This is a genomic window from Arcticibacterium sp. (assembly GCF_055134445.1).
Genome location: NZ_JBSRVI010000121.1, coordinates 1 through 57,671 on the forward strand (window position 1 = coordinate 1; position 57,671 = coordinate 57,671).

The window sequence follows — 57,671 nt, forward strand, 5'->3', positions numbered from 1 at the left end:
GTTTACTGCAGCTCTTTAGTTGTATATAGTTCATGATAATATAAACCTTCATAAAGAACTTTTATAAATGGATTTTTAAATGAGGAATTTAATTGCTAATTCTATTTTATCCATCCACACAGAAAACACAACCAACCACAAAGTTTTTAAGTCTGCTAGGAAGGGTTTTCATAGCTTGATATTCTGTATCATTTGTGTATGTCATGATGAAAAAAGTACTCTTTGTTTTAATATTACTTCCTTTTGTTAGCCATGCCCAAATCAGCGTCTGGGATGGCGATTCTGACGGTGATGGTGATGGTTTAAAATGGGGAGATCCTCAAAATTGGGTAGCAGATGCACTTCCAGAAAAAGAAGATTTGGTTCAAATAGAAGGTGACAGTGTCATAGTTTCGGAGGAGGTACTCATCGGAAGTCTGGAGTTACTGCCAGGAGCTATTTTGGTACAAGTGTCCAGCAATTCGTCTGACATTTTCACCGTTGAAAACAGTACAGGAGAAGGCGTGATAATTGATGGCTCCGCCAAATTATATGTGACCGGTGAAATGCATATTCTTAAGTCTGCACTAAATGCTGTTGATTTACAGGCCAATGGCTCATTAATTATTAGGTCCGAGGGTTTATTATATATAAATGAGGCAAACAGTGCTGGAATAAACGGTGTGCCAGGCGATTTCTTTTTTAACGAAGGGCAGCTCTATATTGAGAACATAGGAACTAATGGCATAGAGGTGAATAGTTTTACCAACAAAGGTTATATTCAGATAGAAAACACCGTAGGTTCTTCTATGGTAATAACAGGTTCTAATGGGTTAAATGAAGGAGAAATTGTTGCAGAAGATGGTATCTCTATCCAAAATAGCACTTCTTTTATAAACACCTCCTCAGCAGAAATAAGAACATACGGCACGCTGAATATAATTTGTGACTTTTTTAATCAGGGCAAATTAAACTGTTATAATTCTACGGGAACTGGGCTTATTTTAAGTACCAACAATATGCTTACAAATGAGGGAGATATAAATTTAAAAGCTAGTAATACAGATGCCTTGGTTATTCAAAATGCCTATGAACTTTTCAATACGAAGGATGGTGTAATTCTATTAGCAAATGCTGCTGTGGGTACTTTACCGGGTAAGTATATCATAAATATGGATGGTGTAGATACCAAAATTACTAATCATGGTCTTGTTAATTTGTCCATAATGGGCAAGCGAGAAGGAGTTAAAGTAAGTAACAGGGCCATAATAGAAAATGTGGGTGATTTTTATATTGGAGATTTTTACAATAAGGGTCTTACCTATGCAGCAAATGGCGTTAATTCCATTGTGCTTATAAATGCAGATACGGCTTATTTTAAGATAGGAAAAGGAGCTACTTCTACCGCCCTAGCTTTAGAGATGGACTCTCGGGTGAAAATGACTAATGCCGCCTGTGCCGATTTTATTTTGGAAGATTCCTTGGCATTAAAAGGAACTATAGCCACGAGTATTACAAACTCAGGTTTTTTTCAAATTGAAGGATTCTCTAAGGCAACCAATGCTGTATTTTCAAATTCTGGGGCAGTTTATATGGCGGATTCAGCGTTAGCTTTAAATTCGCCATCGTCCATTATTAATCTTATTTCTAATTCTGGGCTAGTTTATCATCCCTTGCAAGCTCCAATAGTCACAGGGCTTACGGTTAACCCAATTATCAGGGCTGCCAATTTCAGCAATGCTGATATTACAGGAGGTAGTGTTTTTGTTAAAAATGGCAGTGGTCTGCTTACGCCAGCGGGTCAGATAATTACAGCTTCAAATTCCTGGACTCCCCCTGCCATTGCGGCGGGGAAAGATTCTATATTTTTCAATTATAGGCCGAACGGTTCGGGTTGTGAGATTAGGTCATTGCATATACCATTTTTATCATTTTCTGACTGCCCATCTCCAACGGTTCTCACCTTTACAGGGAATGTATCAGAAGACTGGCACACAGCGGGTAATTGGTCTCCTGCTCAGATACCACGGAAATGCGATGAGGTCATCATTCCTAATGGAGAAAGATGTGAAATATCCTCAGCGAGCACAGTAGAAGCGAAGAGCATTTTGGTGCAAACCGGTGCTTACTTTTTAGCTCCTTCGGGAATAGTTGGCTTATTTGACCCCATGGAGTAGTGCGGTCTACACAAGAGGAATGCCATTTATACACTATTTCCGACCATCATTACATTAAAGCTATCTGTAGGTGAATGGATTCATAGCTTGTAATTCAATTAGCCCGATACTATGAAAGTTTTTATCCTGATTTTTTTGTTACCTCTTTGCGTTTTTTCACAAACTATTACATGGGATGGTGGAGGTGATAAGAAGACTTGGCATGACCCAGATAACTGGGATACAAACACGATTCCCTGTGCTATCTGCGATGTGGTCATTGACAATGGTCAGGTGATTTTAGAAAAAGATGCCAACGTAAAAAGCTTAGAGGTAAAAGGGAATTCTAAGGAGTCTACTTTTGATGTCAATGGTAGGGTAATACTCACTATATCCAATGCTACAAGTGATGGATTCCATGTAGATGATGAGGCTTATGTTACTATAATGGGCAAAATAGATATTAACCAAAGTGGTGCAAATGGTGTCAGCCTAAATGACGGTACCATAAGGATATTTGATGCTGGTTTTCTGGAAGTAAATAATTCCTCGGACTTGGGTTTAAGTATATCGGTTACCGGTACTGTGCTTTTAGAGCCAGACGCTGATATTCCTTTACTTCTTATAGAAAATTCGCTAGAAAGTGGTATTGGAAACGATGGCGTAATTATAAATTACGGGTCAATTGCGGTCAATTCTTCTACCGACTACGGTGTCAAAAATATTGGTGAATTTAAGAACTACGAAACCTTTAGTATTTTGACTGCAGGTCTTCAAGGTGTTTATAACATGGGAACAGGTGCACATTTTGAAACATATAGTGGGAGTTCTAACCAAATAAACGGGACGGATGATGGCGTTTTGAATACGGCTTATTTTAAGAATGCCGGTTCGCTCACCATTACCAATTCAATAGATTCAGATTTTAAGTCGACTGCCGGAACCGTTATAAATTCGGGAAACATGTACCTTAATAATGCAGGTGATACAGGCATTTTACTAAGCGGCAATGATTTTACAAATACCAGCTATATTTCCATTAACTCCCCAGTGGCGAGTGGAATTCATACTTCTTCTAAAACCGTGAATTCTGGTACTATTTTAATTCAAGGAACCTTCCCCAAAGGAATTATAAATGAAAACAACACGGATTCACTTATTAATAATGGAACCCTAAGCATCGATTACGCTACCTCCGTGGCAATATTGAATACTGGAAGTTACAGCCGATTTAAAAATACAAACCAATGCATCATTAAATCGAGCAATGGCTTTTTCATAAACGAAGGTAAAATTATCAATTCCGGTAGTATGGATTTGGCCAAGGATAATGGGACCGGAGGAATTGGTATCTATAATACCTTGGCTTCATCTAGTTTTATTAATTCGGGAACACTTGATATTTCTGAAAGTAATATTGGTGTTTATAATCTCATTTCGGGGTCTGCATTTCGTAATATAGGTAGCGGAGAGTTAGTGTTTATGGATGTTAATTATCCAATAATTACAAATGGCCTGTTCTATAATAATAGCGAGTGCCATATGAACTATAGTTCACTAAATGCTATAGAGATTAATAGTACTGGAGAGGTTTTGAATGATTTTTTAGGCGTGCTGACTATTGACTCCGTTGGTATAACTTCTGGGAGTTATGGTATTTTGAATAATGGAAAATTAGAAAATAAGGGAGAATTAGCGGTATTAGATAAATCTTCGGTATCTATTTTAAGTAACACCAATGACTTTTTTAATGAGGGTGTGATTAACTTCAAAGGTCCTCAGTTAAGAGCTCAAAGACTGGAGAATTCGGCCACAGGAGTGATTAAAGGTGACCTTATATTTATCACTGGCGGACAACTCATAAACGATGGGGAACTGTTAGAATTAAATAAACTGATAGCTGATACACTTGTGAATAGTGGTTTCATTCATATTCCTAAAGGGCAAATAGTGGATACCTATATTGTGAATGAACTGGGGGGTGAAATTGTGATTGATTCAACGGATTATGAATTTATAACTTCCCAACAGGGCTCTATTTTAGCCAGTTTTAAAATTATAAATAAAGGGAACATAACCATTAATTCATCCCCTGTAAACGCCATCCTTTTCTCGACTCCGGATTCTTTAGTAAATGATGGCTTATTAACTATAAAAAATACGGAAACAGGTATTAATTATACGGGAGGTGCCACTTATCATACTTATAATATGAGTAATGGTGTAATGGATTTTGACGCAATATCCGCTTACGCCATAAATACTTCAGGGAATGTAAGAAATGATGGAAACGTTATTGTCAATCACGCCAATTACGGTTTCAGAACGCAAAATTACACGGCCGGAATTTTAGAAAATAATGGAAATATACACTTCAAAAACAGCACATATGGTACGACACAATTTAGCCAATTTTTGAACAATTCTGGTGCCTCACTGACTTTAGATTCCTGCGATTACCCTATCATAGCCGTAAATATCATTAATTCTGGGCTTATAGATATGAAAGAATTGGATAAAGGGATTCAGACTTCGTCTCTCACAAATCATGGCGAAATTTTGGGGCATAATGTCTCTAATTATCTTTTAATCAGTCCTACTACGAATCCAATGTATTTCTACAACAATCAAAACGCTTTAATTGCTGCGGATTCGGTCAATGTCGGCTTGAAGATATCAGACGATTGTACCAATTATGGTGACATTATTATTTCTGTTGCACAAACTGCTATTTCTGGTCCCTTGCATAATTACGGGAATGTCAAAGTGAAGCATTGTGATATCGCACTTACGGGAGGGATCATTAATAAGGGTGGAGGCGTGATCTTAATTGATACGGCAAATCAAAATTACATTACCGAAAATGAAATATGTGGTTATATAAAAACGACTGGGAGCTTTGTATCTCAAACCATCAATTATGGTTTTTTGAGCCGTTCAGATCCTAATAAATCCAATTTTAGGATTAAAAACTATGGTGTATTAGAAAATCGAGTGGGTATCAGAAAAGGGCAGTTTTTTGAAAACCATGGCTTAATAACAGGGATTATAAATGGAAAGCCTTCCTATGGAATTAAAGAACTAAATGCCGCTTATGAAACTAGCGGAGCTCCTTTCAAGCTCACAAATTTATACAATAATGAAAGCCTAAACGCCGTAGCGGCCTATTTCACTACGGCAAGTAACACCATTTTGGTGAATCAAAGCAGTCTTAACTTAGACACACTTTATGCCCCAGTTAGCTATGGGCAAGGTTGTCAAACGATACTGAAAATACCTGTGAGGCAATCGCCAAACTGCGGAGGTGTTTATAGGACGGCTACCTTACATCCTACAGGTTATGTTTATGGGAGTGGTTGGCAAACACCAGAGAGTTGGGTAGAAGAAATTGTACCAGATGGATGTACTAAAGTTATGATGAATTATAGAGTAATAATTCCGGAGGACACCAAGGCTAGAGCTCATAGTATAGAGACTTTAGGAAATGGGATTTTTGAGGCTAGACAAGGTGCCGTTTTAGATGTAAATCCCTTTAACTAGTTATAAAATGAAGAAATGTATACTTTTCCTGATGCTCTTATTTAGTTGTATGTTAAGTAATGCTCAGATTTATTGGACTGCCAATGGCAATGGAATTTCATGGAGTGACCCCAATAATTGGGATCCTATAGGTGTACCACAATCTTTTCATATCGCGGTTATAGATAACGATAGTGTTTGGGCTACGGGTGGCGTTGAAATAAGAGGGCTTGTTCTTAAGAATAATGCTGCTTTAACTTATCAAACTACGCCCATTTATGAGTTTGTAATTGATGCTCCACTACGCATGGCGTTCTCATGCAAAATGAAGCTAGGTTTTACATAAATAGTAATGTGAAAATTAGAAATGTTTCGGGTTGCGGAATAAAGATGGAAGGAACCAATGCTGTAATAATAGGAGAAGATGACCATTTAGAAATAAGCAATACCGGTGATGATGGTATAAATGGCTTACCCAGTAGCTCTGTTATTAATCAAGGAGATATATTTATTTATAATTACGCCAATGATGGTTTGGATGGACTTTCTTTAAGCAATTTTGGGAAGCTCCATATTTCTGCTGGCGGGCTATTTTCGGCAAAAATATTCGGCACAAATAGTTTGAACGAGAGAATTATAGTTTTTGATGGAAAAGCAAGTATAGGTTCAAGCATAGGTTTTTTAAACCAGACAGGCAGTACCATGACTTGCTATGGTTCGCTGTCGCTTTCAGGGAAACTAGAAAACAAAGGAATTATTGATTTGAGGAGTTCTTCTGTTTCAAGTTTAAGCTTAGGTACCAATAGCACATTTAATAATAAGGGTCAGGTTTCTTTCAAATATGCTGCCGCAGATAACATTGTACTAAGTGGTAATGCCGAACTTATAAATCATGAAAATGGGGTCATACAGAATGTAGATTCTACAACCACGGCTCTTGAAGGAGTCTACGCCATTTCTCTTTTAGCTGCCGCAACGAGCCTAAGCAATGATGGTCTGATAAACCTAGACTTGAATAATGCCAGGGAAGGTATTAAATTGGTGGATGGAGGGAACTTGTCAAATGCAGGAACAATAAACATTCAGAACTACTATAAAACGGGGCTTTCTTCCATGGCTATCAGTTCAAATACGACCACAATAGAGAACATAAAATCTGCCAAATTAAATATTGGAGCGGGTAGCACAGTCGCTTCAAAGGCCTTGATACTAGGGGATAAAAATACCTTGTTTAATGATGAATGTTCGGATTTTGTGATGTTAGATTCTTTGGAGTTAAGTGGAGCATCTGGTACTTTAATTCATAATATAGGATATATGCAGATAGAGGGTATTGATAAACAAGCTGCCACAGATTTTTATAATACAGGGGCTCTTTATCTTTCTTCTCCCTTACTCGAGAATGGTTTGCCTTCTGGTTATTTAAACCAATTTGACAATGAAGGTTTAATCTTCAGCAAGAACCCCAATGAAATAGTAGATGGGCAAGCGGTAAGTCCTTTATTCGTAGGGTTTGACCCTAGTGCTGCTCCTTATCTCTTAAATATTGAGGTTAAAGAAAATGGGGTTTTGGTGTCAGGGGGAGATTTAGATAACGATAATAACTTTTGGAAACCTAATGCGGCTGCTGTTAGGGAAGACACCGTATTTGTCACTTACCAACTGGGAGAGTGTTCAGCCAGACTACTCACTTTACCATTTTATAAAAACCCGATTTGGAACTGTGCTTCGGCACCTTCGGCAACCGTTAGCTTTATGGGCTCCATAAATTCAGACTGGCATACCCCAGAAAACTGGTCAAATAACGAAGTGCCAAGAGCCTGTGATAAAGTCATAATCCCGAATGGCGAAAGATGTGAAATAGCTCCAACAACTACAGCAGAAGCCAAAAGTATTTTGGTAGAAACTGGTGCATACTTTTTAGCTCCATCAGGGGTGGTAGGTTTGTTTTCCCCTACCAATTAAGACTAAATTGTATTATTTGAACAGGGAGAGTCGAGACTTTTTTAAATAACGAAAGAGACTTGAATACACGATTATTCATTTGAAAGTAAGATACTTAATGAGTGTTATTTAAAAGAATCATACATTGGTTACTGAAAAGTCTGTCAAAAAATCTTTATTTTCAACTTCAGTAACTAGCTGTATCCATGACAATTGCCCTTCTTGATGATCATCAACTAATTCTTGAAAGTCTTTCACTTCTTTTAAGAGGATTGGAAGGGGTGACGAGTGTTTCTTGTTTTGATAATCCAGAGAAGGCACTAGACGCTTGTACTGTTGAAGATTTTGACCTCATTATTACGGATTATAATATGCCCGAAATGACCGGTAGCTCCTTTACCTTAAAACTAAGAAAGGCAAAACCTAAGTCCAAAATCTTGATGCTTACGGTAGCGGAAGATTATGATACCATCAAAGAAGGTTTTCAGGCTGGTATTTTGGGATATGTTATGAAAAAGGCTTCTAAATCAGAACTCAAAGAGGCTATTTCAACTGTGGCATCAGGTAAAAGGTATGTCAGCGAATCTGTACTGACGGAGTTACTAAATCCTTCTGGTGTTGGTCAGCAAAACTTTCTGGACGAACATCATGAAACAAAAGCCCTAACCAGTCGTGAAATAGATGTAGTGGAGCTTATTGGAAAGGAAATGTCTACCAAGGAAATAGCTGAAGCGTTATTTGTGAGTGTAGCAACGGTAGAAAAGCACCGTCATAATGTGTTGAAAAAACTAGGCGTAAAAAACTCAATTGGCATATTGAAGTATGCTATGCAGCATAAATTAATTGGCTAAAGGAAGGGTTATAATGACCTGGAATCCTTCCTCTTTCTTAATCGATACCTGCCCTCCATATTTGTGTACTTTGGATTCCATGCTTTTGAGCCCGATTCCAGCTTTAGACGTTTCCGAGTACTTACCATTACCGTTATCTTTAAAGTTAAGATGAACACCTTTATCCACAGATAAATCTAAATTTACTTCAGAGGCATTGGAATGTTTTTTTGTATTAATACAAAGCTCTAAGACTATTTGGAAAATGTGATATTGGAGGGGCTTATCTATCTGATTGATTTCATCTGCAACCTAGCATTTGAAACTCATTTTAGACTGTTTGTTGAGGTTTTCAAATAGGTTTTCAATAGCTTTTTTCAAACCCAAGTCAAGAAACTCCAAAGGTCTGAGGTTATGGGCAATGAACCTTACTTCTTCATAAAGTTTTTCAAGGTCTTTAACTACAGACTGATATACTTGGGCATTAATGTCCTGCTCATTGGCTTCAACTTTCCATTTTAGAGCTGTTATTTTAGTAGCCACACCGTCATGAAGTTCTCTTGACATTCTTTTTTGTTCCAGTATCTTTCCAGTGTCTAGAGCCTCTTCTATATCTTTATTTCGCTTTGAAAGTAAATGGTTAAGCGAGCGGAGTCTTCTTGAATTACGAAGAAGATATAAACCAATTAAACCACCAATAATAAGAGCTGCTCCCAAAGTCCAGAGTAAGTATTGAAGTTGTTTGTTCTCTAACTCTTGAATCCTGTTCTGTTGTTTTTCAAATGCATATTGAGCCTCTAGTTCCGCATATTTTTCGTTTACTTCTTGCCGCATGAGGCTGTCTTCAAGGATATTATAATATTCTAAAGTTTCTAAAGCCTTTGAGTCGTTTCCTGCGGCTTTATAAACGCCATATAAGTTGTGATATCCTCTATTTATAAACTCAAGATATCCTAAGTCCTCTGCCGCAGCTATACTTTTTAATTGATATTGAATAGCTTGGTTAAATGCCTTCTTTTTTAATGCATTTTCTGCGTAGTCGGTATAGATATTAAACTGTACAAAGTAGTTCGGGATTCGCTTTGCTTGAAATAATGCTTTCGCCAGATATTCTTCAGATTTTTTCTCATTGCCTAACAAATGATAAACCTTGGCTTGACCCTGTAAATTATTGGGTATTTGATTTTCAATTAAGCTTTTTGGCAATAAAGCTTCCGCTCTTTTGTAGTATTCAAGTGCAGCGAGATATCCCTTTTCTTCTTTGGCGTTAAACAGGGTATTGTCTGCGTAAAAGTCTAATATCCAAATGGCATGGCTGCTATTTTTAAGTTTGAGTGCTGCGGGTTCTGCTTCTTTAAAAAGCTTGATACATTCGTTTTTATTACCGCTATTGAGCATTACAAAACCAAGCAGAATTTTGGTGTAAACGATGTGCTCTTGACTGGAGTTATTTTTCTCCATGATTTGCAAAGCATCTAGGTAGTATCCTATGGCTTTTTGATAGTCACCAAGCTTATCTTGTTTTTTGCCAAGGGCTCTTAAATACAATGCTTTAGCAATAGGCCATTTGCTTGTACTTTGAGCTATTTTAAATTGTTCCAATCGGACATCTGCTAAGGAATCACCACTAAAAATACTTTTTTCACAAAGGTCGTTATAGTAAAACATCAACAAGGTATCTCTGTTAATAGAAGCAGGCTGCTTTTCTAGGTAACTGATGGCTGTAACGAGAGAATCTCTGCTCAGACCTGTTTCCGATTTGGCCGAGATAGGGGCTAATAAAATAATGAGCCCTAGTAGTATTTTATGTTGAAGAGGCATTTCTGAATGGAAGATGGAAATTCTCTTTTCAAAATCAAAGTCATGCCTCGAGCAATATGCTTATAGAGCATTAAAATTCATGGTTTTATGTAGTTCAATTCAATGTTTCCATGTATTTCTTCATTGGGGATTTTCAGAGAAATTTGAATAATCTAGCACACGAAGCATATGACAATGAAGAAATCATTTTTAGTATTTCTATTATTCTCGTCTACAAAAGTTTATGCCCGGAATATAAGATATGTAATAACCACAGGAAGTAGCCTATTGATGGAACTTCATGGAGCAATGCCAGTAATGATCTTCAGGCTATAAGCCAGCTGGCCAATATTTCCATTGAAACTTCGGGTGTCCATACCATAGAATCAAGTTATCAAGCCGGTAATTACATTCAGCTAAATCCAGGTTTTAGCACTGGATTGAATGCTGTTTTTAGGACCAAACTCTTGGGCAGCTGTCAGTAGTCTACCAGTTTTTAGGTAGACTATTTCAATGTTTTTGACTATTTGATTAAGAAGATAAGGAATTGACTTTTGTGTATACAAAAATACCCGCAATGAAAAATTTCAACTTTATAGTCATATTCCTAATTGTTTATGGAGCAGAAGCTCAATCTGTGCTCATGAATTCAGATTCTTTGAGTATCATCAATTCAAAAAACATGGGCATAGCAGGAAAATTCACCAATCTTAATCCTGCCAATTATTCGCCAGTCTTAAAAGGAATTAGTTATGGATCTGGAGCAGCCGTAGATGGTCTCCAATATGGAACCACCGGGAAAGCTGCCGGCTTTTGGATACATAATGCGATTAATAATTCAGAGTCGTTAACTGCAGGCACCAGAGGTGCTGGAATTGCTGCTAAATTTGGTATATATAATACAGGTAATACAGCCTCAGCTTTAGAATCTGAGACGGATGGAAGTGGACATTCATTTCAATCTTATAATAAAGGAACAGGGCCTGGAGGGAATTTCACGATAACCAAAGCTTCAAATAATAGCATCGCCCTATATGGGTACACCAACGGAACAGGAAATGCGGTGGCTGCTTATGTCAACAACGCTTCCAGTACGGCACCAGCCTCTTGGAATGGTACCATCGGTTCTGGTCCTGCGGTTTTTGGAACGAGCAGCGGGACGGGAAGAGCAGCCTATTTTCAGATTACAAATGCTTCAAATACTGAACCAGCTGTTTTGGCAACTACAGTGGGAGCTGGGGCTGCCATTACCGGAGTAACTAGTGTTACGGGTCAGGGTATTTTTGGTTTTGGAGATGCCAGTAGCACTGGAATAGGGGTGCAGGGTTATCATACAGGTCTTGGAATTGCAGGGTATTTTCAAATAAATAGAAACTCGGCCTTAAGTCCACAAAATATACAGCCCGCCTTGGTGGTAGAAAGTAATGGTTATGGTGCAAATACTATGGTAGTGAACTATTCAGGAGCTGGCACTTCCGTTAATTTAGCCCTTTGGCAAAAATCAGGGGTTAATAAAATTCGGTTTAGTGATACAGGGAATGGCTATTTCGCGGGAACCGTAAACCCAGGAGGTGCAGATCTGGCGGAATTCTTTGAGTTTGAAGGTTTAAGTAAGCAATATGAAGAGGGCGATGTTTTAATGATTTCCGAAAAGTTTGATAGAAAGGTTACCAAATCAAATTCACCTTATTCCTCCTTAGTCGCAGGAGTTTATGCCACTAAGCCTGGTATTTTATTATCAGAACATTTGATTGACGATAGTTCTGGACTTCCCATGGGAGTAATAGGTGTTATTCCGACGAAAGTTTGTAATGAAAATGGCCAGATAAAAAGAGGCGATATGTTGGTTAGTTCCTCAAAATTAGGCTATGCCATGAAGGCAACTCCGAAGAAAGTAAAGGCAGGGCAAGTCATCGGGAAGGCTCTTCAAAATATGGATTCTGAAACAGGGCTCATAGAGGTTCTGGTAAGCATTAGATAGTGTAACCTATATTGTTCCTAAGCAGGTAATTTTTGTTTTTAATCGGCGACTTAAATCTGATTTATTGAAACCATTTACAAAAGAAAATGACGAATAAAACAATACACGTGGGAGGACGTCTTAATCTAGTCCCAAATGAAATAGTAATGTTTGAAGGGGACACTAATTATACCCATATCCACACTAAATCTGATGGCGTTTATATAGTTGCCACCACTTTGAAAATTCTAGAGAAAAGGGTGAATAGTTCTTTCTATCGCTCCCATAAGAAGTTTATCGTAAACCTAAGAGAGATAGAGGCTATGAGTGAAAGTAAACTTAGCCTTAGTAACCAAAAGGAGGTTTTGCTGGCCAGAAGAAGGAAGTCAGGTCTTTTAGAAAAGTTGAAAAAGGCAGATTATAAAAGAATTCGCGAGCGTAAATCTAATGGTCTATAAATGGTTAGGAATAATGAAAAATTTACAAATTCTTATTTTACTCTTTATCTCTCATTTTTCTTTTGCTCAGACAGACTTCTGTGTAACCAATCCACTTTCTAAAGAAGATGTAAAGAAGATAGAACAATTAGCTAACACGTTTCAGGACATATCAAGTTCTGGTAATACTTATGTGCCTGTAAAGCTTCACTTGACCAACAGAAATGGTGTTTCAAACTATTACGACTTCCCCCAGTTTATTTATGAGTTTGCAAGGTTAAATGAGAAATTCTATTCGCTTGTATTTCCATTTTATTTGGCAGATTATATTATCTATATAGACAATTATATACTCGATGAATTAGACGGAGGCTATAATTATAATGATTCATTGGCTCTTTTGGCCTATAATAAAAACGATGCTATTAACCTTTACTATGTCAATTATTCCAACGTAGGAGGCAGGTCAAATTTTCCATCAGGCGATAAATTTTATAACTGGTTGTCAGTTAGAAATGGAAACTTTCAATTGGGAGAAACCCTTATTCATGAAATGGGGCATTACTTTAATCTTTATCACACATTTGAAACATTTTCTGTAGTTGAGCTGGTAAACGGGAGCAATTGTTCTACAGCAGGAGATTACGTTTGCGACACTCCGGCAGATACTTATCCAAACGTTTATGACAAGATTTCTAGTACTTACATATGGACAGCTAAAGATGCAAATGGTCAATTATACAGTCCTAATAGGATAAACTATATGTCCTATTATTCGGGTGGCTGTAGTACGGAATTTACGGTTGGCCAAAGTACACGGGCAGTACATGCCGTCAGATTAAATTTAATAGTATCTGCAGGTCATCAGTATAGTTTTACCTATCCTAGCAACGACTCCCTCACTATTTCGAATGTAAGAGCATTTGAGCTTAACTCGCAGCTCAAAGTACGGTGGTTTGAAAGTTCCAGTGCTATCGGTTTTTTAATAGAAAGAGGCACTTCGCCGTCCTCTGGTTTTGTAAGCATTGGTGGAGTAGGGGGTTATACTAGAGCGTTTTCTGATCCTAATTACATGGCTGGCCAAACGCCCTATTACAGAATTAAAGCAGCCAACTCTAAAACAAATTATAGTATTGTGGCAACCTCTATTCCTGCCAAAAACGGCTATTCCATTGGGTCTGTTTATTCAGACGGTTCTTTTAAACTTAGGAGAATGAAAATGTATGATGCTAACAATGTTACCAGATTGTATATCACAACAAATACATATACAGACGAAATTAAAGACTATGCCAACAACCTTAGAGCTATGGATGTAGAACAGAAATATAGATTTAAATGGGAAGCTTGGGGTAATTACACAGACTCTTATAAAGTTTGGATTGATTTAAATAAAAACCAAGTGTTTGAAAATACTGAAATGGTGGCTTTGGGACATGGTAGTTATGCGTCAGATAGTTTGTTTTTAGATTCAAGTATTAAAACTGGAGCGTATAAGAAGCGTTTTAGATCCAACTGGTCTAATTATTCGTTTGGAGCATATGATAGACAGTTATATAGCAATGTGTACGATTGCCTACTTTTTATAAGAGGGGCATGTGCAGGAGCTTTAGAAATGACGGATTATTTATATGGTAATGTGGTCAGCGGAGAGTCCATGAGCACTGTGGATTATACATTGACATTTCAAGATCCTTTTGAGGTGCCGCCCTCCACTCAGTCAGCTCCTAATGTTACACTAAATCCAGGTTTTATAGCGGATGGATTTAACACATTTATAGCCGATACTAATGGCTGTGCTTAGAAATAGAACACCTTATTTATAAGTGATTAATAAAAGGGATAAGATTTTAAACAGTTTGAATCAACCTTAAATAATTTTGAAATGAAAGTTAACAGTATTCTACTAGCGGCCTTGATTATAGGTAGCGTAATAATGAGCCAAGCTCAAGACATGGAAGTATCTGGCACCATGAAAGTGAAGCAAATGCCAGTGGATAATTCAGAAGAAAACTTGGTAGTAAAAAAAGCGGATGGCACACTGGCTTCAAGGACCCTCGCCTCACTTGTAGGCAATAGCTCATCCTCAGACTCTACCAGAAGCCTACAAACAGATTTGGAGATTGTTAAGTTGGCGTGTAGTTGCAGCGGTTCTCTTCCTCCGTTTGCTATTCAACGCTTAATGAGTGCAGGATACTCAAAAAGTGATTTAGTGAAATCGGGGATTTCAGCTATTGATATTGAAATGCTTGAACCTGTATTAGATGGCGATGGGAATGAATATGATTGGGCTAGAATAGCCCAATATGTGGTCTTAATAAAAAATCTAAAAAGTACGAAATATATGGATGGAACACCAATTCCTTATGCAGCTACAGCTGGGGAATGGGCTGCTGCCGCTGCTAATCATACTCCTGCGTATTGTTGGCCTGATGGCAATATGGCCAATGGTGAAGAATATGGTGCTCTATACAATTATTATGCGTTGAACTATAATTTTAATGGGGGAAAAAGTGTATGCCCATATGGTTATAATATGGAAGGAGGGTTCCCTGTAGCTTCTTATGCTAAATCTTTAGGTATCGAATTTTGGAATTCTCCAAATTATATCAATGATGGAGCGATAAATAACATACTTCAAATTACAGGTTCGGGAACAAGAGATGAGGCGGGTGTATTCAGTGGCTTCAGAGATATTGGAGCTTATCACCACTCCGTTACTCCAATTTCTATATCCGAATATCCTAATGTTTATTTATTTACAAGTTCGACCGCATCTGGAGTCTTAAAAAATGCTTATTCAGAAACACCACCATCGAGAGGTGAAGGTTATAGTTTAAGATGTAGGAGAAAAGCGGAATAGTTTTATAGCATTATGAAACAGATTGACAGACTTAAGGGGTAGTTTATATCAACTTTAATGTGGCTATTTTTTAAAGTTAACCTTGCAATTTCAAAAATGAGAAAATTGTAAATCTGAAAGGCTATGGCGTGGCTGACAAAGCAAAGGGTACACCTGTTACGGCAGATCATATTTTTAGAATAGCCTCCTGTAGTAAACCTTACACAGGAATGGCTATCATGAAATTGGTAGAAGGAGGGAAGCTTAAACTGATAGATAAGGTGTTTTGCTCGGGTGCTTTGCTGTATAAGAAATATTTTACTAAGGAATATTCTTGGAGCTTGAAGGAAATAACATTTGCTCAATTATTACTGAATACATTGGGTTCTTTTGTAGATGCCCAAAAGAGAGATTTGGTCAATACCCGGGAAGAATTGAGTCATAAAACGCATTTATCATGAATGCTTGATAATGCTATTCAGGAGTTCACTCCAGGTTCTGCATATCATTATGTGAACGTCAATTACTTTGTGGCTGCTATGATTGTGGAGGAGGTTTCGGGCAAGCCATTTTATGATTTTCTAAAAGAAAACGTTCTCTCACCCTTGGGGGATGGGGTTACAAAATTGGGAACAAGTCAGACAGATCTTAGAAATGAGGTCAAGTACATGGACAGGGAAATCTTGTCAATAATATTTATAATTTAACTCTCGAGCGTTAAAAAAGCTAAGAAAATGTAGTCACCAATGCCAAATCTCGTTTGAAATTGGCCACGGCTTTGGACGGCCAAACAACACGTAAAGATTTAATTAATTCCTGTCTAATGGCACCGTATACCACAGTATCGCCTCATAGCCCTAACTGGGGACACGGTTTAGGGTCAGCGACTTTATATGTATAGTAGCCATCCTTGTATGCAATCTGGTTGGATGATCGATAAACAAACAGGGCTGGCGGCAGCCATCATCTCAGATTCTAACGCAGATTACACCAAGGCAAGCCTAGAACAAGAAATGGCCTTGGCTCAACAGGAAGTGCTTATGAACTTCGTCAGTACTCAAAGAAGCTTTATGGCAATTGATCCGTTTTGATTTTTGATGAAGTAAACCAAACAGAGCCAAAAATATAAAGCATGAGCACTGGTAATAACATCATTCCCCATACGAAAGATTTGCCCGTACGGGCGTAGGTTCCACCACTGAACTTAAAAACTACTTGGGCCAGAATAAATAGAGCGAGTGCAGTAAAACCTATTAAGACCATTTTTGCCCATTGCTGATGCCTGTTTTTTTCTAAGAAAAAGGCAATTCCATAACAAAGTCCTAAGGTGACAAAAACCGTCAATAGGGCATTCGGGAAATTTTTAATCATGCCATATTTGAAAACGAAGACACCAAGTTTTCCTAACAAATTTGGGTGACTTATAAGGAAGGCATCTGTGATTCCCAGAATAATAAGAGCAAGTATACTTTTAAGATGAGACATTCTAAATTTAATTGATTTTGGTGCCAGAAATGGTAAAACGACAAGTCTAAACGCTGCTGTGATTTTATTATTAGCACTTACGATAAAATAATTTTCAGGATTACGCTACCGATACTTTTTATCTATAATACCTGTTTCAACTTGAGCAGCGAAATGTATTCATGTATGACACAAAATAGTTGATTATAAGTGAGTTGTGACTATTTTGTACTTTCGGAAGAATTTTACTTAAGCTATCCTGACCAAAGTCATTTTTTCAGAGTATCGGGGCACCTAAATTTGTGATTCAATCATTTCACTTAATTATTCTAATGATAATTATCGCTTTCTTTTTAGCCCACTGGTATCTGTCGCTTTTTGCACAGACCTTCTTTTTGCACAGATACGCGGCTCACAAAATGTTTACGATGAGTCCTTTTATGGAGAAGTTCTTTTATGTTTTGACATTCATTTTTCAAGGCTCATCTTTTTTAAGTCCATACGCTTATGGCGTCATGCACAGGTTGCATCATGCCCATGCTGATACGGCTCAGGATCCACATTCTCCGTCATTTTCAAAGAACCTTTTGGATATGATGTGGAAGACCAAAGATTATTATAACACCATATTACACAAAGAGGACAGTATAGAGCCTAAGTTTAAAAAGAATGTACCTAATTGGCCATTTATGGAGAAACTTGGAGATTCATGGCTTGTTCGTTTAGCTTGGGGTGTATTTTATGTTTGGTTTTATATTCAATTTGCAGATCATTGGGCTTATTTTCTTTTACTCCCTATTCATTTTTTGATGGGACCTGTGCATGGTGTCATTATTAACTGGTATGCACATAAATATGGATACAGAAATTTTGATGTGAATGACACCGCCAGAAATCTTCTTCCTATTGATATTTTAATGATGGGAGAAAGCTACCATAATAACCATCACAAGTTTGGTGGACGTGCAAATTTTGGAATAAAGTGGCACGAGTTTGACCCCACCTATCCTATTATAAAAATTTTAAACGCAGTAAATCTCATCAAGCTAAAACCGAATAATGACTTGAATTATATGTAAGTTAATTAGTAAACTTCAGTTAAGTGAACGCCTATTGCTTTTAGCGATAGGTGTTTTTTATAAACTATTTCATGAATTTTGGGGAATATCCAATCTAAATCGTCAATCTACGCAAGCCTCACCAGCCACTCCTATCATGACCTCTTCACATGTTACATATTCAATGTCAATCACCAGATTTACAAGAAGTACAGCTTTAAACCGCTCGCCATCTGGTATTGTTCCTTCAGCTTTCATAACGATTCCCTCAGTGCTAGAAGGCAGTTGTAAAGCCTTTTCAACTATTTCCCTTACAGCATCAACACCCACAGCATTGAGGTATCTGCTAATCTTTATTTGTGAAGCAATTTGAGATTCCCAATTTTCGCCAGGAAGCTCTACTCCAGTTTCAATTAAATTTGCAAAAACAACATCTTTAAGCCCTTCTCTATCGGTTAATACTAGATGAAAATTGTCAAGCTTTGTAGCCGTGTTACCATTAGAATAGATAAAGTCTAACTCCGCATCCCGAATATTCACTTTTGTGACTCTATAATCTTCGACAGAGCTTAAATTAAGATCCAAAATGTTTTTTGCAATTTCGTCTGAGCTTTTTTCTTCAATACTAGAAAATGAACCAGTGGTATCTAGGTCAAACCTTATGGTTTCATTTAGTGTACCCACAAAAGTGAGTTTACTAAAATCGCAAGAAGAGAAAAGGAATGGGATTATGAACAGAGCTAAATATTTTTTCATGACTATTATTTTAAATTGAAAGGCCAATAGAAAGACTTAAAACGGTTGGTTGTAAAAAGGTGAATTCTGTGTTTATTGACAGTACACTAAGTTTGACTCCAGCTCCTAAACCTCCAACGAGCTTATTGTTGTTTGGAAGCGTTAATGCAAAGTTTTCCATGTCTCCATCGCTGTTTTCAAAATCGAAATCAACCTTTAAATTACCTGACTGATAGCCAAGAAATGAATTGACGTAAACCTTATCCCATTGCTTACCATAGTTCACGGTGACTCTTTGCGTGTTTAAATCGAAGTAATTTGAAATATTAATATTTTGATAAGCTAGATGGGCAACTAAGAAGGCGTTTTCATCTTTCATAAAATACCTGCCAATGTTATGATTTAAACCAACTCCGAACCAACCAAATTTTTCACCTTCTGATTTTAGATTATAGGGCAAATAACGGAAGCTTATACTCGTGCCAAAAAAGTTACCAATGTTTAACTGGGGTGCTAGTAAGGGGATGTATCTGCTACCAGTTCCAGGGAGATAAGTAGTTGCCGTTCCGTTTTCATTTTCCACTATTACTGCATTGTTGTCTCCAATTACTGTCGGTACCGAAAACGAAAGTGCTTCACCGTTCTAATTTACAGGCGTAAAAGTCTTTAGTTTATTTCCAGGGAAAATGGAGGCACTACCCACCACCTTTAATCCAATGTGAAACTTATCTTCCATTGGCATTCTATCCGTAAAACCATTATTCAATTGAGAGGTTAAAACATCTGAAATAGGTTGAAAATAATTTATTTGATTTTGACCTTGGTAATAGTTTAAAAAGTACTCGGTGCTTTGGGCATTTACATTTTTTGAAAAACTGAAAACTATTCCAAAGAGAACAATATTGGAGATTAATTTCATGGCTATTGATGTATTAACTATTGAAAACACTTAATTAATTAAGTATAAGTTAGTTAAAATTATATTTACCAGCAAAAAAGCAATCTTGTTAAATTAATCATTAACTGCTTTCAGTTAAGTCCTCTTGTGTTCAAAGTGTAAAATAGAAGTATTAGTCAATTCGTGACTAGTTGGGAGAAATTTCGATGATGGCTCCAGAGTTGCTGTCAATACAAATAAAAACTCTGCCGTCAGGTGCTATGCATATATCTCTTAGTCTCCCGAAAATACTGACGTAATAATCTCTCATTTCGGTGATATAGCTTCCCGTTGGGTCAAGTTTCATTTGCTTTAGATGCTGGTTTTTTAGTACGGCTAGTAGTAATGAATTTTGCCACTGTGGAATAGCGGAGCTATTATAATAATCAAGCCCACCCGTGGCAATGGTGGGAGTCCAAGCGGCTATTGGTTCGGTGATTTGGTTGTTCTCACAGTAAGTTTGCTCACCACCAAGTGTATTGTCTAAGCAGTAGCCATGAACATAAGGCCAGCCGTAATTTTTAGACTTTTCAATGATATTGATTTCGTCATTAGTACTTGGACCATGTTCTGTAGAGTATAGTTTTCCATTACCAAAAACTAAGCCTTGAGCGTTTCTGTGCCCTTTACTCCAAAGGAAATTGCCAGAAATAGGGTTATCAGGAGGAACAGTTCCATCCGGGTTTATTCTAAGCACTTTTCCATTCAAAATATTGTCATCTTGGGCAGATGGTTGCACTTGTGCATCGCCGGTGGTCATGTATAGTTTTCCGTCAGGGCCAAAAGCTAGTCGAGAGCCGTTATGGGTGTTCCAGCCTTTAATGTCTTGAATTATTATAAATGGACTTGTCAATGTGTTATTGACGCCATCATAAGTATATCGCACTAATTTTTCTCGGTAGTTTGGGTTGGTTTGTGCTTGACCTTCTAAAAAGTAACAATACACCACGTATAAATATTTATTGCTGCTAAAGGCAGGGTCTAGTGCCATGCCTAAAAGGCCACCTTCGCTAAACTGACTACAATCTACAATGGTGAAATCTAAGGACCTTACGCCAGTGACAGGATTTACTCTACCTACTTTTCCTATTCTCTCGGTAAACCAAATGTGGTCATCTTCGCCCCAAAGTATTTCCCAAGGTCTATTTAATCCTGTAATTACGGTTGCGGTATTTAGCTCTTTGCAGCCAGTAAGTTCAGTTTGAAAAACTGCACCTTCTTTTGTTTCAAAACCTTCTTGAAGATTTATCCTTTGAGTAGCATCAAATAGCACGTTTGTGGAATCTTCTATGGAAGAGCTGCCATTGATTTCTACGGATGCTTGAGTTTTCTGAAATGTTTTGTCAAGTGATGAGTTTACATTTTCTGTTTCATTACAGTCGGAATAACTATAATTAATCCCAATTCCAGCAATTTCGGAGTTTGGGCTAGTGCAGCCCCCATTTGTGCAAGTGGCGTAAACACTTGTAGGCTTATTAACAGCAAAGCTTATCGTGCTACCAGTCATGCCATTCGACCAATTTATTATTCCACCAGTACAGCCAATAGTGTTTAAGGTAACGTCCTCTCCATAGTTTACCAAAGTGGCTCTAGGGCTTATTTGCGGAATGTCACATTGGCCTATGACCTGACCAATTACCAAAACGAAGAAGGTAAAAGTGACGAATTTCATATTTGGAGAATTGGGTTATGGTTTACGTACGTTTGGAACTATCTAAAAGATGATTTTCTATTTTAAGGTTAGTAAATCCCCATTTACACGATGGCGTGCCGTCTCACAAATGATGAACTTTGAAGATAGTTTCTAAATCAAATTTCGAAGGATATGAATAAGGTTCTATTAGTAATTTCTCTATTTGTTAGTACAAGCCTTTCAGCTCAAATTTATCCTGAATGGTCCAAGTCTATAGGAAGCCTTGAGGGTTATGAATTCATAAACTCATCTACGAAGGATGAAAACGGAAATACGTATATATTTGGAAGTTATCGAAATACTGTTTTCAACGGGGAAAAATTATACTCAGAAAATGGTTCAGTTGACGTTTATATTGCCAAATATGACAAAGATTTAGCACTGGTTTGGATTTATCCAATCAAAGGAAGTGGGGGAGAAGATGCCAAAAATATAGCCTATTATGATGGCCATATTTACATAGCATTTACAGGTTCTAATTCTATTACCTTTAATTCGGCTTCTGGACCATCTACAGAAGATTTAGGGGCTCCTTATGTGTACGTTATTGCCAAATACAGCGTAAATGGCGAGTTCGTTTTTGCTGAAAAGCTTAGCGAAAGAACTTATATATCTTTAAATGACCTGGAAGTCAATGCTAACGGAATTTATGCGGCGGGCTCGTTTTCTAATACTGCCACTTTCGGAAATAAATCTGGTAGTCCTGTTACGTATACCAGTGCGGGTAATATTGATGGTTTTATCGCAAATTATGAATTGGACGGTTCGCTCAAATGGGTAACTAGATTTGCAAATCCTGCAAAGCATTATGTAAATGCCATTAGCCTAAATCAAAATGATGTGTTTTTCAATTTTGGATTTGAGTATTATTTTGATGTAAATACACAATCAACTTCAAATTTTGACCAACTATTCAATGGAACGGTTGGATTTGAAATAGGAATTGGAAAACTAGACAGCAATGGCGAACTGAAATGGGTAAAAAGAATAGGGGCTAATGTAGATTTACCTAAATCTGTAAAAATGGACAATGACGGCTCAGAGTTATTCATAATAGGAGTATTTAACGGAACGGTTAACTTTAATTCGCCAAGTGCGGCAGGTACTAATGAAATTTCAAGTGCCGGTCTTCAGGATATTTTTATTGCTAGATATGATACCAGTGGCGTTTTTTCTTGGGTAAGTAGATTAGGCGGTACCTCTGCGGAGCAGATAGGCTCTATTAAAATTCTAGAGGATCAGCTTTTAGTAGGATTAGTAAGCAGTAGTACTAAAATGAATTTTAGTAACCCTTATGTAGCGGGAGCTAAGGAAATTAATTCAGGTGGTATGACTGACATATTCTTAGCGTTGTACTCAAAAAGCGGGCGATTCATCAAGGGTCATAGAATGGGAGGCATTGGGATTGATTTCTTAACAGATATGAGCTATTCAAATAATGAACTTACTGCTGTAGGTTATTATGCAGATTCCATAAATTTCAATACTCCTTCTTCTTTCATTTCAAATTCGTTTAAGCCTTTTGGTGGTACACAACACGTTTTTTTTGGGAATTATAAGTACGATTTATTGCCTAGTTTTCAAAAGGGCGGTGGAGCATTTAATGGCGGTGGCGGGCATGAGTCGCACGCTATAGTGGCTGATGCAGAAGGCAATATGTACGTTACGGGCTATTTTACGGGTAGTGCTGTTTTTGGTGATGTTACTTTACAAGGTCAGGGTGGAAAAGATGTTTTTGTTATAAAATATGATGCGGATGGGGAAAAAGTCTGGGCCAAACGAGCTGGTGGAACTGGCGACGACGAAGGAAATGCATTGGTATTGGCGGACGGATACCTATATGTGACCGGTAGTTTTGAAAGTACGGCAAACTTTAACACACCCTATGTTCCTCAGGGCTTAGAAATGACTTCAGCCGGGGATAAAGATATATTTTTAGCAAAGTATGCTATTTCGGATGGTAGTGCTCTTCTGATTAGAAGAGCGGGGGGAGCTGGAGAAGATGAAGGCAAAGGGATATGTTCTGATGCTACAGATTTATACCTAACCGGAAAGTTTAATGGCACCGCTAATTTTAATACACCATCTTCTTCAGGTAGTAACGAGCTCGTTTCTGCGGGTCTAGGAGATGCTTTTGTTGGGAAATACAGTACGCTAGGAAATGTAATCTGGTTGAAACGTGGCGGAGGTACTGGTGAAGATATTGGAAGAAGTATTGACGTTTCTTTATTTTCACTTTATGTAGGCGGCAGCTACGAAGGCATTAGCAATTTCAATTCACCAAGTAATCAACTGGTTTCAGCTGGCGAAAAAGACGGATTTCTGTGGAAATTGTCAAAACAAGGAATCATACTCTGGGCAAAAAGAATGGGTGGCCCAAAAACAGATAAGCTTTATGGTTTAGATGTGGTTGGGAATGACTGTTATGTAACTGGTTTTTTTACAGATTCTACTAATTTTCAAAACTCTGGAAGCCCTTTAAATCTTCTTCACAGTGCTGGTCAGCGAGATGTTTTTCTTGCCAAATTTGACCAAGCAGGCACTTTAATATGGAATAAGCGGGCAGGTGGAACACTTAATGATATAGGGACTGCAATAAAGGTGAGTAATGATATTATTTATACGTGTGGGGTGTTCCGTAACTCCATAGATTTCAATACTCCGTCTGCTACTTCTGCTAATGATTTAATATCAGATGGGCTCAGAGATTTTTATACAGCCCAGTATACCACAGACGGTGATTTTATTAAAGTAAAACGAGGCGGAGGTACAGACGACGACCTCTGTTTTGATATTGATGTTGAAGACGGAATTGTATATTCTGCAGGTACTTTCAGCGGCACTATAAACTTTAATACACCTTCTAATAATTCCTCTAATGTCTTGAATTCGGTTACAGTACCTTTTCTCTTTTTTGCAAGGTCTCAGCCAGACCTAGTTTTCGATATTGCCAAAACGGAGGGTACAAGAAGCGGGGGGGTAAGTGCTCCAAAGGTTATTGGTAAAGATGCAGATGGTAATTTATATCTGGCAGGAACCCTAGAATATTGGACAGATTTTAAAGTAGATACGCTTGAAAATGGTCTTTTTAATACCGGGTATATTCTAAAGATGGATAAGAACGGGACCAATAAATGGGTGAAACCTATAAGCACTGAGGATGACATTCGTTTCGAAGATATTTGCGTTCTAAACAACAAAGTTATGGTAGTGGGTTCTTTTTTTGAGAATATGAGTTATTCAGCTGATTTTTCAGAAAATGTGGTGTATTCCTCAGGCGACTATGACGGGTTCGTGCTTTCAATAGATACCTCTGGAGTCTTTCTAGGGCTAAATAGGTTTGGGGGCTCGGGATATGATGAGGCTGTTTCTGTTAAAAATAATGGCTCTTCCTTTTTTGTTGGAGGAAGCATTTCTGATTCCGCTAGCTTTACCTCTCATACAAGTGTAACCGTAGACTCCATTTATGGATATGGTTCTAAAGATGTCATTATAGCAAAATATGAAACTAATGGCAGTTTAAGTTGGGTGAAAAATGCTGGAAGTTCAGGAGATGATAATACAGGCGAAATTGATATTTACAACAACCAGATCTTTGCAATTGGGGCTTTTGGAGGTCAAATGCATTTTCATAACTCATCACAATTTATAGAAAAATCCAGCACCACTTATATTGATATGTTTATAGCTTGTTTTGATATCAATGGCAACTATGTGTGGGCAAAAAGAGCGGGCTCTGATGATACTTTTTATACTAAAGGTGTCAAGTTGGCGGTGAATAGTAATGGAGTTTTTTTGACAGGTGTTACGCTATCAGATACTCTAAATTTTGCCCCAGTGGGCACTTCTACTTTAAATAGGGTCATCTATCCTGATATACTAGATTTTAAGGGGTTTGTTGCAAAGTTTTTATTAGATGGAAGTTTTTCTTGGGCCAAAGGAATAAGTAGCTATACGGAAGTTTTAAATATATATCCTTCAGATTTTCTTTTCCATGAAGGGAAATTACTTTTAGCCTTATATTTTGAAGGTGATATTAACTTTAATAACCTCAATCCACCAGCTTCAGGTCAGTTGTTTAGCAGTAATGCGATTGGTGCTTCAGTTTATGCCGTATACGACTATGCTGGGAATTTTAAATATGCTCAGCTACACAGCAGTGAAGTTCAAACCATTACTTATCAATTCTTGAGTGCTAATAACGCGATTTATGCTGTAGGAAGTTTTCCCGTTGGGAGTAGTTTTGCTTATGGTCAAAGTCATAAATTACTACCTTATCAGCAGCCAGGGATTGTCAAATTTGTATCCTGTGCTAATTCTAGAGTACTAACTAAGCCAGTAGACAATTACTCTGAAGGTTTGGTAAGCATTTTTGCAAATGAGCTTAGTGGCAGTATCACAGCCAGTAATTTGATTTTTCCGGATGCCAAAGCAGAATATCAGGGGAAAAGTGTATTACTTAATCCTGGTTTTGAGGCTCGAGCCGGAACCGTTTTTATGGCAAACACTGGAGGTTGTAATTAATGGAGATTTAAAGTATAGGTTTTGAAAACCAGTTTGGAATGAGCCTGAATTAAATTTTACGGTCAAAATATCCCTATTTACACGATGGTATAAGTGGACTGATTTAGTGAACTTTGATGGTAGCTTAGCCTGAATTGTAAGCTTATCAAAGAGTCATGAGGTGTTTATTCACTATGTAGGTTTTCAGAGCCTTAATACTTAATTTAGAACGGACTTCAAATCACCCTTAAGGGATAGATATGATACATACAAGAGTAAAACCCCTTTCTTACATCCTATCTTTATTCACTCTACTGTTTATTTCTGATCTGAATGCTCAATTACTACCTGAATGGGGTATTAGTCTAAAAGACAAAGCAGAAAATCTTATAATAAAGGACGTGGTAGACGACGGAGCGGGAAATTACTATGCAATAGGTTCATATAGTAATACAGAACTGGATGGCTTAACTTTTGAAAGTCAAGGCTCGAGTAACGATGCTGTTCTATTTAGATTGGATGCTAATGGAGATATGCTATGGAAAAAACGTATTGGCGGAGATAACGCAGACTTTGGACAGGCTATTAGTTTTTATGATGGTAAAGTATATATAACTGCCTTAGTTAGGAATGGTTTTAACTTCAATACGCCTTATAAAAGAGGCATTAGCGATCAGTTTTTACCTGAAGGTGTTTTTACTACGCTTTTAGCATCATATAATCCAGAAGGAGAACTATTGTGGTCAAAATTACTCGATGCTACGGACGCCGTCTATCCCAAATCTTTACAAGCTAATGACAAGGGCTTATTCCTTACTGGTTTTTTTATTGGAAGTACTGATTTTCAACCATTAAGTGTCTCTGGCGGAACCACATTTAGTACAATGGGCTACATTGATAATGGTTTTTTGGTTAGATATGACTTGAATGGAAATCTAATTTGGGCTAATGTTTTAAACAGTGCCGATGAAGTATTTATACAAGAAGTGGCCATTTATGAAGATGAACTATATGTAACGGGTTTTTACACTGGACAGCTTAATACCGAAGGTGAGGCAGGCAGTATATTTAATATATCAAACTCTGGAATTGCCGTAGATAATTTCCTAATTAAGTATGATATAAACGGAACATTTAAATGGGTAAGGAGATTTGGAAATAAGGACTACTTTGATGGCATGAGTGTCTTGGCTTTAGAGAATCAAATTTTTGTTTCTGCTACGTACGATGGCCACATTAACTTTAATACCCCTTCTTTATTTAATGGAGCTAATGAGTTGATTAGTGATAATTTAGAAGCTTTTATTGTTAAATATGACAGTCTGGGTACCTTAGGTTGGATCAGACGCTTTGGCTCAATTGATATAGGTGAAAAGGTTCAATTGAAAAGTTATAATAGCCGTTTATTTATTCATGGTACCTCTAAAGACACACTTAACTTTTCTACGCCTTATGATCCTATAAAGTTTTCTTATCCTTTGAGTGCTGGAGCTAGAAATGGATTTATAGCGGAGTATATGTTGAATGGTACTTTCCTATCTTGCCGTACTTTTAATTCGTCAAAACGTAGTACTTCACATGCCTTTCATCCTACTTCACAAGGTCTTGTTTACTTTGGTACCATTGAAAATGATTTGGTAATCAAAGATATAAATAAAAAAAAGGATGATTCTCTTTACAGTAAATCTTCTCGCGTTTTGCAAACCCATTTTGTGCCTGACTTACTTCCTAATTGGCAAAAAAGCTATGGAGATCCTCAAACCACAGGCGGTTACGAATCCATTGCGGTGGCCACAGATGGTTTAGGTAATACCTATACCGCTGGGTACTTTCATGTCGGAGTCAAATTTGGAACACTTCCCATAATGTATTCCAATGGCGGTAAAGATATTTTTATTGTAAAAAAAGATGGAGAGGGCAAGCCAATTTGGTCAAAAAGAGCAGGTGGTTCAGGTGATGACGAACCCATGGAAATTACTTTCAGTGATGGCTATGTTTATATGACAGGCTCTTTTATGGATACGGCTAATTTTAACAGTCCGTCTTCTGGTTCCAATGAGATTATCTCTGCAGGAGGCAAAGATATTTTTGTGTGGAAAGGTAGGCAACTAGATGGCGTGCAGTTCATACTAAAAAGAGCCGGTGGTGTATTAGACGACGAAGGCGAAGGAATATCGGTTCTCAATTCAGAAATCTACGTGGCTGGAAAATTTGGGTTAACGGCTAATTTTAATACACCATCAGTCTTTGGTTCTAATCAAATAAGCTCTGCAGGAGGAACCGATGCTTTTTTGGTAAAGTACACTGCCACTGGAAACATAGACTGGATAAAACGTGCAGGCGGAACTGGTGACGACGCAGGCAATAGTGTTGGCTTAAGCAATACCGTAGTTTATATGGGTGGCTATTATGAAGGCACTGCCAATTTTAATACCCCTTCAGCTCTTGGTACAAACGAGCTGGTTTCTGACGGTGAAAAAGATGTTTTTTTAGCCAAGTATAGTAGTTCAGGCTCCTTAAATTTTATTAGAACAGCGGGTGGTAGTTTTGATGACCAGCTATTCGATCTGGCTACTTATGGAACCGATGTTTATATCACTGGCTTTTTTACTGATCAGGCGTATTTTCCTGGCCCTGTCGTTCAGGGCTCACCTTTGGTAGGTCATGGTCAAAGAGAGGCATTTCTGGTGAAGTATTCCTCCACGGGTGTGCCGCAATGGCGGCGACGTATGGGTGGAACAATGAATGACGCCGGTACCACAATGGCTATTGAGAATGGAATAATAAATCTGGGAGGCTATTTTAGAAATACCGTAAATTTTGACAATAACAGTGTTGTGTGGCCTGAGAGCTATGTTTCGGATGGGCTAAGAGATGGTTTTTTAGCCAGATTTGAAACCAACGGTATATTACTTACGACCAAAAGAATAGGTGGAGTAGGAGATGATTTACTTAGAGGATTGGCTTTTGATGGGCACAATACTTTTATCTGCGGTTCTGCGGACGAGCAAATGAATTTTAACACACCTTCTAATAATTCGACAAATAGTTTATATCCACTGGGCGATCCGTTCGCTTTTATGGCCGCTTTTTTATGGACTGATAAATACGATTTCAGCAAAATTCAAGGGAGAGAAACAAATGCACCCATTTATACAGATGACATGGTGGTAGACGAACTAGGTAATCAGTATGTGGTAGGGCGTTATACAGATAATATCGACATAGGAGATATGGAATTGCACAATTCTGAGGGAGATAAAGAATCTTTTTTTCTGTTAAAACTAGACGCTAGTGCTAAGCCTTTATGGCTAAAAGAAGTAGCTAAAGCTATTTCCGCAGATGATGCGAAACTGGCATATTATGAAGGTCAACTTTTTATGCATGTCGATGTAGACCAAGACTCACTTTTTATAAATTCTGGTGTCAGCAGCTTAAGTTTAGTAGGAAATCATTTGCTGTGGTTTGATACTACGGGTACCTATCAGTTTAGTAGAAGAGTTTATGCAGAGATAAATGATATGGCCGGAGCAGCTGGTAATATCTATTTATACGGCGACTTTTCGAAGAAATTGTATTTTGAAAATTCAGCAGTGAAAGACAGTATAGAGATTTCAGGTAATGCCACTGATGCTTTTCTTCTTAATTATAACCGGAATGGTTCGCTTAATTGGGCAAAGAGGTTTGGGGGAGAATTGTATGATTACTCCACTAAAGTAGAGGCATTTTCAAATAGGATTTATATCTCAGGTTTATTTAAGGATTCTATAAACTTTAAGACCCCTTCTTTATATGATGCGAATACGCTTTATGAACCGGCCTATGAAGGGTGTTTCTTAGCTGCATTAGATTTTTCAGGGAATGTAGTTTGGGCTAGAAGACAGGAAGAATCCTTTAACTCGAATTTATATAAAAGCAGTTTGGTTCCTCATGCCAACGGATTATATGCTATCAACCAAGCAGACAATGCTATCGTAAACCTAAGTAGCCCTTATCAGGCTGGTGTCAATGAGTATGACGCATTAGCCGAAGGTAGAATCATGGTACAATCTTATGACCCAACAGGGCTGATTAACTGGGTTAAAATAATAGGTGATACCTCTGAGTATTCGAATTATGATGAGCTTTATGGAGCATTTCTTGGAGGTGCGTTGGTATTTGGCGGTAAGAATGAAAAAAAAATAAATTTCAGTGAACCTTATGTTCATGGTACAATGGATCTTGTAGGCGGAAATTCCTATTTATGTTCCTTTAATACTTCTGGTGATTTGCTATGGTATCAAGCTCAAGGTGGAATAGGAACTGATAAAATAAACAAATTGGTCGCTCAAGGCTCTTCACTCTACGCATTAACAGACATCTCCGAATTTCTTGAGTCTTCAAACAATACTTTTGAACCAGATAATAACGAAAACCTATCCGTCATTAAGTTTTCGCCATGCGGCACTATTAGCAATTTACAGAGCACGGCAGGAGATATTAATTTAGGCTATCATTTTGCTTCTGGAAACTCCTTAACAGCAAGTAACGATATTACAGCAAAGGCGGAGGTTGAATATAAAGCGGACGCCATCATTTTGGAGCCAGGTTTTTCAGCTCTATCTGGGACTGTTTTTAAGGCACATACGGGCGGCTGCAATTGATTAAGATGGAAAGTATAGTTTTTGAAAAGTATTTGTTCCATAGTCTAGAATTGGCCTGAATCCCATTTTAAGGTCTATAAATCCCTATTTACACGATACCATGAGCAGGTCATATTTGGTAACTTTAAATATGAGAAAGCCCATACTTTTTTGCCTAATTTGTTTCCCTTTTTTAGTCAATGCCCAAACCTTTGAATGGAATGGAGGTGGAGATGGCACCTCTTGGGAAGATAGCCTTAACTGGGTGGGAGGAACGCCTCCAGGAGGTAATATTTTTCATGATGTTATTATTGAAGGGGCCTTTAATGTTCAAGTTTCTTCTACTTTCCCAATCGGAAGAATCAGAATTAAGAATAGCCGTTTGACTATCAGTAACGGATATAAAATGACAGTTAGCCAATCTAATACCGCTCCTGGAGATACCCTCAAAGCGGTTGAAATGATAGATTCAGAAGTTGATATTAAAGGGCAATTATTTATTGGAAGTACCGATAGGGATTTTGCACTAAGTCTTAGAAATACCAAGTTTATAATTTATGATGGTGCAGAAACTAAAATCTTAAACAGCGTATATGGGCTTGAGGTTTTAAAGAATAGCACTTTAACCTTAAAGTTGGGTGGTCTTTTGGATATACAGGCGGATTCTTTGGGTGTTAAAAACAATCAAAAAATAATAGGTCAAGGCAGAATAGAACTTGATGTGGATATCAATGGTATTCTTAATAATGGGGTTTTCAGCACCTGTGATACCCTGATGATAGAGGGTTATGGAATCACTATTTTAACGGCTATTGAGAATAATGGCAGTTTTGTAAATGATGGCTATTTAGATATTAATCATGTTAACCTTTGTGGGCTAAGAAATACGGGCTCTTTCACTAATACCCTCGGAGCTTATATGAAGGTTTATGACATTACGCTTTCAGGTTTGGTTGGTAGTTCGGCAGTTTATTCTAGCGGGTCATTTGTAAATGATGGTGAAATATACGCTTTAGTTAGAGCTGAGTTTGGCTTTTATAATGAGCAAAATACGGCGGGTTTTGTGAACAATGGCATCGCTTTATTTACAGGGGCAGACTCACTCGCTTTTGTGAATGCGGGTTCGGTCTCAGATAGCAGTTTGTTGGTAAATACTGGAACTTTGAATTTGAATGTGGGGGCTGATGTACTCTTGAATAATCCTTATGGAAAAGTGCTGTGGTCTGGTACAGGTATTTTAGAAGGAAAAGATGGGCTACTTAACTCCGGGAGGTTTGAACTTAATAGCGATTCACTAACTTTTGATGTGGCTGAAACCGCCATTATAAACATTGGATACATGCATAGCATGGGTCATATTCATGTGGAGGCTAGTAAAAATGGTATTGATAATTTAGGGGAATTTTATAACCAAAGCGAGGGAGAATTATTACTAACTTCTGCTTCAGGGAGTACCGCTAGTTTTGGGATTAGAAACAAACTTACACTTGAAAATCAGGGTATTATTAATCTGAACAATGCCATTTTTGGCGTAAAAAATGAGGCCTCGTTTGTAAACGATGGCGAAATAACAATTAATCAAAGTACAACGGCTTTCATAGAAAATTATAGTCTAGATGCCGATAGTAGCTATTTTCAGAATAACGGCAGCCTATTTTTGATGCAAAGCATTTCACCATCAGGATATAATAATGTGGGTATCTGGAATCATAGTAAAGGAAGCTTTAAGTCTGAAGGTTCTATTTCAATGAATACCATGTGGCAAAACACTGAAAATGTAAGAAATGAGAGTTATTTATACTTTAATGATTCCTTAAATATCAAAGAAACTAGAGAGGTAAATATTATTAATTCTGGGACTTTAGAAAGTGGCGTTGATGCATTATTAAACTTAGATTTTTCGGAGAACTTTGGTGATTATGTCATTGATAATGACGGAACTGTTATCCTGAATGGTCACACTTCATTGGTATACTATGATACCTACCAAAGGAATATTCCGCTTCTTAATAATGAATCTGTATTTATTAATAAAGGTTACTTATGGGTTGAAGGTTCTGACGAAGTAGAAGGGATTAAAAACACTGGAATCTTTACAAACGAAGACACATTAGTTTTAAACAGAGTTAGAAATATAGCAGTAGATAATTCAGGTACTTTTGTTAATCAATTGGGGGCATTGTTTCAAATTGATAGTTTGGTTAATTCCATTAAAACGGGTCTATTGTTTCAGAATGATGGAAAAATGCTTTTAAACGCTGAGACTAATATTGAAGTTGCAGATAATAATGTATTCTCCAACAGTGGTTTAATTAGCATGAAGAATGGGATTTCGGAGGCCATAAGGCTTTTTGGAACCAATCCAACCTTTACGAATTTAGCCGGTGGAGAAATCGCAATAGACAGTACGGAAATAGCTTCTATTTTGGATGAAGATGGCATAAAAATAGAGGCGGGACAATTGATAAATTTTGGTTTGATAAATTTGATTGGAACCTCTGATGCAGGAATTAGAATTTTAGGAGGCACCTTAACCAATCATGACTCCATTCTTGTACATAGCACCAAAGGCATGCATAATTTTTGGGTAGAAAATGGCAGTTTGATAAACAATGGTTTTTTGAGTTTAAACGGAGCTGGCGAAAGTAGCGTATCGCTAATGAATGTGCTTAGCAGCGGTAGTTTAGAAAACAATGGCGAAATTTTAGTTCAAGATGCCTATAATAGAGGCATTTATAACCTTGGGTTGTTTTCTTCTACCATGGGCTCTAATATTCACTTTGAAAACAATACAAGAAATACCTCTTCCTTATTATACCATTCCAATGCCAGTAACCCCACCACGTATAATGGGAATATGACAAGTGTCAATTCTAAATCATGCGTGTCTTTCAGTGGAGCAGCCATTAATAATGGTCTAATAGATTTGAGAGGCTGTGGCGACCATGCCTTATACATCATATCTGGAACCAATAGTACTACTGGTCAGATGCTATTTGACTACGGCTCCTATGTAGGAACCAATGAAGGTATTTTAGAATACTTTTCTGATTCCGTATCATCTATTTTAGGTGTAAATCTTATGACCAATTTAGGCGTAATAGTGGACCACGAAAATCATTTTAGAAACACTAAATTTAATGACGGAGATGCCCTTGGTTTTCCTATTTGGAACAAAGGGCTTTTTATAAGTCCGTTTTATGGGACGCTCTCTGATGGCATAAAAGAGACTGTAAACCTAAATTATACCGAAGCGGATACCTTACCTATTAACACAGACTGGTACACCGATAGAGCTAAAACCACTGTGGCAGGCACTTGGCATCAAACAGAGCATTATTTTACCCCAAATGCTCTTGCAAATACTGCTGATAGCCTCTTTTTGGAAGTATACTTTACCGGAAGTAAACCTGTAGTTCTTAGTATTCCGCATTTGCAAATATCGGTTTGCCCGCAGCCTATAAATACTAAAATTCTCAGAACAAAACCTGACCATAACTGGAACGATCACACCAGTTGGAGAGGTAACCGTGCTCCAGATTACTGTGATAAAGTTAGTCTAACGGGGCATGAGTACATTTATGTTCCTGCCTCATTTAAGGCCAAAGTTAATACGCTTGAGTTTACTCCTCAGATAGGGCCAAGTCGCTATATAGATTTTGAGTACGGTTCCGTAATGGAGGTGAATGTGCTACCTTATGAATGAGTTTCTATTTTACGGTTCTTAAATCCCTATTTACACGATGTTTTTCTTAGAGGCTTTTTAGGAACTTTGGAGAATGAATATCAAGTATTTAAAAATTCTAATTACCACGTTTATTATTTTCGTAAATTCTATCTCTTATCTAGCAGATGTAATTTAGACCAGAAGAAGAGATGGATATAGCGGGCATCATGCCGCCAACTGGGATTCGGAAGTATTTCATCAAGAAACCTCAACATGCAAACTTTTGCCTTTTTGAACATGACAACAAAGGTAAAACAAGAAGAAAAGGAGATATTGTTTTTCGTGACATTTAGTTGTTCTAAGTGGTGCATCTTTTTTAGATAAAAACGGCTTTAAAAATATCCTAACTATAATTTTAAATGCGTCTGCCGTGGTATTTTCATAGAGTTTAAGGTGTAAATGTTCCATCAACTAAAAATAGAGTTTTTAAAAATAGATGTGTTATCTTAATCATTATTTAAATAAATTATGTCAAAACTCTTGTTGTTGGTAGGTCTCTTTATTTCAATATCCTCAATGGGTCAAACTATCAGCTGGACGGGCAATGGCGATGGTCTTAATTGGGATGATCCTTTAAACTGGGACAGTGGGAATGTGCCTATAAGTACAGATGATGTTGAAATCAGTTCAAAAGACATAACAAAGGACAGTGTGATTTGTTCAACGCATATAGAAATAAAAAGTCTGGTTATTGGAGGTAATAATACTTTAAGGATATTAAACAATGTGACCTTTAAAATAGATTCTGCTTCAGGCTCAGGATGTGAAGTAAACGGAACAATAAGAAACCGGGGGATATTGACGATTGAAGACAACGCAGAAATAGCATTGCATATATCAAGTATTGGAAGGTATATGGGTTTTGGTAGTAGTCAATTGATAATTAATAGATCAGATACCACTGGAATACTAAATGAAGGTCAGATATTATTGGATTCAAATACTTTAGCGGACCTAAATACATGTAAGTCATTTTTTGTATATAATACTGGATATATAGAAAGTAGAGGGGAAATAGAGACTTCTTTTCAATTAGAATCCACCGCGTTTGTGAATTATGGAGACTGGGTAAACACAGGAAGCTTTAGTCATGTAGGTAGCATTCCGGCCATTATAGTAAAAGATACAGGTTTTGTACAAAATTTGGGTGAAATAACAATTAACTCCGGTATCGCAACGTCTATTGAGGTTAATGGCTCATCCGCTGAATTCCTGAACGATAGTACAGGTATTATAAATTCGGGTCAAATTAAAGTTAAAAGTCACAGCCAATTTGTGAATAAGAACTTTATGGATCTAACTTCCTTTAATAATTTGCTTATAAGTGGCCCATTTTCAAGTTTTATTAATGAAGACACACTACAGTGCACAAGCACTACGGCTAGTGCCGTGGTTTTAGAATTAGGAGCCACCTTGGAAAACAAGGGCTATACTTTTGTTGATAACCGAGACCTGGTTCAAAGTCACCTGGTAATCGTGGATAGTAGTTTATTTAGTAATACCGGGTATTTTGAGCTGGATGCAGATCACAAAAATAAGGCTGTTTCAATAGAGCGAAGCGGAAGTATGGTAAATTCCGATTCAATGTTTTACAAAAATGTTTCAACGGGTGATTTTGCTGGTATAATTTATAAATATAGTTTCCATATAGTATCTGGCAGTCTTATCAATGAACCCTCTGGAGTTTTTCAAATAGATAGCTCTTCAAGTGCAGATCAATATTATTTTGTAATCAGAAACGAAGACAGCCTTATCAATAGAGGAAATATGAGCTTAAAAAAATTGGGATACGTGATTTCGAATGAAGGTTATGTTGAGAATAGTGGTCTGTTAAAATTTAAAAGTTTGCATGAACGTGCTTATGTTGATCAAGCTGGAGGTGAATTCAAAAATTTGGCTGATGCTGAAGTACGCTATGAGGACAGTCATGTAGCTTTTTTGCATTTCAACGATATTAAAGCCAAGTATTCGAATTTCGGTACTATTTCTTTTGCAGATTGTTCATCAGACAGTCGGCTTTTTTGGGGACATGGAGATTTTACTAACGATGGACTTTTTATTGCAGATAGTACAAATTCAGGCTCCATATCTTTTACCGACGGTCAGTTTGTGAATGACTCATGCGGTATTATGAGTGTCAGTGTACCATTATTTATTTCTGCCAGCACGGCTAAGAACTACGGTAAATTGGAATATTTATACTCTTCTATTGGCTATAATCATGAATATCCTGAAAACTTCGGTTTGATATTAAATGCAAAGGGTAAACAAATTTTTACTCTTACCAATCACGGGTATATTACCAGAGAACTAAGTGGTTACTTTTCTGATGGAATAGCAGAGAAGCCTATATTTTTTCAAGGCGACTCACCCTATCCTCTAGTTTCATTGGTATTCTTAGACGAGACCAGTACCAGCTCCATTGGTACATTTACAGATAATGCACTGCTAGCAGAAAAAGATACTTCTGGTAATTTTATCTTGTATTTTGAATTAGCTCATAAGCCATCATGTCCTTTAAATAAATTTCAGGTGGCTTTTGAAGAACCCGATTGCCAAACAACTGAAACCAATACTTTCATTGCTGGAAGCACTATGTCAGACTGGTTTGACGATGATAACTGGAGTTTGGGATATGTACCTGACCATTGCTCAAATACATTCATTCCTGCTGGGAAAAAAGTTTCAATTGATGCTCCTTACAGAGCAAAGTCCAACAAGTTGGAAATAGAAACATCCGCTGTTTTCGATTTAGAATCAGGTGCTGTCTTAGATGTTTGGAACGGTTTCTAGAATTCCATTTTACGGTTTATTTACCCCTATTTACACGATGTTTTTGCATCGAATAATTCTTGATCTTTGGTTATCAAATGTTTAAGACTTGTGAAAACAATACCAAAAATCAGAATCGGCGGACACCTTTTTGCAGATCCGCAGGAGTTGTTAAAACTAGAAGCCAGAGAAAACTATACACAGATTTTCTTCAGAAGTGGTAAAGTAGTTTTAGTGGCCACCACCATTGGTTTGTTGGAAGAACGGCTTTCTTCTCATGGTTTTTATAGAACGGATAGAGGAGCGGTGGTAAACCTAGATTGTGTTAAATCGCTATATAGAAACGGGCGTAGAATGCGAGCAAAACTGAGCAATAACGAAGTCATGAAAGTCTCTAAAAGAAGAATTAACGACATGGTTAATCTGTCGCTTACACGAGACATAAAACTGATAGAGGTTTCTTTGAAATGAGGTCAAAGAGCTAATAACCCATTGTCATGAGCAACGTCTAGCTTGTTGACTCTGCATCATTCCATTCTCGAAATAATTATTTTTCTTAAATAGCCACGAATAAACCTCCAATGCTTATTTTATCCCGGATTATGCGTTGGAGAATCGTTATGAGTTTTAAAGTGCAATAAATCAGATAATTAAAGGAAATTAGCATAGCGTTTACCCTGAGCTAATAGCGAAGGGCTCTGGTGATTGAGTTTGAATGGGTGTAGCCTGTGCTGAGCTTGACGAAGTAAACTGATTAGAAGCAATTTAGATACGGTCCCGATAAAATCGGGAGATTGCCTAATGCATAAAGCGGGTTTATGAAGCTAAATCCACATTTTGAAAAAAGAACCAACCCTTAACTCTTTGGGAGAAAAAGTTCAACAAGATAATTGGCAAAACCAGATTCAACACTTTTGGTGAAATTTACAGATTATTTTCTGGAGGAATAGCAAGATGTCGAGGCATTGAAAAAATGAATACCCAGAATCTTATGGAAGCTCGGTGTTATAATTTATATCGAAGTGCAAGGATAATTATGTCCAATTGTAATAATTAAGAGAAAATAAGCATCAAGAGGGTCTCATTTGGCTAAAGACAAAACTGAAAGCAAAGTGTTTTCTACTGCTCTTATTACCATACACTAAAGCAGGAGCACCAGCACTGTTGAAACGTTCAGCCTGATTCTCCCATCAGCACTACTAAAACCCTATTCAAATATTGAATCCGAAGACCTAATTATTAAGCAGAACATTTACAGTTATTCTCTTAGTGTTTAGATTAAAAAGAACTTTGTATAAGCCATTTTGCTGGCCTGATAAATCGATGCTTGACTGCTCATAGTTCATTGGGGCATAAACCCTTTCGCCTAGCATATTATAAACTTCTATTGACAAGACTTGCTCCTTTTCTCGATTGAACATGAAGTGGAATATACCATTACTATTGGATGGGTTTGGGTAAACAACCAAGGCTGAATTTCCATTTTTAAAATCCGAAACGGCAACAATATTAGAGTATTCAAACTTTCCGCCAAGATCAATTTGTTTTAAGCGATAGTAAGAAGCTCCATTAATTGGTTCTGTGTCCATAAAAACGTAGTTGAGTAGGATAGATGAATTCATTGCTCCATCAACCGTCCCTATATTTCTCCAGTTTAGGGCGTCATCGCTACGCTCAACGACAAAATAATCGTTATTTACTTCTGATGCAGTTTCCCAAAACAAACAAACGGAATTTTCACATATATTAGCTTTAAATGAGATCAACTTTATGGGCATGGGATTATTACTGGAAATGGAACCGAGTGTAAAGGGACTAAAGTTGGAGACAGGTGATGGAACCGTACATGCAGTTCCTGAGACCAAAGTTCCTGATGCTGAGGTACCACTGGCTCCTCCATTTCCTTCTGACGTCCATTGAACCCCATCCCACCGTGAAACCTGCAAGTCACACAGGTTATCAACACCACACGAATTTGAAGCCCATGATAAGGTAACCGCTACGTTTGAACTTCCACCGGTTCGGTTTAGTATCCAATATTCACAAGCACTAACATGATCTAAATTAGCATTGAGTGAAGTTCCACTATATAATGGGTCTGGGTCATTTTCAATGTAATTGGCCGTAAAGTGATCCGTAACAACACCTGGAGCAGATATAGCTATGGTTCTCAAAATAGAATTATCGCCAGTAGGGAAAACAAATGCCTGATTGCCCGTTTTTCGTACAGGACCCGAAACAAAACTATTGTTGCTTGCTCCAGTAGCAGTAGCAGCATTATTTATCAGCAAAAGATAAGAAGTGGAAGATAAAATATTTCCGGTAACAAAATTCAGATTTTTCGAAATGGTTACTGGAGCATTCAATATCAAATCCCCTCCGGCCTTATTGACTTCTAAATTGTAGAAAGTTTCGATATCCGAAGATGGTACTGTGGTAATCGTTTGTGTGTTCCCACCATCATAAACAACTTTCCCACTTCGCTCATTGAAAGAGGTGGCCGTCGTAGAATTGTTATTGACCCAGTTTCCAGCGATATTAATTTGATAATTATTAGCGGCATTAACATCCAGCTGATTACCTGTTCCGCTTCTAATAGTAAAATCCCCATTAATATCCATCTTTCCACCCAGTGTGATAAGGCCTGAAATGAAAACATTATTAAAGACCATCGTGCTCGATGTTCCTTGTCCATCTACCGTAGCGGATTTGTAAAAATCAATTGTTGAAGTTTTAGTGCTAGCATCTATGGTTCCTGCTACATAAGTCCAATCATTATCCATAGAAATAATATTGTTTGAAAGCGTTAAGATGCCTCCCGTTTTATTGATTTTCACCTGCGGTAATCGTCCAGCATTAGCAATTCCTGAACCTGTAAGCAACTGATTAGAGGTGCCATCAAACAGTAAGATGGCATTGCCTCCACCGTTCAATGAGCTATTTGTATTGGTTACCAATACATCCCCTTTGGCATTTAGTGTACCTGTATTGAGCTTGAACCAACTTGCTCCACCGGCAATGGTTATCAGATGTGTAGAAGTCCAAGTAAGGCCAGAACTAATGGTTGTAGTGGAATTATTTCCAGAGACAACAATATCATAAAGACTTAAATTTTGACCAGAAAGTGTAGTGGTTTTTAAAAGATTAACTACGGAAGTCCCTGCGTTTACCAATAATGCACCAGCAATTGTATTCCATGAGCTTCCGCTAAAATTTATAATCCCAATGAGGTTCAAAGCCCCTGCAGATTTATTGATTTCTACACGTGGTAATGCACACACATTGCTTAGGCTTGAAACAGATGAATTAATATTTTGGATCCCGGTCCCACTGAACAGAAACGTTCCTGATCCTCCATTAACTGTTGTTGAACTAGTATTGACAAGTGTAAGATCACCCAAAATTTGCAAAATGCCTGTCTCCACCCGATAATGATTATTCCCATTAATGGTTACATTATGAGTAGAAGTCAGGATATAAGAGGCTGGACTTAAAGTGATTATTTGGGAATTTGCATTTATATGAATATTATATAATGATAAGTCTTGTCCTGAAAATGTAACCTCATTATTAATATTAACCGTTGAAGTACCTGCATTCACCAGAGAAGCCCCAGCAGTTGTTTTCCATGATGATCCGTCGAGATTGATTAGCCCGATTAAATTAAGACTTCCTGAAGTTTTATTAATTTCAACACTAGGCAACGCAGACGCTCTCTCGTTGACACCCACATTAATTGTAGAAATAGCTGCGGTAATATTTTGAACGCCGCTCCCATTAAATAAAAAGGTGGCCGTTCCTCCATTTGCTGAATTGTTTTGAGTGGCATCGAGCGTGAGATTTCCTTTTATTTCTACTATTCCAGTATTTATAGTATAAGCATGGCTACCACTAATAGTTACGTTGTTTGTTGAGCTTAAAGTGGTACCGCTTGCAATAGTATAAATGCCACCATTAGCAATAAATATAATGTTATACAGGGAAGTGTTTCCAGAAATTGTTTGAGTCAGTGAAAATGTAACTGTTCCATTGTTATGGTTAAATGTTCCTCCAGAATATGTATAACCGCCAGTAATTTGAAGAATTCCAGTTGTAGCGTTAAATACCCCGCCTGTCAAAAGGAAGGTGCCGTCAATAGAAATATTTGCATTGCTGCCCGTAAATGTACCTGCAGCTTGGGAAAAACCAGAAGCTCCTATAGTAGTAGTTATTCCAGGATTTACGTTTATTGTTCCATTATATGTTCCTGTCATTTTGAATCCGTTCACATTCAAATTGGCACTTATCACGCAATTGTTAGTACCACCACCATCAAAGATGGCCACATCACTTGACCCAGGAATTGAAAATCCAGATGTACCACCAGAAACATCTGACCAGTTTGCAGTATTATTCCATATTCCACTACCAGTACCTACCCAAAAACGATTTGCTGAGAAAGACTGGTGGTAGACGAAAATTAGAACAAATACAATTAGTGGACGAATGGAATAATTAGTGTTCATAATTATAAAATTACAAGCCCCCATCCATCCAATTATTACACAATAATTAAGATTTGTTACACATTTCACACATCCCTTATTTCCTGCAATCCCAACCTTTCAAACTATTGGACTATAGAAAATTAGGAAAAATTTCAACACTTACCTCTCACTAAACTGTTCCACGACAGGTAGTCGGAGACTCGTAATTGTAAACCTTGAAATCCTTCTAAATTTCTCTTAGAAGAGTCTAGCTTGCTGACTCTGCGGTACTAATACACAATTTCTAAACTTTTCCACAGCGTTAGTTCTCTTCGCTAAAAGCTCTTAATTTTAGAGAGTTAAACCACACAAAAGCTTCATTTTTCTTGGTATCTTATTTTTAGCTTACTGTTGTTTAATAGAAACACCATTAGTAATAAGTGTGTAATCTAATTCAAGAAAAAGGGGTACACTTATTAGTATGTTGTTGAATATAAAAAAACGAAAGAGCTGTTTTTTCCAAAAGATCGAAGAAATACAATTAATATGAGCAGACTTCAAACAATAGAAAATCGCCTAAAGGAAATAAATGGAACTGTCTTTCAAGAACTTTGCGATAGTTATTTAACTATTAGAGATAATAATTATTTAGCCATATCTAGAACAGGGAGCCAAACGGGAAAACAAAAGACAACAAAAGGAACGCCGGACTCTTTCTTCCAATTACCAAACGGCAACTTTTTATATTCTGAAATCACTACAGATACGAGTACAAAAAACAAGCTAGCCAATGATTTAAGAGCTTGCTTTGAGCCAGGGAAGACTAAAATACCAATTAAAAAAATTCAAGAAATCATTCTTTGCTTTAATTGGAATATTGACCAAGGTGAAATGACTAAATTAAACACTTTGGCTCAAGGCTTTAAGGCTGATATTAGAATTCGTTATTTGATGCTACAAGAACTAGCTCTAGAACTTCACTTAAATCATAGAGATTTAGCTCATTATTATTTAGGTCTACCTTTAGATACAGGTCAAATAGTTTCAATAGAAAATTTCATCAAGGAGTATGATAGAGCTTCAAAAGGTATTGCTACACCTTTAAACAATACCTTTTTACATAGAGATTCAGAACTCGAAGAATTAAGTAATGCCATAGATAGTCACGACTTCATAATTCTTACTGGAGCACCAGGAGTTGGAAAAACGAAATTAGCACTTGAAGCTATCAATAGTTATAAATCAAAAAACAATTCTTTTCAAGCTTACTGTGTTTCTTACAAAAGTCATACTCTACTTGACGATTTGTATCAATATTTTGATGTAAACAAAGATTATATCCTCTTTGTAGATGATGCAAACAGAATTGATGCATTTGAACAAATAGCAGGTTTTTTCAAGGCCAATAGAAAAGGAAAACTTAAGATAATAATAACAGTTAGGGATTATGCGTTTCAAGAAATTGGAAGAAAATGTCAAGAATTTTCAACTCAACGAATAGACTTGTTCAAGCTATCAGATGAACAAATTATTGACATCATAAAATCTGAGCCATTTGAAATATTAAACCCTGATTACCATAAAGAAATAGTAAGAATTTCTGACGGAAATCCAAGATTGGCTATAATGACATCGCTTTTAGCTAAGCAAGAACAAAATTTATATGCCCTTCACAATGTATCCGATTTATTTGAAAAGTATTTTTCAACTTTCATCAAAGATGATGGTGAGTTTGAAAGCCCTTTAAACATAAAATGTCTTGGGCTAATTGCTTTCTTTTATACTATTCCATACAAAAATAGAGAAGTAACAGAATCAATTTTAAAAGAGTTTGATATTTCGTATAATGATTTTATTGACATAATTGATACTCTCGACAAATTAGAGTTGGTAGAAATTCAATTTGAACACGTGAAAGTGCCAGAACAGAATCTTGCGACTTTTTTCTTTTATAAAGCATTTATCAAAGACAATTTACTTTCATTCAGTACTCTCTTAAATAACTACTTTGAGAATTATAAAAACCGATTTACGGATAGTATAATTCCTGCCAACAATACTTTTGGTCCACAAAACGTAATGGACAAAATTAAACCTGACTTAGTTGATTATTGGAATTTTATTCGTTCAGACAACGACAGGTCTTTTGATTTCCTCAATTCATTTTGGTTTTATTTACAAGACCAAACTTTAGAATTTACATATCAGCAAATAGAAGGGTTTACGAAGTTAGAAAAAACTACATATGAAACTTCTTACGAAAACAATCAATTCGACTTTATCAAGGATAAAATAATTGAATTAGTAAGTAACTTCTTTCGTGTTAACAGTAGTGCTCTTAAAGATTCAATTGAATTGTTGTTAAGATATGTAAATCTAAATCCTGACAAACTACCTGAACTTATTCATAAAATTAGAGATGTATTAGTTTTTGATGCAGAAGATAAACGCTTCGATTTTTATAGACAAAAAACTCTTTTCGATATATTAATTGGCGGAGTAAATGAAAATGTTGAACCGCATACAACAATGTTTTATGAACTTTCTAAAACTTTTTTAGCACAGAAGTTTCAACAATCGAAAGGTGGAAGAAATAATAGTATTAGTCTTTATCAATACTCCATACCGAATAATAAAACGATTCAAGAATTTAGAACCAAAATATGGAATACATTAGATAATAGCTTTGCCTCACATCCCGTATTGTCTTTCAGTTTGTTAAAGAATTGTTCGAGAGTTCATCCAGATGTTAATAAAGAGATAATGGCATTTGACATTCCATTTGTTCTCAATATTATTAATAGCCATTTGAGTAATGAAAATTTAGAACATTGTAAATATGTACACGACCAAATAAGATGGTTTAAAAGACAGGGATTTGTATTGCCTGAATTCTCAAATTTCTCTACCAGGTTTGTTAATGAAACTTACTTGTCATTTTTAAAAATAGATTGGGATAGGTTTAGAGATAAGGAAATGTATGAGTTTGATGATTTTCGCGAATATGAACGATTAAAAGAGGCGGAAATAAGAAGCTCATTTATATTAACCAACGAGGATGAAATAAATAACTTTTATAAGACTTTCATACTATTAAGGAATTCAGCGAACAAAAATCTGAGTTATAACAATGCTCTAGATTTTGTAGCAGACGAAAATTGCTCAAGAGACTTTGATATCGGGCTTGCATTATTAAAGAAAGTTATTGAAAATGGTAATGAAGTTAGTTATGTGCCAAGAGTCGTTTTTAGAAATCAGTTAAAAGTTAAAAATACGGCTAATCAAATTTGGGAATTTGTTCAACAATCAGAATTTGAACACAAAGAACTTTGGGAGCTATCATTTTATGATTACATAGATGATTCTTTAATCAATGAAGACCTAACCAAATCATTGGTTAAAACAATATCAAAAATGAATAACTCTAATACAATTCATTTTGACAGACTTGAACGATTCATAAAAGTCAAGCCAAACCTATTTCAATTAATTTTAAAAGCCATAACAGAAAAAAATGAAAGAGAAGGTACGTCGTTGAAAATTTGGATGGATTTCTTCAGCAAACATTTTGAAAAGCTTGGAGATGACATTGAGTTAATAAAAAAAGCTTACATCCAGCAAAACCATATTCAAAATAATTTTGACTACCTAGGGAAAGGGATTATAGAAATACTAAAAGTCGATAAAAATTTCTTATTAGAATTTATTGAAAGTTTATACTCAGTACCTGACAAACATAGTTTAGGAGGCGATCATAACGATATGAGTTATGTTTGGAATATAGATAACATAGAAGAGACGCTGATTAACGTATTCGACTTAGTAATTGAAAAAGACCTATACTTAGGCATTTTAGAACACTTTTGTAATGTTTTCTTTAGAACCCCAAAAGAAGAACAGAAAAAAAGAGCAGATGATTTTATTAGGCAATATGTGATTGAGAATCATCAAGATTATAAAAAAATGCAAATCGTTGTTGACTTAATAAGGCATTCAAGGATAGAAATGTTTCAAGAAATCTTTCTATTATTTATTTCATTAAATCAAGATAAGGAAACCTTCAGAAAATTAATGTGGATTGGAAGTGGAGGGACATATTCTGGGAATGTTATTGTTGGTGATTTAAGAGCTTCTCAATGGAGAAACCTATTAGCGATCTCAAATAAATCTCATTTAGGAATACAACTAATTCCAATTAAGAATTACATCAAAGAAGAAATAGAATCTAACTTACGAAGCGGGGAATGGGAAAGACAACAAGATTTTTTAAGAAGGGACTATTAAATAGTCAAGTTAAAATCAAGAATAAACTTTCAAAGGAGTTTCAGTTAATTTTACCGGCATTAGCCTAACTCGTTTATAGGACTGGATTCTTACCTTATTTTCTGAAACTCACAAAGCCAACAAGCCATTCTCTCTCATCACCTGTATCGGTTTAGAATACCAGAATAGCTCAAAGTTTTCATACTGTTCTTCGTAGTCTTCTTTAAGGTTTTGTAGGGTCAAGAGTTTTCCGTTTTCGGGTTTTAGCTCATTCAGTTTGTCTAATAACCAATTACCGTTCTCTGTGCCTAAATCTATTTCGAAAGCATCTGTTTTCGTATGAAAAAGGAGTCTTAGTTTCTTGGCGTTTTTCTTAAAAACGGAAGGCTCAGCACCTAACCAAACTATTTTGGTATTTGGTTTTAAGAGAAAGTCGCCTTCTTCTTCTAAGGCATCCATTATCAGGTTTTTGGGAATGGAGGTTTTAGGTATTTTGAAGTCAAACCACTCTTGAAGCGGGTATTCAAAACAGATGCCATGCATATAATTAAAGAGCGATTTTTTCAGCCCAAAACTAAATTTATCATGGTCTATGCCCGTGCTGTCGGTAAACTGGATGTCGTTATTAGCAAAGCTGATATCCTGATAGTCGGCCACTATACCAAAGGCCTCAGGCTTAAGCCCAATAGGGCTATGAGCGGTCAAGGCAAACTGATGCCAAAAGCCAGATTGGAGCACGCCTAATTCAAACATTTGACGCACCATTTCCAGGCTATCTACCGTTTCTTGAATGGTTTGGGTAGGATAACCATACATCAGGTAAGAGTGAACCATAATGCCAGATTCAGTGAGATTTCTGGTCACTTGAGCCACTTGTTTTACGGTAACACCTTTGTCTATTAAAGCTAGAAGTCGGTCGGAGGCCACTTCTAAACCACCCGAAATAGCAATGCAGCCAGAAGCTTTTAAAAGCTTGCAGAGGTCGGCGGTAAAGTTCTTTTCAAATCTTATGTTAGTCCACCAAGTTACTACCAGTTTACGTTTCAGTATTTCCAAAGCCAATGAACGCATCAATGCTGGCGGAGCAGCTTCATCCACAAAGTGAAATCCTTTTTCGCCAGTTTGTGCTATCAGCTCTTCCATTCTGTCTACCAGAATTTTGGCGGCTATAGGTTCATATAGTTTTATATAGTCTAGTGAAATGTCGCAGAAAGTGCATTTTCCCCAGTAGCAGCCATGAGCCATGGTGAGCTTATTCCAGCGGCCATCACTCCACAGGCTGTGCATGGGGTTGGCTATTTCTATCACCGAGATGTAGCTGTCAAGCCATAAGTCACTATAATCTGGCGTTCCTACTTGTGCTTGTTTGTAATCTGCTTTCGGACTATTGTTGGTATAAGTTACTTCATTCTCTACTAAATGAAACGTCCTTTTCAGTTCTAGTTTTTCCTGTTGTCCTAAAACATGTTGACTTAAAAGCTCTAGTGGCAATTCGCCATCATCTAAACTGATGAAATCAAAAAAATCAAAGACCCTTTTATCTTTTACACTTCTTAATTCTGTGTTTGGGAAGCCACCACCCATGGCGGTCTTAATATGCGGATAGTTTTCTTTGATGTACTGAGCACATCTAAAGGCACTATATAAATTGCCAGGAAATGGCACCGAAAAGCAAATAAGTTTAGGTGCTATTTCCTGAATTCTTTGTTCCAAAATTTCCAAAGAAACTTCGTCTATCAGCGTTAGTTCGCCTTGCAGGTAATCGTAAAGCTCGTCAAAGGCATTCGCACTCCGTCCTAGTCTTTCGGCATATCTGCTAAAACCGAAATTCTCATCCACACATTCTTTTATAAAATCAGAAAGGTCTTCTAAGTATAAGGTGGCTAAGTATTTGGCTTTATCTTGGTCGCCCATACTACCAAAAGCCCATTCTAAATCATTGATTTGCTCAAAACGACTCGCTTGCGGAAGAAAGTTTTCGGTACAAATTTGTTTGGCAAATGTTTGGCTATGCCCTTGCAAAAAATGAATAACCTCTTCTATGGTTTTTAGATATTCCTCTCTGAGGCAATAAATACGCTCCGCGTTTTCCGTAGAAATGGTTTCGTTTTCATAAGCCATTTCAAAGATGCTAGCCAAGTTTTCCTTAGAAAATAGGGCTAAAATAACCTCTATGCCCAAATCCATTTGAAAGGCAGAAATGCCCTTTGTTTTTAAAAAACCTTTAATGTAAGGCGTGGCAGGGTAGGGTGTATTTAACTGTGTAAAAGGGGGCGTTATGAGTAAAAGGTCTTTCAAATCTTGATGTAAGTAAATTGCGGAGCAAAGTACGGGGTTTTATTTCTGTTATTATTAGAAACCTGAGACGAACTAATAAATGGCGTAATAGCTCCAGAGGAGCGAAATGTGAATAGCAAAAGCTCAAATAAAAAACGTTTCACCTTTGGAGATTAGCATTTTAAAGAAAAAACAAACTCCGAACCTTTACCTAGTTTCGATTCAAAGGAAATCGTTCCGCCTAACTCTTCGGCTATTCTTTTTACAATGCTTAAGCCGAGCCCAGAAGTGGTTTCGCCAGAAGTAGGAGATGCAGAGGTTTGACCATATTTAGTAAAAAGTTGGCTTTGTTCTGCTATAGGAATACCAACACCGTAGTCTTTGACTTTGAAAAGAACATTTTCATTTTCCTTTGCTAAAAGTACATTCACTTTAGATTTAGGATGAGAGAATTTTAAGGCATTTGAAATAAGGTTTTCCAAAGCTCTTCTAAGTAAGGAAGCGTCGGTTACTATTCTTTGGCTCTCCTCTAATTCAGATAGAAAGTTAATTTTAATGCCTTTTCCAGATGCCGCAGGGGCAAAATCTTCTATCAATTCAGTAGTGAGCATAGTGGGGTCAGTCTCCGATAATCTCAGCTGATGCGTATTGATTTCTATTTTTTCAATATCCAGAATGTTATTAATCATCTGCTGCCCATAGTGGGCTGTTTTGGCTATCATTTCTGTGGCTTCTGCCACTTTTAAAGGAGATGTTCCGATGCTTTCTTGTAATATTTTATTCCATAAGGCTATGGTGTTAAATGGGCTGCGGAGGTCATGGGAAACTATGCTTATGAGGGTATTTTTTTCCTCATTGAGCTCGGTGAGTTTATCCTTTTGTTGGTTTATTAAACTGTTTTGATGGGCCAACTTACGATTTTTGATTCTGTTTTTACGCAGCGAAAACGCAATAACACCAGTGAGTAAAGCTGCCATTATTAGACCTAGTATGAGCAGATTTTGCTGGGTCTTTTTAGCGGTTAATTCAGCGTTGAGGAGTTTGTTTTCACGCTCTCTTTCTTCTACGTTGAAAGTTTCCTGGAGTTCGCTAATCTTATCATTTGTCTGTTGGTTTAAGATTTTCTCAGAGACCGCCTTGGTTGCTTGCTCCATGGCTAAGGCTTTTTTGAATAGTCCTTGTTCTTCATAATTCAAGGCTAAGGCTTGATAGCTATCTTTTCTGAAAGGGTCGCTGTCGAGGGTCTCGGCCAGTTCCAGAGCATTAAGCAAGTGCTTTTCGGCCTCTTTAAACCGCCTTTGCTTGTTTCTTAGCGACCCATAGTTGATGTAATTATGCCATAGGTCTCCTTTTTTGTCAATTTTCTTACACAGATCAATGTTTTCCAGAATCATTTTTTCTGCCTCTGAGAACTTACCTTCGGCTATTAAAAATGTAGATAGGTTGGTCTTTAAATTCACCATGCCTAGACTGTCACCCGTTTCTTCTTTGAGTTTTAAGGACTGTGTAAACATCAATAAGGCCGAGTCTTTTTTGCCTATTTGATTGTACGTAGAACCCAAGTTATTATAAAAGGTCGATAGGCGTCTTGGCTGTTCTTCTCTGAATATTTTGTCTTGAATAGCTCGGAGATAGATTTTTTTAGCCTCATCATGCCTACCCATAAAAGAATAAAGCCCTCCCAGATCACCGTAAGCCATTATTATTTCATCCTTGAAGCCTTCTTTTTTGGCAACGGATAAAAACTTAAGCATAAATTCAATGGCTTTATCATAATCGCCTTTATAGTCATAAGCCCAACCCTTAAATCTATAGCCATAGATGGCTCCTAGTTTGTAGTCTATGCTAAAACCTTTTTTCTCAATTTCGTCTGACATCAAGATCAGGGAATCGGACTTTGACTCGTCCATGCCTAAATACTGCGTATAATAGATAAGACTATCTACATAGGCGATGTCAATTTTCTGAGCCGACGAAAATAGTGGAGTAGCTAAAGCAAAAAGGAATAGGAGTTTTCTCATATCAATCCATTATTGACCGCAATTTTAATTAAACCCACAATGTTGTCAACCCCGAGTTTCAACATGATGTTTTTTCTGTGGCTGTCTATGGTGCTTACACTTACAAATAGACGTTGAGCAATTTCAGCACTCGACAGCTCTTGTGTAACTAATTTGAGTACATCAATCTCTCTTAAGCTTAATAGGTTTAAAATTTGACCATCAGGAATAGTTGTCGTATTGATGCTTGTTTCTTTGCCATATCTTTTTCCAAAATATTCTCCACCATGGGCTACTTTTCCAATGGCTTCATGAAGTATTTCTAACGGGCTATCTTTAAGAATATATCCTTGAAAACCGATTTTACTTAGTTTGTTAAAGTACTTGTTTCCTCTAATTAAAGTGAGATAGATAATCTTAAGTTCTGGTTGTATCTGTCTAATCTTAGCAAGTAAAACTTCTGGTTTCTGATCAGGTAGCTGGAGGTCTAAAAGGAGCACATCAGTATCGTTTAAAGGCAGATTTTCCAAAAGAGCACAACCGGAAGAAAAGGTGTTTGAAATAGAAAAGTCTTTATGAGCAGCCAGAAGCCTTTGAAGGCCCTTTAAGAAGATTTCGTGATCGTCTACTAATGATAGGCGGGTCATTTATAATTGGTCTGTTTTACAATTGAAGATAGACAAAAAAAGAAGATGAAATCAAATTGGGTAACTGATTTCATCTTCTCGAACGATAAAATGGAAATTTTATCTTAATGGTATGTGGTGTGGAGTGCCTATTTTGCTCTAATACCTCAAATTTCCCCAATATGGATTACGGCGAGAGGCAATACTGTTTTTTAAATGTTCAACTATGAGCGTATTAAAAGAGCTGAGGGTAATTTCTTTGCCCTTCATTTTTTTTGGAAGAGTGATTGTTACCGGTTCATCTTTCAATTCTAGTTTTTCCGCTTCTATGAGTACTAAGCCATTATTGATTTCCATTCCTAGGATTAAACCAGGTAAGCCATAATAAGTCTCTGGCCCCGCAGAAACGGGAATATCGGCAGCAAACCATGCAACCACCTCATAGTTTTTTATGGTATCCTGGGTTACGGCTTTCATACATAAATGACCTTGGATTTCTTTTAATTCATTCATGACCCGCCATTTAGTAGTTTGAAGTTCATCTTTGATGAGGTAGGTTTTACCCAATGTCCCATAGTATTCTAATAGTGTTTTCTCTTTGAAATTTCTATAAACCAAAAAGTCATTTATACGAGCATACTGGCCTGCCACATCTTCAGAATTATCATACTCATAAAGGCTTTCGTCACCATTAAAAGCTAGTTTCATTTTATTAGAGTATCCTTCCGGGTTTCCCCATGTTAGTGTTTCTCTGTCCTTTTCTTCTTGACTCAAATAAGGCAGGTTGGCATATATCTCTGCCCAAAATGCGGTGTATTTATATTGTACATTTCCTGAGCGTTTCTGGGCTAAAGAGGGCAGAGAGATTAAGAAAACTAGAGCAATTAATATTTTCTTCATGGTATAATTGATTTTAGTAACGTTGAGTGATTTTATCAGATACGCCTCTCATGTTATAAGTAAAACTCAGCATAAAGTATCTTGAAAGGGTTTGTGTTTGTCTTGTAGAAACAAAGTTTTGGCTCGCAAATTGGCTTATTCCTAAGTTCTTTTTGAAAATATCATAGGCAGAAATTCTAACCTCAGCTTTTTTCTTTTCTCCAATCAATTTATAAGCAGAAAGATTCAAAATTGGGATTTTCTGGTCGAAACCGAAATTCTCATTTTTATAAATGCGATAGTTTAAGTTAGAGGAAAAAAAGAAGCCTTTCGGCATTTTAAGGTTCATTTCAGCGTCATAGTTACTGCTAGTGATGGTTTGATTTTGCTGAGCGTTTATGGAATATTCAGTCTTTCCAATACTCCAGTTAGCATTTACATATAAGGTGAACCAATCTATGGGCGTTAAACTTAGTCTGGAACCCAAATTATAGTTATCGGAAATGGTCTCATTCAGTGCATCATTGATGTAGCTCAAATATTTACTATATCTGATGTTAGCATTGATGTTCATGGTAGCCTTTGTTTTCTTTAAAGGAAATCCAAAATAAACACCAGTCTGAAAATTCTCTCCGCCAGAAATATTGATAGGTTTGGTGGTGGTAATGAATAAGTCTGGGTCTATATTCTGATTATAAATAATTTGATTTACGTTATAAGAATAGTTGGCATTTAGAAATAGATTGATGAAGTTGACAGGATTGTAAATATTAAATCTACCGCCAATTCTGTGGGTTACTGCGGGTAATAAATCTGGGTTTCCTTCTCTTATATAAAGAGGATTACTATTGTCAACAATGGGCTGCAGGTCATTAGTAGATGGTGCGTCCACACCCATGTTATAGTCGAAATAAAAAGACTTATTGTTTTTCATTCTAATGGAAGCGGCGGCATATGGCGTCCATGTGTCATAGCTTTTACTAAAACTAATATCCCGAAATCCTGTCCATGATCCTTGTAAGTTTCCGTCAATTTGATAGAAAACCTTAGCAAGTCCAGAAGTGATATTAAGGCCTTTATTACTGTATCTTATACTAGAGCCTATTCTGTTATATAAGATATCATTGGTGTAAAATCTGGTTAAAGATAGATTGGTTTCATCAGGTTTGTTTTCAAAACGGTCCGTTACATTTCGGTCTACTTCTGAGTTTGCTATGCTGAAATTATAGAAGGTTTCCCATGAGAATTTCTTAGCAAAGGGCTCAATGAAAAGTATGCTAGATTTTAATTCATTGGATTTACTATCAGAATTATTTAATTGATTTATGCTTTTGATAAAGTCATTGGCTTCCGTGCTAGCATAAAATTCGTTGACAGATTCTTGATAGTTTTCGGAGTCATTATTGCTCAAATTGTAGGCACCGCTCCAAGAAAAATTTCTACCTTTTTTCTTGAATTTATGTCTATATAACAATGTAGAAGAAACCGCGAATGAAAGTACCTCAGAGCTATTGTCAATATTGGTGATGTTAGATTTAAAACCATCGGTCTTGTATATTTCTTGGAAACTTTGGTATGCTAAATCTCTATTTCCCAATCTTCCGTTTCCGATAAAAGTGATGGTATTGAGTGAGTCTAGTTCTTTATTTGCCCTCACACTTGCTCTATGATTACCACTAAAATTAATTTGACTGCTTTGGTCGGTAGCTCTGTTACTGAGTGTGTTGGAGAAAAAGTTCTCTCTGTTTTGGAATGCATCCAACGTTTGGTTTCTCTGATTATAAAAGTAGTTGGCACTTACTTCATCTTTTTTGTGCGTGTAATTATAATTTATTCCGCCTGCCGCATTGGTAGAAAAGCCATCTCCGTTTGAGCCTCCTACAGGTATAGAGAAGCTGTCGTCGTCATTATTAAAGTAGAAATATCTGTTATTGCTACCGTTGAAGCCAAAGTCACCATCGTCTCCCCATTGGAAGGAATTAGAACCTTTGAAATCTTGATAATCGTCCCACGACATACCCGTTTGGTTGGTGTTGTTTCCAAATCCTATCAAAGAAAACTGATTTTTGGTATCAAATTTATTGTAGTTTCCACTGGCAGAAGCTCTGGAATCGGTACCAACACCTGCGGTTACTTTTCCAAATCCGCCTTTTTTGGCATCATCTTTTAATTCTAGATTGACGGTTTTTTCTGTTTTTCCATCGTCTATCCCCGTTAGTTTTGATTGTTCAGATTTATCATCGAAAATTTGTACTTTTTTTATGATATCTGCCCCCAAATTTTTGGTGGCCATTTTGGTATCGCCACCAAAGAACCTCTTGCCATCTACAGTCACTTTCTGAACGTCTTGTCCTTGGGCTCTTACACTTCCATCTTGCAGAACTTCAACGCCTGGCAGCTTACGAAGCAAATCTTCTACTGTAGAGCCAGGTGGTACTTTAAACTTACTGGCGTCATATTCTATGGTATCACCTTTGATACTGATGGGAGCACGTGCTGTTTTTACCACCACTTCGTAAAGTTCCTTAGAGATAATTTTAAGTGGGATTTGCCCTAAATGTATGGCATCTGATTCGTCTGGTGAAATAAGCTGCTGATGGGGTAGGTAACTAACGTAAGTCGCCTTTATAAGATAGTCTTTTTTTGGAATGTTTTTGAACGAAAAATGACCTTCGTCGTCGGTGAGTGTGTAAGTAACGAGTGCGGAATCTGCGGGTAAAAGAAGTAGTACTGACGCAAAACCTAAGGGGGCTTTTGAGGTGTCTACTACGGAGCCGTCGATGTCAAATTTGTTGGACTGGCTAAAGCTAAATTTGGAAATAAGCAAAAGGGCTCCTAGAAGGAGTAAAGTTTTATTCATGGTTACGGGCTGGAAAAGTGGATAAAAATTAATGCTAAAGGAGGAGTTTGGGTCTTTAAGTTGGAGGTTTATGTTAATTAATACTTTTTCTACAAACGTAACTAAAATGTTAGTTATTGAGTAGTATTTTCAATAATATTTTAATGCTATTGTTACGTATATTGTTAGTATTGAGGTAATTGATGGTTTACTTACTTATTCAAAACCTTCATGAGCTCTGCTATCATTAGGGCTGTTGCACCCCAAATCCATTGGCCTTGAATTTCAAAACCTGAAGTATACATGGGCTGGCCACGGACAATGATATTTCTTCTTTGAAGTGTTTCTGGTAGAGAAAATTCGGACCAAGGAATTTCATGAATGGCGGCTACTTCTCTTTTGTCTGGAAAGAATGTGGGACGGTAATCTAGTGTGCCTATAATGGGTTTTACCCAATAGTTAGAAGGGGCAATATAAACTTCTGTTAGGGCACCTATAATTTTTACATCTAAAGCTTTTAGTCCTACTTCTTCTTCGGCTTCTCTGAGTGCTGTTCTTTCGTATGATTCATCTATTTCTTCCATTCTACCACCTGGAAATGCCATTTGACCACCATGGGTGCCGTCATAAGGAGGTCTTAAAATTAATGGAAGAAAGATGTCGTCTTGATGGGGGTAAAAAGCGATAAGGACGGCACTTTTTTTAATTCTTTTAAAATTAGGCTTTGGTCTTTTGTTTAAATCATATCCATTTCTTACTAAGAACTCTTCGTGCCCAGGAAGGGGTTCTTTCAGTTGATTTTCTAAAAAGCTTATAAAGGAGTTATAATTCAATTTTTGGGCTTTACCATTCATCTAATACTAACAAAAATCGTTAATTATCTGAGCAGTAGAAAGTCCAATTACTTATAAATTTTCACTAAGGCCTCTGCACAGCGTTCTCCATCCATGGCAGCACTTATAATTCCGCCGGCATATCCTGCTCCTTCTCCGCAAGGAAAAAGCCTTTTGGTGCTGATATGTTCTAGGGTTTCTTTATCACGTGGAATTCTTACTGGAGAGGAGGTTCTACTCTCTACACCTATCAATTGTCCCGCTATACTGTTATATCCTTGCATCTTTTTGCCAAAGGCAATTATCCCTTCTTTTAAAGGCTCAGCTATGTTTGGGGGCAAAACGGCATTCATATCTACCGCAATCAAGCCGGGCTGATATGAGGTTTCATTTAGAGATTTGGAAACTCTTCCGCTTAGGAAATCGGGAATGAGCTGAGCGGGTGCCAGCTGCGAGTCGATTTTCTTAAAGTCAGCATTATGGTCTTTTATGGTGCTTTCCCAAGCTTTTCTTTCTACACTTTTCTGAAATTCTAAAGCGGCCAGTGGGCCAAATTCACTAAAATCTTTCCAGTCAGGCTCGTTTACAGCAACTACAACGCCAGAATTGGCAAATACGGAATCTCTTCTGGAAGGAGACATGCCATTCACCACTATTTCACCCGGTGCGGTGCTGGCAGGTACAATAAAACCACCTGGACACATACAAAAGCTAAAGACACCTCTTTTAACACCCTTATAATTTGTTTGCGATACCAAAGAATAAGAAGCCGCAGGCAAAATTCCTCTTTCATTTCGGTGGTACTGACAGCTATCTACAAAGCTTTGTGGATGTTCTATCCTTACACCCATGGCGTAAGATTTGTTTTCAAGAACTATTTTTCTGTCGTGAAGCAAATGATAAATGTCTCTGGCAGAGTGTCCTGTGGCCAAGATGACACCAATGCCTTCAAAAGTTTTACCCGATGCGGTAACCACGCCCTTCATTTCGTCTTTCTCTAAAATAAAGTCGGTAACCTTGGTCTCGAAAAGTATTTCACCGCCAGCCTTTAGGATACTCTCTCTTAATTCGGAAACGACCTTAGGAAGTTTATTGGTACCGATATGTGGGTGAGCGTCGACCAGAATCTGTTCTGTGGCACCATGAGCCACTAAAATTTCTAAACTTCTATTGATATCACCTCTTTTTTTGGAACGGGTATAAAGCTTCCCATCAGAGTAGGTACCCGCTCCCCCTTCACCAAAACAATAGTTGGAATCGGGGTTTACAATGTGTTCTTTATTAATGGCTGCTAAGTCTCTTCTTCTGGCTTGAACATCTTTCCCTCTTTCTAAAACGATTGGCTTTACGCCAAATTCAATAAGCCTTAAAGCGGCAAAAAGTCCTGCCGGACCGGCACCTATCACAATGGCTTGTTCAGCGGAACTTACATCTTTATAGTTTTTTTGAAACTCAATATTTAGAGGAAGGGGAGAAGAAGAAACTTCTACCTGAAGATTTATTTTAACTTGTTTTTTTCTCGCATCCACAGACTGCCTTCTAACGCGATGATAAAAATCTGAATGACTTAGTTTAAGCTCTTTTTGTAAAAAAACTTTTAAATTCTGCTCGTCTAAAGCTACTTCTGGGTCTAAAACAAGTGTTAATTCTTTATACATATAGAAAGGTGTTTATCCTTTAATTTTTCACAAAGGTAGATTTTACCGCCGGATCAACGAATGGAATTGTTTGATTTTTAGTTGATAAGTCAACTTTGAAGTTTTATAAGTTTTGGAATCTCATTCGAACGCCAATAGTTGTTGAAAAATAATCAAGGAACTTAGTCTATCAATTTGGTAGATTAATGAAATTTAAATTATCTTTGTCCTATCTTTGTGATATGTCCTATTTCGGAAACATTAAGAAAGGTTTAAAGACGACTGCCAAAGGCATGAGTCTTACCTTAAAACATTTGGTAGACGCACGTTTTTCTCGAGCAGAAAAACAAATAACCGATGTGGATTTCTTTGAGTTGGATAAAGGCCATGTCACGATTCAGTATCCTCATCAAAAAATAGATATTCCAGATCATGGTAGGAATCAGTTGGATTGTGAAATCGATGATTGCATCGTTTGTGACAAATGTGCGAAGATTTGTCCCGTAGATTGTATTGAAATAGAGGCTATCAAGTCTCCAGAACTCATCAGAAATACTTCTGATGGTTCACCGGTGCGTCTCCATGCTGCCAAGTTTGATATTGACATGGCTAAGTGCTGTTTTTGTGGTTTGTGCACAACGGTGTGCCCTACAGAATGCCTTACGATGAACTCAGAGTATGATTATTCTGTGGTAGACGTTACCGATCTGAATTTTGCTTTTGCCAATCTTTCAGAAGAAGAAGCCCAGGGAAAAAGAGACCTTTACAACCAGTTTGTAGCAGAAAAAGAGGCTCTGAAAGCAGAAAAACAACAAATTATAGCTAAAACGGACGCTGCTGATAAACCAGTGGGAAGACCAGTCTTTAGTCCGA

The 57,671-nt window shown here is 37.1% G+C and carries 32 protein-coding genes and 2 pseudogenes (1 of these 34 running past the window's edge); 20 read left to right on the forward strand and 14 right to left on the reverse strand.

Annotated features, from left to right (window positions below; genetic code table 11):
* The first annotated feature begins 203 nt into the window (after positions 1-203).
* The 5 genes from ACTBZY_RS15465 (at position 204) to ACTBZY_RS15485 (ending at position 8,449) form a co-directional block, all read left to right on the forward strand.
* Complete coding sequence (locus ACTBZY_RS15465) at positions 204-2,156, forward strand: hypothetical protein (protein WP_463047250.1); 1,953 nt, start codon at positions 204-206, stop codon at positions 2,154-2,156.
* Between the two features lie 111 nt (positions 2,157-2,267).
* Complete coding sequence (locus tag ACTBZY_RS15470) at positions 2,268-5,675, forward strand: hypothetical protein (RefSeq protein WP_463047251.1); 3,408 nt, start codon at positions 2,268-2,270, stop codon at positions 5,673-5,675.
* 7 nt (positions 5,676-5,682) lie between these two features.
* Positions 5,683-6,000: a hypothetical protein gene (locus ACTBZY_RS15475; protein WP_463047252.1), complete on the forward strand. Its 318-nt coding sequence runs from the start codon at positions 5,683-5,685 to the stop codon at positions 5,998-6,000.
* 8 nt (positions 6,001-6,008) lie between these two features.
* Complete coding sequence (locus ACTBZY_RS15480; protein WP_463047253.1) at positions 6,009-7,619, forward strand: hypothetical protein; 1,611 nt, start codon at positions 6,009-6,011, stop codon at positions 7,617-7,619.
* Positions 7,620-7,804: 185 nt separating this feature from the next.
* Positions 7,805-8,449, forward strand: coding sequence for a response regulator (locus tag ACTBZY_RS15485; protein ID WP_463047254.1), 645 nt, complete (start codon positions 7,805-7,807; stop codon positions 8,447-8,449).
* Here ACTBZY_RS15485 and ACTBZY_RS15490 read toward each other — a convergent pair.
* Positions 8,438-8,728 (reverse strand): sensor histidine kinase, encoded by a 291-nt coding sequence (locus tag ACTBZY_RS15490; protein WP_463047292.1) that lies wholly within the window; start codon positions 8,726-8,728, stop codon positions 8,438-8,440. The two genes, ACTBZY_RS15485 and ACTBZY_RS15490, sit on opposite strands and share 12 nt — an antisense overlap.
* Before the next feature lie 12 nt (positions 8,729-8,740).
* Positions 8,741-10,249 (reverse strand): sensor histidine kinase, encoded by a 1,509-nt coding sequence (locus tag ACTBZY_RS15495; RefSeq protein ID WP_463047255.1) that lies wholly within the window; start codon positions 10,247-10,249, stop codon positions 8,741-8,743.
* Between the two features lie 359 nt (positions 10,250-10,608).
* On the opposite strand from ACTBZY_RS15495, the gene ACTBZY_RS15500 reads away from it, so the two are divergent.
* The 7 genes and pseudogenes from ACTBZY_RS15500 to ACTBZY_RS15530 all read left to right on the forward strand — a co-directional run bounded on the left by ACTBZY_RS15500 (position 10,609) and on the right by ACTBZY_RS15530 (position 16,558).
* Positions 10,609-10,713 carry a 3-coathanger stack domain-containing protein gene (locus ACTBZY_RS15500; protein WP_463047293.1) on the forward strand — a complete coding sequence of 35 codons (105 nt, stop codon included), beginning with the start codon at positions 10,609-10,611 and terminating at the stop codon, positions 10,711-10,713.
* Positions 10,714-10,805: 92 nt separating this feature from the next.
* Complete coding sequence (locus ACTBZY_RS15505) at positions 10,806-12,209, forward strand: hypothetical protein (RefSeq protein WP_463047256.1); 1,404 nt, start codon at positions 10,806-10,808, stop codon at positions 12,207-12,209.
* A gap of 86 nt (positions 12,210-12,295) precedes the next feature.
* Complete coding sequence (locus ACTBZY_RS15510; protein ID WP_463047257.1) at positions 12,296-12,646, forward strand: LytR/AlgR family response regulator transcription factor; 351 nt, start codon at positions 12,296-12,298, stop codon at positions 12,644-12,646.
* Between the two features lie 13 nt (positions 12,647-12,659).
* Entirely contained in the window at positions 12,660-14,429 is a 1,770-nt protein-coding gene (locus ACTBZY_RS15515; RefSeq protein ID WP_463047258.1) for a M43 family zinc metalloprotease, read from the forward strand.
* An 81-nt stretch (positions 14,430-14,510) separates the two neighbouring features.
* Positions 14,511-15,488: a hypothetical protein gene (locus ACTBZY_RS15520; protein WP_463047259.1), complete on the forward strand. Its 978-nt coding sequence runs from the start codon at positions 14,511-14,513 to the stop codon at positions 15,486-15,488.
* A 101-nt stretch (positions 15,489-15,589) separates the two neighbouring features.
* Positions 15,590-16,174, forward strand: a pseudogene (locus ACTBZY_RS15525) (serine hydrolase domain-containing protein); the annotation flags it as partial.
* A gap of 222 nt (positions 16,175-16,396) precedes the next feature.
* Positions 16,397-16,558, forward strand: a complete 162-nt coding sequence (locus ACTBZY_RS15530; protein WP_463047260.1) for a hypothetical protein — start codon at positions 16,397-16,399, stop codon at positions 16,556-16,558.
* On the opposite strand, the gene ACTBZY_RS15535 is transcribed toward ACTBZY_RS15530, so the two are convergent.
* A complete protein-coding gene (locus tag ACTBZY_RS15535) occupies positions 16,536-16,952 on the reverse strand; it encodes a hypothetical protein (protein WP_463047261.1) in 417 nt (138 codons plus the stop codon). The two genes, ACTBZY_RS15530 and ACTBZY_RS15535, sit on opposite strands and share 23 nt — an antisense overlap.
* A gap of 311 nt (positions 16,953-17,263) precedes the next feature.
* Here ACTBZY_RS15535 and ACTBZY_RS15540 point away from each other — a divergent pair, with 311 nt between their 5' ends.
* Entirely contained in the window at positions 17,264-18,010 is a 747-nt protein-coding gene (locus ACTBZY_RS15540) for an acyl-CoA desaturase (RefSeq protein ID WP_463047262.1), read from the forward strand.
* Between the two features lie 102 nt (positions 18,011-18,112).
* Here ACTBZY_RS15540 and ACTBZY_RS15545 read toward each other — a convergent pair whose 3' ends face one another.
* The 3 genes and pseudogenes from ACTBZY_RS15545 to ACTBZY_RS15555 form a co-directional block, all read right to left on the reverse strand.
* On the reverse strand, positions 18,113-18,745 hold the full coding sequence (locus ACTBZY_RS15545; protein WP_463047263.1) for a hypothetical protein: 633 nt from the start codon (positions 18,743-18,745) through the stop codon (positions 18,113-18,115).
* 10 nt (positions 18,746-18,755) lie between these two features.
* Positions 18,756-19,643, reverse strand: a pseudogene (locus tag ACTBZY_RS15550) (DUF6588 family protein).
* A 166-nt stretch (positions 19,644-19,809) separates the two neighbouring features.
* Positions 19,810-21,333 carry a PQQ-dependent sugar dehydrogenase gene (locus tag ACTBZY_RS15555; protein WP_463047264.1) on the reverse strand — a complete coding sequence of 508 codons (1,524 nt, stop codon included), beginning with the start codon at positions 21,331-21,333 and terminating at the stop codon, positions 19,810-19,812.
* A gap of 153 nt (positions 21,334-21,486) precedes the next feature.
* Between ACTBZY_RS15555 and ACTBZY_RS15560 the strand changes: the two genes are divergently transcribed.
* The 5 genes from ACTBZY_RS15560 to ACTBZY_RS15580 all read left to right on the forward strand — a co-directional run bounded on the left by ACTBZY_RS15560 (position 21,487) and on the right by ACTBZY_RS15580 (position 37,449).
* Positions 21,487-25,878 carry a 3-coathanger stack domain-containing protein gene (locus tag ACTBZY_RS15560; RefSeq protein WP_463047265.1) on the forward strand — a complete coding sequence of 1,464 codons (4,392 nt, stop codon included), beginning with the start codon at positions 21,487-21,489 and terminating at the stop codon, positions 25,876-25,878.
* Between the two features lie 239 nt (positions 25,879-26,117).
* A complete protein-coding gene (locus ACTBZY_RS15565) occupies positions 26,118-30,500 on the forward strand; it encodes a 3-coathanger stack domain-containing protein (protein WP_463047266.1) in 4,383 nt (1,460 codons plus the stop codon).
* A gap of 130 nt (positions 30,501-30,630) precedes the next feature.
* Positions 30,631-34,185 (forward strand): hypothetical protein, encoded by a 3,555-nt coding sequence (locus ACTBZY_RS15570; protein WP_463047267.1) that lies wholly within the window; start codon positions 30,631-30,633, stop codon positions 34,183-34,185.
* 489 nt (positions 34,186-34,674) lie between these two features.
* On the forward strand, positions 34,675-36,999 hold the full coding sequence (locus tag ACTBZY_RS15575) for a hypothetical protein (protein WP_463047268.1): 2,325 nt from the start codon (positions 34,675-34,677) through the stop codon (positions 36,997-36,999).
* A gap of 90 nt (positions 37,000-37,089) precedes the next feature.
* A complete protein-coding gene (locus ACTBZY_RS15580) occupies positions 37,090-37,449 on the forward strand; it encodes a LytTR family transcriptional regulator DNA-binding domain-containing protein (RefSeq protein WP_463047269.1) in 360 nt (119 codons plus the stop codon).
* 761 nt (positions 37,450-38,210) lie between these two features.
* Here ACTBZY_RS15580 and ACTBZY_RS15585 read toward each other — a convergent pair.
* Positions 38,211-41,483: a T9SS type A sorting domain-containing protein gene (locus ACTBZY_RS15585; protein WP_463047270.1), complete on the reverse strand. Its 3,273-nt coding sequence runs from the start codon at positions 41,481-41,483 to the stop codon at positions 38,211-38,213.
* A gap of 507 nt (positions 41,484-41,990) precedes the next feature.
* Here ACTBZY_RS15585 and ACTBZY_RS15590 point away from each other — a divergent pair.
* Positions 41,991-45,728, forward strand: coding sequence for an nSTAND3 domain-containing NTPase (locus ACTBZY_RS15590; protein ID WP_463047271.1), 3,738 nt, complete (start codon positions 41,991-41,993; stop codon positions 45,726-45,728).
* 108 nt (positions 45,729-45,836) lie between these two features.
* On the opposite strand, the gene ACTBZY_RS15595 is transcribed toward ACTBZY_RS15590, so the two are convergent.
* From ACTBZY_RS15595 to ACTBZY_RS15625, 7 genes are all read right to left on the reverse strand, one after another.
* Positions 45,837-48,005: a B12-binding domain-containing radical SAM protein gene (locus ACTBZY_RS15595; protein ID WP_463047272.1), complete on the reverse strand. Its 2,169-nt coding sequence runs from the start codon at positions 48,003-48,005 to the stop codon at positions 45,837-45,839.
* A gap of 152 nt (positions 48,006-48,157) precedes the next feature.
* Positions 48,158-50,005: a tetratricopeptide repeat-containing sensor histidine kinase gene (locus tag ACTBZY_RS15600; RefSeq protein WP_463047273.1), complete on the reverse strand. Its 1,848-nt coding sequence runs from the start codon at positions 50,003-50,005 to the stop codon at positions 48,158-48,160.
* Positions 50,002-50,631 (reverse strand): response regulator transcription factor, encoded by a 630-nt coding sequence (locus ACTBZY_RS15605; protein WP_463047274.1) that lies wholly within the window; start codon positions 50,629-50,631, stop codon positions 50,002-50,004. The genes ACTBZY_RS15600 and ACTBZY_RS15605 overlap by 4 nt, the downstream gene beginning before the upstream one ends.
* A 138-nt stretch (positions 50,632-50,769) precedes the next feature.
* Positions 50,770-51,510 carry a GLPGLI family protein gene (locus tag ACTBZY_RS15610; protein WP_463047275.1) on the reverse strand — a complete coding sequence of 247 codons (741 nt, stop codon included), beginning with the start codon at positions 51,508-51,510 and terminating at the stop codon, positions 50,770-50,772.
* Positions 51,511-51,523: 13 nt separating this feature from the next.
* Positions 51,524-54,349 (reverse strand): outer membrane beta-barrel protein, encoded by a 2,826-nt coding sequence (locus tag ACTBZY_RS15615; protein WP_463047276.1) that lies wholly within the window; start codon positions 54,347-54,349, stop codon positions 51,524-51,526.
* A gap of 191 nt (positions 54,350-54,540) precedes the next feature.
* Positions 54,541-55,161 carry an NUDIX hydrolase gene (locus tag ACTBZY_RS15620; RefSeq protein WP_463047277.1) on the reverse strand — a complete coding sequence of 207 codons (621 nt, stop codon included), beginning with the start codon at positions 55,159-55,161 and terminating at the stop codon, positions 54,541-54,543.
* Positions 55,162-55,229: 68 nt separating this feature from the next.
* A complete protein-coding gene (locus tag ACTBZY_RS15625) occupies positions 55,230-56,819 on the reverse strand; it encodes an NAD(P)/FAD-dependent oxidoreductase (RefSeq protein WP_463047278.1) in 1,590 nt (529 codons plus the stop codon).
* Positions 56,820-57,004: 185 nt separating this feature from the next.
* Here ACTBZY_RS15625 and ACTBZY_RS15630 point away from each other — a divergent pair, with 185 nt between their 5' ends.
* Positions 57,005-57,671, forward strand: partial view of a 4Fe-4S dicluster domain-containing protein gene (locus ACTBZY_RS15630; protein ID WP_463047279.1) — the start only. It continues 911 nt past the right edge of the window; only the first 667 of its 1,578 coding nucleotides appear in the window; the start codon lies at positions 57,005-57,007; its stop codon lies off the right edge, out of view.

Excerpts from the sequence above, each read along its gene's own strand:
- ACTBZY_RS15465 (WP_463047250.1), top strand. The coding sequence starts at position 204 with ATGATGAAAAAAGTACTCTTTGTTTTAATATTACTTCCTTTTGTTAGC.
- ACTBZY_RS15470 (WP_463047251.1), top strand. The coding sequence starts at position 2,268 with ATGAAAGTTTTTATCCTGATTTTTTTGTTACCTCTTTGCGTTTTTTCA.
- ACTBZY_RS15475 (WP_463047252.1), top strand. The coding sequence starts at position 5,683 with ATGAAGAAATGTATACTTTTCCTGATGCTCTTATTTAGTTGTATGTTA.
- ACTBZY_RS15485 (WP_463047254.1), top strand. The coding sequence starts at position 7,805 with ATGACAATTGCCCTTCTTGATGATCATCAACTAATTCTTGAAAGTCTT.
- ACTBZY_RS15495 (WP_463047255.1), bottom strand. The coding sequence starts at position 10,249 with ATGCCTCTTCAACATAAAATACTACTAGGGCTCATTATTTTATTAGCC.
- ACTBZY_RS15505 (WP_463047256.1), top strand. The coding sequence starts at position 10,806 with ATGAAAAATTTCAACTTTATAGTCATATTCCTAATTGTTTATGGAGCA.
- ACTBZY_RS15510 (WP_463047257.1), top strand. The coding sequence starts at position 12,296 with ATGACGAATAAAACAATACACGTGGGAGGACGTCTTAATCTAGTCCCA.
- ACTBZY_RS15515 (WP_463047258.1), top strand. The coding sequence starts at position 12,660 with ATGAAAAATTTACAAATTCTTATTTTACTCTTTATCTCTCATTTTTCT.
- ACTBZY_RS15520 (WP_463047259.1), top strand. The coding sequence starts at position 14,511 with ATGAAAGTTAACAGTATTCTACTAGCGGCCTTGATTATAGGTAGCGTA.
- ACTBZY_RS15530 (WP_463047260.1), top strand. The coding sequence starts at position 16,397 with ATGATCGATAAACAAACAGGGCTGGCGGCAGCCATCATCTCAGATTCT.
- ACTBZY_RS15535 (WP_463047261.1), bottom strand. The coding sequence starts at position 16,952 with ATGTCTCATCTTAAAAGTATACTTGCTCTTATTATTCTGGGAATCACA.
- ACTBZY_RS15540 (WP_463047262.1), top strand. The coding sequence starts at position 17,264 with ATGATAATTATCGCTTTCTTTTTAGCCCACTGGTATCTGTCGCTTTTT.
- ACTBZY_RS15545 (WP_463047263.1), bottom strand. The coding sequence starts at position 18,745 with ATGAAAAAATATTTAGCTCTGTTCATAATCCCATTCCTTTTCTCTTCT.
- ACTBZY_RS15555 (WP_463047264.1), bottom strand. The coding sequence starts at position 21,333 with ATGAAATTCGTCACTTTTACCTTCTTCGTTTTGGTAATTGGTCAGGTC.
- ACTBZY_RS15560 (WP_463047265.1), top strand. The coding sequence starts at position 21,487 with ATGAATAAGGTTCTATTAGTAATTTCTCTATTTGTTAGTACAAGCCTT.
- ACTBZY_RS15565 (WP_463047266.1), top strand. The coding sequence starts at position 26,118 with ATGATACATACAAGAGTAAAACCCCTTTCTTACATCCTATCTTTATTC.
- ACTBZY_RS15570 (WP_463047267.1), top strand. The coding sequence starts at position 30,631 with ATGAGAAAGCCCATACTTTTTTGCCTAATTTGTTTCCCTTTTTTAGTC.
- ACTBZY_RS15575 (WP_463047268.1), top strand. The coding sequence starts at position 34,675 with ATGTCAAAACTCTTGTTGTTGGTAGGTCTCTTTATTTCAATATCCTCA.
- ACTBZY_RS15585 (WP_463047270.1), bottom strand. The coding sequence starts at position 41,483 with ATGAACACTAATTATTCCATTCGTCCACTAATTGTATTTGTTCTAATT.
- ACTBZY_RS15590 (WP_463047271.1), top strand. The coding sequence starts at position 41,991 with ATGAGCAGACTTCAAACAATAGAAAATCGCCTAAAGGAAATAAATGGA.
- ACTBZY_RS15600 (WP_463047273.1), bottom strand. The coding sequence starts at position 50,005 with ATGAGAAAACTCCTATTCCTTTTTGCTTTAGCTACTCCACTATTTTCG.
- ACTBZY_RS15605 (WP_463047274.1), bottom strand. The coding sequence starts at position 50,631 with ATGACCCGCCTATCATTAGTAGACGATCACGAAATCTTCTTAAAGGGC.
- ACTBZY_RS15610 (WP_463047275.1), bottom strand. The coding sequence starts at position 51,510 with ATGAAGAAAATATTAATTGCTCTAGTTTTCTTAATCTCTCTGCCCTCT.
- ACTBZY_RS15615 (WP_463047276.1), bottom strand. The coding sequence starts at position 54,349 with ATGAATAAAACTTTACTCCTTCTAGGAGCCCTTTTGCTTATTTCCAAA.
- ACTBZY_RS15625 (WP_463047278.1), bottom strand. The coding sequence starts at position 56,819 with ATGTATAAAGAATTAACACTTGTTTTAGACCCAGAAGTAGCTTTAGAC.